34 protein-coding genes are annotated in these 42,036 nt (G+C 51.6%); 12 read left to right on the plus strand and 22 right to left on the minus strand.

Features of this window, described 5'->3' with window-relative positions; all coding sequences use genetic code 11:
• The 3 genes from ACP5D0_RS01505 to ACP5D0_RS01515 all read right to left on the minus strand — a co-directional run.
• Positions 1-633 (minus strand): thiol:disulfide interchange protein DsbA/DsbL (locus ACP5D0_RS01505; RefSeq protein ID WP_472363781.1); only part of this gene is annotated, 633 nt, incomplete at its 3' end.
• 13 nt (positions 634-646) lie between these two features.
• Entirely contained in the window at positions 647-1,822 is a 1,176-nt protein-coding gene (gene ccsB, locus ACP5D0_RS01510; RefSeq protein WP_472363782.1) for a c-type cytochrome biogenesis protein CcsB, read from the minus strand.
• Positions 1,819-3,756, minus strand: a complete 1,938-nt coding sequence (locus ACP5D0_RS01515) for a cytochrome c biogenesis protein ResB (protein ID WP_472363783.1) — start codon at positions 3,754-3,756, stop codon at positions 1,819-1,821. The genes ccsB and ACP5D0_RS01515 overlap by 4 nt, the downstream gene beginning before the upstream one ends.
• Before the next feature lie 218 nt (positions 3,757-3,974).
• Here ACP5D0_RS01515 and yihA point away from each other — a divergent pair, with 218 nt between their 5' ends.
• A complete protein-coding gene (yihA, locus tag ACP5D0_RS01520; protein ID WP_472363784.1) occupies positions 3,975-4,616 on the plus strand; it encodes a ribosome biogenesis GTP-binding protein YihA/YsxC in 642 nt (213 codons plus the stop codon).
• 15 nt (positions 4,617-4,631) lie between these two features.
• Here yihA and ACP5D0_RS01525 read toward each other — a convergent pair whose 3' ends face one another.
• The 3 genes from ACP5D0_RS01525 to polA all read right to left on the minus strand — a co-directional run bounded on the left by ACP5D0_RS01525 (position 4,632) and on the right by polA (position 9,924).
• Positions 4,632-5,333, minus strand: coding sequence for a hypothetical protein (locus tag ACP5D0_RS01525; RefSeq protein WP_472363785.1), 702 nt, complete (start codon positions 5,331-5,333; stop codon positions 4,632-4,634).
• Positions 5,334-5,636: 303 nt separating this feature from the next.
• A complete protein-coding gene (traF, locus tag ACP5D0_RS01530) occupies positions 5,637-6,941 on the minus strand; it encodes a conjugal transfer protein TraF (protein ID WP_472363786.1) in 1,305 nt (434 codons plus the stop codon).
• Between the two features lie 112 nt (positions 6,942-7,053).
• Complete coding sequence (gene polA / locus ACP5D0_RS01535) at positions 7,054-9,924, minus strand: DNA polymerase I (protein WP_472363787.1); 2,871 nt, start codon at positions 9,922-9,924, stop codon at positions 7,054-7,056.
• Positions 9,925-10,010: 86 nt separating this feature from the next.
• Here polA and ACP5D0_RS01540 point away from each other — a divergent pair, with 86 nt between their 5' ends.
• On the plus strand, positions 10,011-10,937 hold the full coding sequence (locus ACP5D0_RS01540; RefSeq protein ID WP_472363788.1) for a homoserine kinase: 927 nt from the start codon (positions 10,011-10,013) through the stop codon (positions 10,935-10,937).
• Here ACP5D0_RS01540 and ACP5D0_RS01545 read toward each other — a convergent pair.
• Both ACP5D0_RS01545 and ACP5D0_RS01550 read right to left on the minus strand, forming a co-directional pair.
• Complete coding sequence (locus tag ACP5D0_RS01545; protein ID WP_472363789.1) at positions 10,926-11,381, minus strand: FliG C-terminal domain-containing protein; 456 nt, start codon at positions 11,379-11,381, stop codon at positions 10,926-10,928. The genes ACP5D0_RS01540 and ACP5D0_RS01545 overlap by 12 nt on opposite strands.
• Positions 11,382-11,413: 32 nt before the next feature.
• On the minus strand, positions 11,414-11,878 hold the full coding sequence (locus ACP5D0_RS01550) for a FliG C-terminal domain-containing protein (protein WP_472363790.1): 465 nt from the start codon (positions 11,876-11,878) through the stop codon (positions 11,414-11,416).
• Between the two features lie 179 nt (positions 11,879-12,057).
• On the opposite strand from ACP5D0_RS01550, the gene ACP5D0_RS01555 reads away from it, so the two are divergent.
• Genes ACP5D0_RS01555 through ACP5D0_RS01565 form a run of 3 tightly spaced genes read left to right on the plus strand, consistent with a single transcriptional unit; the run spans position 12,058 to position 15,587 of the window.
• Positions 12,058-13,242 carry a class I SAM-dependent methyltransferase gene (locus ACP5D0_RS01555; RefSeq protein ID WP_472363791.1) on the plus strand — a complete coding sequence of 395 codons (1,185 nt, stop codon included), beginning with the start codon at positions 12,058-12,060 and terminating at the stop codon, positions 13,240-13,242.
• Between the two features lie 34 nt (positions 13,243-13,276).
• Positions 13,277-14,086, plus strand: a complete 810-nt coding sequence (locus ACP5D0_RS01560; protein WP_472363792.1) for an undecaprenyl-diphosphate phosphatase — start codon at positions 13,277-13,279, stop codon at positions 14,084-14,086.
• Positions 14,087-14,120: 34 nt separating this feature from the next.
• Positions 14,121-15,587: an NAD(P)H-hydrate dehydratase gene (locus ACP5D0_RS01565; RefSeq protein WP_472363793.1), complete on the plus strand. Its 1,467-nt coding sequence runs from the start codon at positions 14,121-14,123 to the stop codon at positions 15,585-15,587.
• On the opposite strand, the gene ACP5D0_RS01570 is transcribed toward ACP5D0_RS01565, so the two are convergent.
• The 3 genes from ACP5D0_RS01570 to ACP5D0_RS01580 all read right to left on the minus strand — a co-directional run bounded on the left by ACP5D0_RS01570 (position 15,578) and on the right by ACP5D0_RS01580 (position 18,081).
• Entirely contained in the window at positions 15,578-16,690 is a 1,113-nt protein-coding gene (locus ACP5D0_RS01570) for a 5-(carboxyamino)imidazole ribonucleotide synthase (protein WP_472363794.1), read from the minus strand. The genes ACP5D0_RS01565 and ACP5D0_RS01570 overlap by 10 nt on opposite strands.
• Positions 16,691-16,794: 104 nt before the next feature.
• A complete protein-coding gene (gene purE / locus ACP5D0_RS01575) occupies positions 16,795-17,334 on the minus strand; it encodes a 5-(carboxyamino)imidazole ribonucleotide mutase (protein ID WP_472363795.1) in 540 nt (179 codons plus the stop codon).
• A gap of 96 nt (positions 17,335-17,430) precedes the next feature.
• Positions 17,431-18,081, minus strand: coding sequence for an ArsR/SmtB family transcription factor (locus ACP5D0_RS01580; protein ID WP_472363796.1), 651 nt, complete (start codon positions 18,079-18,081; stop codon positions 17,431-17,433).
• Positions 18,082-18,297: 216 nt separating this feature from the next.
• Between ACP5D0_RS01580 and ACP5D0_RS01585 the strand changes: the two genes are divergently transcribed.
• The 5 genes from ACP5D0_RS01585 to ACP5D0_RS01605 all read left to right on the plus strand — a co-directional run bounded on the left by ACP5D0_RS01585 (position 18,298) and on the right by ACP5D0_RS01605 (position 24,027).
• Positions 18,298-18,693 (plus strand): MFS transporter, encoded by a 396-nt coding sequence (locus tag ACP5D0_RS01585; RefSeq protein ID WP_472363797.1) that lies wholly within the window; start codon positions 18,298-18,300, stop codon positions 18,691-18,693.
• Entirely contained in the window at positions 18,684-19,559 is an 876-nt protein-coding gene (locus ACP5D0_RS01590) for an MFS transporter (protein WP_472363798.1), read from the plus strand. The genes ACP5D0_RS01585 and ACP5D0_RS01590 overlap by 10 nt, the downstream gene beginning before the upstream one ends.
• 318 nt (positions 19,560-19,877) lie before the next feature.
• A complete protein-coding gene (locus ACP5D0_RS01595) occupies positions 19,878-21,920 on the plus strand; it encodes a M3 family metallopeptidase (protein WP_472363799.1) in 2,043 nt (680 codons plus the stop codon).
• 106 nt (positions 21,921-22,026) lie between these two features.
• The gene (locus tag ACP5D0_RS01600; protein ID WP_472363800.1) at positions 22,027-22,581 is read left to right on the plus strand and encodes a lipocalin family protein; all 555 of its coding nucleotides are present in this window, start codon (positions 22,027-22,029) and stop codon (positions 22,579-22,581) included.
• 183 nt (positions 22,582-22,764) lie between these two features.
• Complete coding sequence (locus tag ACP5D0_RS01605; protein ID WP_472363801.1) at positions 22,765-24,027, plus strand: OmpP1/FadL family transporter; 1,263 nt, start codon at positions 22,765-22,767, stop codon at positions 24,025-24,027.
• A gap of 79 nt (positions 24,028-24,106) precedes the next feature.
• Here the strand turns inward: ACP5D0_RS01605 and ACP5D0_RS01610 are convergent, their stop codons facing one another.
• On the minus strand, positions 24,107-24,985 hold the full coding sequence (locus ACP5D0_RS01610) for a copper chaperone PCu(A)C domain-containing protein (protein WP_472363802.1): 879 nt from the start codon (positions 24,983-24,985) through the stop codon (positions 24,107-24,109).
• A 480-nt stretch (positions 24,986-25,465) separates the two neighbouring features.
• On the opposite strand from ACP5D0_RS01610, the gene ACP5D0_RS01615 reads away from it, so the two are divergent.
• The gene (locus tag ACP5D0_RS01615; RefSeq protein ID WP_472363803.1) at positions 25,466-26,752 is read left to right on the plus strand and encodes an MFS transporter; all 1,287 of its coding nucleotides are present in this window, start codon (positions 25,466-25,468) and stop codon (positions 26,750-26,752) included.
• 117 nt (positions 26,753-26,869) lie between these two features.
• Positions 26,870-29,053 carry an AMP-binding protein gene (locus ACP5D0_RS01620; protein ID WP_472363804.1) on the plus strand — a complete coding sequence of 728 codons (2,184 nt, stop codon included), beginning with the start codon at positions 26,870-26,872 and terminating at the stop codon, positions 29,051-29,053.
• A gap of 190 nt (positions 29,054-29,243) precedes the next feature.
• On the opposite strand, the gene ACP5D0_RS01625 is transcribed toward ACP5D0_RS01620, so the two are convergent.
• The 10 genes from ACP5D0_RS01625 to cmoA form a co-directional block, all read right to left on the minus strand.
• The gene (locus ACP5D0_RS01625) at positions 29,244-30,986 is read right to left on the minus strand and encodes a BatD family protein (RefSeq protein ID WP_472363805.1); all 1,743 of its coding nucleotides are present in this window, start codon (positions 30,984-30,986) and stop codon (positions 29,244-29,246) included.
• A gap of 90 nt (positions 30,987-31,076) precedes the next feature.
• The gene (locus tag ACP5D0_RS01630) at positions 31,077-33,155 is read right to left on the minus strand and encodes a VWA domain-containing protein (protein ID WP_472363806.1); all 2,079 of its coding nucleotides are present in this window, start codon (positions 33,153-33,155) and stop codon (positions 31,077-31,079) included.
• Complete coding sequence (locus tag ACP5D0_RS01635; protein WP_472363807.1) at positions 33,155-34,219, minus strand: vWA domain-containing protein; 1,065 nt, start codon at positions 34,217-34,219, stop codon at positions 33,155-33,157. Before ACP5D0_RS01635 ends, ACP5D0_RS01630 begins: the two co-directional genes overlap by 1 nt.
• Positions 34,216-34,695 carry a DUF4381 domain-containing protein gene (locus tag ACP5D0_RS01640; protein ID WP_472363808.1) on the minus strand — a complete coding sequence of 160 codons (480 nt, stop codon included), beginning with the start codon at positions 34,693-34,695 and terminating at the stop codon, positions 34,216-34,218. The genes ACP5D0_RS01635 and ACP5D0_RS01640 overlap by 4 nt, the downstream gene beginning before the upstream one ends.
• A gap of 22 nt (positions 34,696-34,717) precedes the next feature.
• Positions 34,718-35,659 (minus strand): DUF58 domain-containing protein, encoded by a 942-nt coding sequence (locus tag ACP5D0_RS01645; RefSeq protein WP_472363809.1) that lies wholly within the window; start codon positions 35,657-35,659, stop codon positions 34,718-34,720.
• Between the two features lie 40 nt (positions 35,660-35,699).
• Positions 35,700-36,677: an AAA family ATPase gene (locus ACP5D0_RS01650; RefSeq protein WP_472363810.1), complete on the minus strand. Its 978-nt coding sequence runs from the start codon at positions 36,675-36,677 to the stop codon at positions 35,700-35,702.
• A 106-nt stretch (positions 36,678-36,783) separates the two neighbouring features.
• On the minus strand, positions 36,784-39,078 hold the full coding sequence (locus ACP5D0_RS01655) for an ATP-binding protein (RefSeq protein ID WP_472363811.1): 2,295 nt from the start codon (positions 39,076-39,078) through the stop codon (positions 36,784-36,786).
• A complete protein-coding gene (gene modA, locus ACP5D0_RS01660; protein WP_472363812.1) occupies positions 39,075-39,980 on the minus strand; it encodes a molybdate ABC transporter substrate-binding protein in 906 nt (301 codons plus the stop codon). Before modA ends, ACP5D0_RS01655 begins: the two co-directional genes overlap by 4 nt.
• Before the next feature lie 79 nt (positions 39,981-40,059).
• Complete coding sequence (gene cmoB / locus ACP5D0_RS01665; protein ID WP_472363813.1) at positions 40,060-41,055, minus strand: tRNA 5-methoxyuridine(34)/uridine 5-oxyacetic acid(34) synthase CmoB; 996 nt, start codon at positions 41,053-41,055, stop codon at positions 40,060-40,062.
• Between the two features lie 46 nt (positions 41,056-41,101).
• Positions 41,102-41,833 (minus strand): carboxy-S-adenosyl-L-methionine synthase CmoA, encoded by a 732-nt coding sequence (cmoA, locus tag ACP5D0_RS01670; RefSeq protein WP_472363814.1) that lies wholly within the window; start codon positions 41,831-41,833, stop codon positions 41,102-41,104.
• Positions 41,834-42,036 lie beyond the last annotated feature (203 nt).

Below are 42,036 nucleotides of genomic sequence, written 5' to 3' on the forward strand. Positions count from 1 at the left end.
ATTAAGGAGGGTGTTAACCACCTGCCAAAGGGCTTGTTGTGATGAAGCCATTGGGACGTCGGTCAGGTATTTTCCGTTAACGACAACGGCAGGCACGCCTTCAATACCGTAGGCTTGGGTGCGTTGTTTGGCTTTGGCAATGGCGTTGTTTACCTGAAAACTATTGAACATTTTTTTATAGTCTTCCGGCTTGATGCCCATGGGTTCGACAAATTTGGCGAGCGCATCGACGTCGAATATCGACTGACGTTTGCCTTGAATGGCTTCAAAATATTGCGTGTGGAATTCGTCTTCGATGCCCAGAAATTTTGCAGTGTAAAAAACGCGCGCCATAAACACCCAATTCGGATTATCCAGCACCGCCGGCAACCGTTCGAAATGCACGTCTTTTGGTTTGGTTTTGAGCCATTGATGCAAACTGGGTTCCAGACGGTAACAATGCGAGCAACCGTAATAAAACACTTCCACGACCGATTTCGAATGCGGCTCGATGGATTGCGGTTTTTTCAAAAGCTGGTACTGCAAACCTTCTTTTAATGTCATTTCCGCCTGGGCGGGGGCGCTGATCATTAAGCTTGTGACCAGCAACGTGCTTAAAAAGGGAATCCAGCAAAACAGTTTGGGTTGTGTCATAGGCACCTCTTAATTACAGTTCACCGTAGGAGTGAAGACCCGACAAGAACATATTCACACCGAGGAAAGCGAAAGTGGTGACCAACAAGCCGACTAAAGCCCACCACGCCATCGGACGACCGCGCCAGCCTTTCGACATGCGAATGTGCAACCAAGCCGCATAGTTCAGCCAAACAATCAGTGCCCAAGTTTCTTTCGGATCCCAAGACCAATAACCGCCCCAGGCTTCGGCGGCCCACATGGCACCCAAAACGGTGGCGATGGTGAAGAAAGCGAAGCCCAGTGCGATGGTTTTGTACATCAGGTCGTCGATTTTTTCCAAGCTCGGCATGGTTTTGATGAACGATGAATTCGGATTTTTCTGTTTGATGTTATCGGTCAACAGATAAGCCAAACCAACCATGGCGGCGATGGAAAAAGATCCGTAACCGATGAAATTGGCTGGCACGTGGATTTTCATCCAGTAGCTTTTCAGGGCGGGTACCAAGGGTTGAATCACGTGGGCTTGACGATCAAAGGTGTACCACAGCAGAAACGCGACGGAGGCGCTGACAACCAGCATGACGAAACCACCCATGGATCGAGTGCGCATCTTTTGCTCGTAATACAGGTAAATCAACGTCGTCAATACCGCGAATAGAATGAAGACTTCATATAAGCTACTGACGGGAATATGGCCGTAATCCGGGTTGATAAGATAGGATTCGCGCCAGCGAACCATCATTCCAACCAGACCGAAAGTGGCGCCGGCCCAAGCCAAGAAGGACGCCACTTTGCCGACATAATCGGATTTGGAGAACAGGGCTAGGAAATAGGCGACGGTGGCTAAGACAAACAAGGCACTCATCCACATAATGGCGGATTGACTGGACACCAGGAATTTTAAGAAAAATGCCTGTTCGTTAATAGCAATTTGATTGCCGTGAGTTTGGTAAGTCCAAACCGCGAGCAGGCTTAAAGCGGCCACTGAGTAGCTCAGGGGTTTAATGCTTTGCCAGAAACGCCCTAAGGCGATCAAACCAATGGCGGAACCGATCAAAATGCCGATTTCGTAATTATCCATAAGTTGTCCGAAGATTTGCCAAGCATAAAAGGCACCACCGATGACTAGGATGGCCCAAACCCAATCGCTGATTGAAACCGTTCGCTTCGAGATTTCCATATTAACGTAAGAATTCATAGTATTCATGATTTCACCTGTAGTTTTGATTGTACCGCCTGTACAACATGTTCAAATTCTTTAGCCACTTCAGGCAGCTCTTTGGTATCTTTTCCGGCAATGGTCAGCGTTTTATCCGTTTCCGAATAGACCAACCAAATCCGTTTTTGTCGAACGTAGAATAAAAAGAATACCCCAATTATAAGTAATGCGCTCCCGAAATAAACGATATCTTTTCCGGGGGATTTCGTAATCTGCAATCCGGTGGATTGAATTTGTTTAAATCCGGTCAATTCAAAAAACAATGGCGGACCATAGTTTTCGAGCGTGTTGATGACGGTAATGGCATCTTCAAACCACTGTTTGTTGAACTCGGAAATATCCGCCAGATTGGCCGCGTTTTCCTTGTCCAGCGTGGCCAGATAGAGGGTTTGTAACGCAATACTGGTTTGGTTGATATAGTATTCTTCAACTTTCTGACGATCCGCTTCGGGGACATTCTGCTGTACAAATTCGGTGATGCCTTTAAACCCTTTCTGGCGGAACAATGACATTAATTGATTCATTAAACGGATTTGCAAATCATAGGTTTTATCATCAATTTCATCCGGTTTGGGTAGGCTTTCCTGGAAAACACGGGTGTTTTCCTGAGGATTATTGATGAGCGCCAGAAACTCGAAGAAACGTTGTTTGCTGCGGTTTTCATCGGCGGGAATAAACAGATAACGATAGGGTTGCGCCTGACTGGTTCGCATACCGGTCATAAAAAACCAACGGTCTTCCTGCAAGCTGGGTTGCATGAAGTTTTCGTATTCCAAGGCTTTGCCTTGTTCGTCACGCACTTTGAAAACAATGCTGGGGCCGTTGTTGTGCATTTTTTTACCGGTGGCGGCGATTTCCTCTTCCGTGGCCGGAACGATATTAAACAATCGGAAATCGTCGAATTCCACGCGATAGGTGCCAATTGGGGTTTTTAAAGGTTCTACCTTATCAATGGCCGTTTCCAGTTTCAGGGGTTCATTGACCGGCGAGAGCAGGGGATGAACGTTAATCGACAGCAGGCTGCCGCCATCGCCGAAGGACGACTGATAAATAGCGTAATTTTTATAAAACAATGGGTAGTTGACCCCAATGGTTTTTCGGATTGGCTCGTCGAGATCCGGCGCGGTTAAAATCAGATCGGATTCATAGGATTTGGGCATGCCGGTGTCGTAATATTCAATGCGAAAGTCGGTGACTTCCAGGGTGAAAGGGAGTTTTTGCACCAGAAAACCACGCTCATAAGGTAAAAATAAAACGTCGGACTTTTGCCCCTCTGGAATATTCACACTGCCGCGAAATGACATATTGTCCGGCCCAACCCAAGATTTTTGTGGAATCTCACTGAGTGGAACCGAACGGGTTTCCGGTGCCAGTTGGCCGGTTAATTCACGATATTTGAGCAGCAGATTACTGTCTAACAGCGCACCCACGCAGATAATGATAATGGACACATGGGTGAAAATGTAACCGAGACGATTCCATCGACCTTTCAGCCCGGCCACGGTCACGCCATCGTCGCGTTGATGTACTTTGGTTTTGAATCCCTGTTCTTTCAGGATGGCCTCTGCTTCGGCGGCATTGAAGGCCATGGGGGTGTAGGTGAGGTGATGCGGTTGGTGCTGATAGGCGTTCAGCGAGAGTGTTTCGCTGTATTGCTTCATGTCCTTAAGAAAGGACGGGGTGTTTCGGGTCAAACACACGCCGGTGGAAAGCAATAGAAACACCAGCACCAGAATAAACCAAGCCGCTCCGTACACATGAAACAGTCCCAGTTCATTAAACACTTGCGTCCAGAAGGGACCGAATTTAATAATGTAGTCCTGAAAAGCCTGATTTTGTTGCAAAACCGTACCAATAACCGAGGCGATCGCCAGCATCATCAGCAGGGTGACCGCTAAGTTCATGGAACCTAGGAATTGCATGAACACCCCAGATTTTCTCGGGGTTGATTGCGGTTTTTTCGGTGTTTCAGTGTTCGATAAATCGGTCATGGGATTCAATATTTTATATGCCGTGGGATAAAAGATTGTAAAGTATATACGGATTCGAACCATTGATAAAGAATGGACACGGAATCCTTTCGCTTTTCATTTGACCGATATTTTGATACGAGTAATTAAATCCGAGTAATTAAATTTATATGCAACATCCTTTATACCAAAAAGCCCATTATGTATTGTCTGCGCCGAATGTGAATCACTGTCCGCCAGACGAAGGGTTTGAAGTGGCCTTTGCCGGACGTTCCAATGCCGGAAAATCCAGCGCCCTGAATGTCATCACCTCGCAACGAGGCCTGGCAAAAACCAGTAAAACCCCGGGGCGGACGCAACTGATTAATTTTTTCGCCTGTGATGAAGAACGCAAGCTGGTGGATTTGCCCGGCTACGGTTACGCCAAGGTGAATGTGAATACCAAGCGCGCTTGGGAACAAAGTCTGTCGGAATACATTGAAACGCGCCAAGCGTTGAAGGGATTGATTTTGTTGGTGGATTGCCGCATGCCGCCGACCGAAATCGACATCACCATGCTGGAATGGACGCGCTCATTGGATTTGCCAGTGCATGTATTGCTGACCAAAAGCGATAAACTGAAAAAAGGGCCGGCGCAAAACAGTCTGTTGCAATTCAAACAATTATTGAACGAACAGTATCCCCACGCCACCGCGCAATTGTTTTCATCTTTAAAACGTCAGGGGTTGGAGCAGGTCTGGTCAAAATTGGATGAATGGATGGCGTATGAACGTCCGGTGAAAGCCAAAACGGACGTATCCACGTTATCTTAAAATGACCAGGCCTGGTTAGAAACGATAACCGGCCTTGAGTGAATAGGTAGTGACGTCACCGATCTGGTTGACGGCCACCAACACATCCATAATCAATAAATTCAGATTTACCCCCACGGCGGCTTTTGGCAAGGTGACGTTTTCCGTTTTCAAATCCGGCCCGGCCGCGCCCTGATTGTCTTCTCGGGCGTTGACGTTGCCCGTGACCACGCCCAAGGTGGCATAGGGGGTAAAATTAGCCAAACCTTTGGAAATGCCCACTTCTGCGCCATAACCGTTAAAGGTGACGGCCTTCACATTGGTGGTTTGCGAATAGTGAATCGCCAGATCAACGGTCGGATAGGTCACCCCGCCTGGGTACACCGCATAGCTGAGTTTGGCGTTCCAGGCCTCGATATTACTGTCGGGAACAATCGAATAATCCAAACCGAAGTTCATATCAAACGGTAAACCCTTTACGGCATGCAGGGTAATCATCTGCAGGTCTTTACCGCCGTTATTGGATACGTAGCGCATACTGTCATTTTTGAAATTGGATTGATTGAGCGAAACGCCAATATCAAATCCGGCCAGTCCTAAGGGTTCCGGCGGGCTCAAGCTTTTGCTGGACAAAGCCCCGGTGAGATCTTCGGCAAAGCGTTTAAATTGGGACTGGCTGTCGAAATCCAGGTCGTCAATGCTGTTTTTGGAGGCCTGAGCCGAATGGGAAAATGCCAAAAATAATAAACACATTGACAGGGTTGGGAGGCTCAAAACGGGGTTCAACAATTTGGATCGGCAGGGTTTGGCGGATGCGTTTAAGGGGTGCGTTGATAGAGGCGTTGACAGATACGTTGATATATATGTTGACATAGGGTTCCTAAAAGTAAATTCTTGAAAGTAGTGGACATGGTTTGGGTGCCAGCGATTATAAACGAAAAACCCCTTTTCACCAGGCCTGGCGAAAAGGGGTTTTTAGCCCGTGTTTGGTTTTACTAACCGGAACACGGGGCAATTCAGCTTTCAAGTTTTTTCGGCTGATTAAAAATCAAATACCAGACCGATGGATCCCATGACTCCGGCATCCTTCTGTTTATCAGTCACGCCGCTGAAGTCGGTGGTGGTGGAGGCCACATCCAAGGTCAGGAAGCCAAAGGTCAGCCCAGCAGTGCCATAGGTATAACCGGTGCCAACCTGATTGCCGCGCAGCCCAGCACGGACATCGGGGATATACCAGGCAGTGTTGGTGGCATAGGCGATGCTGGCGCTCCACCATTGGGTATCTTCGTTATTCAGATCATTGGCTTTGACCAGATCGTAGCTACCGGCCAGTGTCCAGTGGCGGTTTTTTGAAAACCATTGTGCCATTAAACGGTACTGCGGTTTCAATTCGTATTTGGAATCGATTTCGCCGCTGAAATCGGCGGTGGTTTGAGCACTGGACTGATTATTCACATCAAACTTGGGGTTGGTGAGGTTCATCCCGACCACGCCGACCATGTAATTTTCCGCAGTCCAATTGACCCCAATGTCAGCGGTAAAGTTACTGTGACTGCTACCGGATTCAATGCCTTTAATGTAATCGTTGACATCTTTATCACGGTTGCCGAGGTTATCATTGGCGATTTCACTGACGTCCACCAGTTTGGTATTGGACAATAAATTTAAATAGCGAGCGGTTAAACCGACCGATAGCGCCCCATTTTGCGTGTTCATCACATCCATGCCAAAGCTGAGAGCAAATTCGTCCAATTGCTTGTAGTCCACGCCCAAGGCCGCATCACCTGAAGATATTCCCAGTTCGCCGTTATTGTCATAGGCGGTCACATCACCTTGCTTAACAATGTGGCCTCTGGCGCCATACTGACGGGTGTAGTCGAATGAAATGCCGCCGCCCAAAAATTCATGTTTCACCATGACCGGTACCGTCACACCGGTGAGGGTGCTGAAGTTACCGTCATTGTATTTTGTTAAAAAGGCATTGGTTTCATTCTGTAAATTCAGCGCGCTTTGGGGTGTATAGATTTCGGTGTTTAGAATCGGACGGATGCGGTCATCCAAGAAATCTTTAGAACCTTCCAAGCCATCGAATTCCGCCTGTATCTGAATATTCGCTCCCACGCCAATTCGGTAACCGTCGGTGTCGGTAACGGTCATAGCATTATTGGCCGGACTGGCGGTGGTGCTGTAAATGGTATTGGGGTTGGAGGCATCGCCATAGCTAATGCCAGTGGCAATTGGGGTGTAGGAAGTCGGTGCAGCCTGCGCCGATATAGCCGTTGCCATTAGAATGGCACTGGCCAGTGGGGTGAATTTAAAGGTAAATTTAGGGGTCAATTTGATCATATTGAAAAGGCTCCAAACGTGTTATGTGTTCATGTTGATATGGATGGTCATTGGCAGTCAGTTTATTTAACTAAATCGTAATAGTACGAAAAAAACTATATTTTAAAGGGGGTCAATGCGCTTCGTCCCAGTTTTTGCCCTGACCGATTTCGACAATCAACGGCACATCAAGGGTTAAGGCGGATTCCATAATGGTTTTGATTTCGGCTTTCGCCGAGTCGATATCTGGCTCGGCCACTTCAAACACCAATTCATCGTGCACCTGCATCAGCATTTTGATGTCCAGTTTTGTGTCATTTAGCCAGGCCTGCATTTTCACCATGGCGGTTTTGATGATATCGGCGGCGGTGCCTTGCATTGGTGCGTTGATGGCGGTGCGCTCGGCGTATTGACGCAATTGCCCGTTTTTGGCATTGATGTCGGGCAGATACAAGCGGCGACCCATCAGGGTTTCGACATAACCCGTTTGCTTGGCATTTTGTTTGGTGTTTTCCATATAATCCGCCACGCCCGGGTAACGTGAGAAGTACAGATTGATGTATTCCTGTGCCAGGCCGCGCGAAATATTCAGTTGCTTGGCCAGGCCAAAGGCCGACATACCGTAAATCAAACCAAAATTGACCGCCTTGGCGCTGCGGCGTTGTTCCGAGGTCACCTCTTCCAACGGCATATTGAAGATTTCCGCGGCGGTGGCCTGGTGAATGTCCTTACCTTCGGCAAAAGCTTTTAACAAACTGGCATCGCCCGATAAATGCGCCATAATCCGCAGTTCGATTTGCGAATAATCCGCCGCCAGCAGTTGGTGGCCGTCATCGGCGATAAAGGCTTGACGAATGCGGCGGCCTTCGGGGGTACGAATCGGAATGTTCTGCAAGTTGGGTTCGGTGGATGATAAACGCCCGGTCGAGGCCACGGCCTGTTGGTAAGAGGTGTGTACCCGCCCGGTGTTCGGATTGATTTGCTTCGGTAATGAATCGGTGTAAGTGGATTTCAGCTTGGCCAGACTGCGGTATTCCAGAATCAGATTCGGCATTTCATGGCCGTCTTCGGCCAGTTGCACCAGCACCGGTTCAGCGGTGGACGGTTGGCCTTTCGGGGTTTTTTTGATGATGGGTAAATCCAGCTTTTCGAACAAGATTTCCTGTAATTGCTTGGAGGAATTCAAGTTGAACGGGCTGCCGGCAATCAAATGGGCTTTTTGTTCCAGTGCCGTGAGTTTTTCACCCAGTTCATAGGATTGATCGGCCAGCATTTGGCGGTCAATGAGGACGCCGGTGTGTTCCATTTTCGCCAGCACCGGCACTAACGGCATTTCAATGTCGCGGAAAACGGTTTCCAGTTTGGGCTCGGCTTGCAGTTTCGGCATCAGGGTTTGGTGCAATTGCAGGGTGATGTCGGCGTCTTCGGCGGCGTAAGGCGCGGCGGTTTCAATATCGATTTCATTGAAGGTTTTTTGTTTTTTCCCTTTACCGGCAATGTCTTCGAAATGAATGGTGGAATGGTTCAGGTATTTCAGCGCCAAATCGTCCATATTGTGGCGGGTGGCGACACTGTTGAAACAGTAGGATTCCAGCATGGTGTCGAAAGCGATGCCTTGCACGTCGATACCGGCGTTTTGGAAGAGGTGCCAGTCGTATTTGAAATTCTGGCCGATTTTTTGAATGGCTGGGTTTTCCAGAATGGGTTTCAGTTTGGCAATGACGTCGTCGTAAGGCAGTTGTGTCGGGACACCGTCGTAATCGTGGGTTAAGGGCACATAGGCCGCGAAATTTCGCCAGGCCTCTTGTGCCCTTTGGGTATGGCCGTTTTCGGGTTTATCGGTTTTTTCGGCCGGTTCCGCATAAGCGAAACTGAGGCCGACGATGTTGGCCTGCATCGCATTGAGCGAGGTGGTTTCGGTGTCGATGGCAAACACTTCGGCGCTTTCGAGTTTTTTCAGCCATTGGTCCAGTTCGGCCATGTCCAAAATGGTGGCATAGGGTTCGGATTGAATGTGGATGCTTTGAGAAGCGCCATCGGTTTGCGTGGCGTTGGCTGTTTGCGAATGACCATTGGTAACCGTTTCGGAATGGGCTTTACGGCCGCTGCTTTGGCTGAAAGGCAGTTCACCTTTCAGTACGCGTGATAACCAGTTACGCAAATCAAAGCGCGCGAACAGGCTTTCCAAAGCGTCCATATCGGCTTCATGGCGTTTGATGTCGGCCAAGGCGATCGGCAAATCACAATCGATGCGGATGGTGGTCAGCTCGCGGGAAAGTTTTAATTGGTCGAGGTTGGCGCGCAGGTTCTCGCCGATTTTGCCTTTGATGTCGTCGGCGTGCGCGATGAGATTGTCGATGTCGCCGTATTCCGCCAGCCATTTCGCAGCGGTTTTCGGGCCGCATTTCGGAATGCCGGGAATATTGTCACTGCTGTCGCCCATCAGTGCCAGATAGTCGATCATCTGGTCGGGTTTCACGTGGAACTTTTCTTCGACTTTTTCCGGGGTCATCAAGGTGTCGGTCATGGTGTTGACCAGCGTGATGTGTTGATTGACCAGTTGCGCCATATCTTTATCGCCGGTGGAGAGCAAAGCGTCCATTTTGGCTTGGGTGGCGTGGTGGGCTAAGGTGCCCATCACATCATCTGCCTCCACGCCGTCGATGACCAGTAACGGAATGCCCAGCGCTTTGATGATGTCGTGAATCGGCTCGATTTGAATGCGCAGTTCGTCCGGCATGGGCGGGCGGTGCGCCTTGTATTCGCTGTAGAGGTCGTGGCGGAAGTTCTTGCCTTTGGCATCGAACACCACGGCGATGCGCTCAGGCTGGTACTGTTCCAGCAGTTTCCCAATCATATTGATGACCCCGAAAATCGCCCCGGTGGCATGCCCTTCACTGTTGGTCAACGGTGGCATGGCGTGGAAAGCACGGAACAGGTAGGAGGAACCGTCCACCAGAATGAACGGGCTGTCGGGGTTGAATTTGGGTAGGATTTGCGTCATGAAAAGGTCTCTTTTAGAGGGTTTATGCTAGAATGTCGCCGTTTGGAATCGACGATAATTTTAACCTTTTATGGGGATGGTTTGGGATGTCTGTTTATACGGTGGTGAGTCAAGCGGAGTTAGAAGCGTTTTTGACGGATTTCGATCAAGGCACGCTGGTGGCGTTTGAGGGCATCAGTGCCGGCATTGAAAACACCAATTATTTTGTCGATACCACGAAAGGGCGTTTTGTCCTCACCCTTTTCGAACACCACGGTTTTGACGAGTTGCCGTATTTTCTCGACATTATGGCGTTTATGGCGGAGCACGCCATTCCCACCGCGCACCCCAAACCGACGCGCGACGGTTCTTATCTGAAAGAGCTGAAAGGCAAGCCAGCGGCGCTGGTGGAGCGTTTGACCGGTTCCGGCGTGGAACACCCGACCTTGAATCAATGCGAAGTGATGGCGACGAATCTGGCTAAGTTCCATTTGGCCGGGCAGGATTATGACGCTTTCCGCGCCAACGACCGCGGCTTGGATTGGATGCAATCGACGTTCGAATTGATTCGTTCCCATTTACCGCAGGATGAAGTCGATTTGATTGACTCCGAAATCGCTTATCAGGCGCAGCAAGATTGGACCCACTTGCCGAAAAGCGTGATCCACGCCGATCTTTTCTGTGACAATGCGCTGTTCAATGGGGATGAATTGTCTGGCATTATCGACCTGTATTATGCCTGTAATGCCGCCATGCTGTACGATTTGGCCGTAATGGTGAACGATTGGTGCCGACGGCCGGATTCAACCCTATGCGAGGCGAAAACTGCGGCGGTGTTGACGGCCTATCAGCAAGTGCGCCCGATGACCGAACTGGAACAGCACACCTGGCCGGCGGCGTTGCGAATGGGCGCGTTGCGTTTCTTGCTGTCCCGTTTGAAAGACCAGCATTTGCCGCGAGAAGGTGAAATGACACAAATCAAAGATCCTGAGGTGTTTAAAAGCCTGCTTCTGACGCATCGTTCACTTCATTAAGGCTTTTTGTTCATTGGCAGCTTGGCGAATCATGGGCACCGCCTGTTCCATGTAAAGTGTGGCCTGGTGCAGGGTGATTTTATTGAGATCGTGATAATCCTGTTGAAATTGCTGACCATTTTGACGGGAAAGATTGCGAATGACCTTGTTAAATAATCGTTTGCCTTCAGCCAGTCGAACCAAGGTGACCAGTTGTTCCGCCGATAATTTGGTGACCAGTTTTTGTAGAACACGGTCATCCATGGCCACCAGCTTGCTGGCCAGAGCACGATAGGCTTTGATTTTTTTGTGCAAGGTGGCCAGATCTTCGTCGGACTGGTTGCTCAAGCGTTCCTCCAGCAGTTTATGCAACATTTCCAGTGACGAGATGGGCAGTTCAAAAAACACCGGCCCCATCTCTAAAATGTAGCGACCGTCTTGATCGCGTTTTGCAGTAATGTCCATTGGCCTGTCCTGACTTTGGTTCTAACTTGGTTTTAAATATATTGAGTGTTCTGGTTGAAAAATTCAATTTTGCCTTGCGATTCCAAATCAAACATTTTTTCAACAATGCGCTGAATGGCTATTTTCGCACTGGTATTGTCCGGCATGGTTGGGTTGGCAAGATCGGTTTTCAGTTGTTTGGCGAGAATGCCGCCCACATTGCGTAAAATGATGTCGTTCAAGGCTTCGTCCTGCACCACCAGCATCAATTTTAATAAATCCTGATTATCGACTTCGTGCATTAACTTTTGTATGCTCGATTCGTCTAATTCTTTGATGCGGCTGCCCAGTTTAATGTAACTTTGCAGGGTCGAATGGACTTGACCGTGTTCCAGTGCGATGAGATGTTCCAGCGCAATATTCAATAATTCCACCGAAAACCGATCCATGCGAATGGTGGCATAACCAATGTGAACCAACCATTCGTTTTCATGCACTTTTTTAATGCCGATCTTCATAATGCCATTCAACCTTTTTAATGTTAGAGGTGTCCTAATGCCAAGCAAAATAAACGCCAAATCATTTGACAGAAGGGGATTTCGATGAGAATCATCCCCCCGTTTTTCAGGTCTACGCTATAATACAGCGGTTTAATCACCGCCATTCACTGAAAACCACAGGAATCGAGTCCTCCGGTATGAAACCCAATCGAACACTGCCCGAACCACCGTCAGAGCTTCAAACCCGCAGTCAGCAATTAACCGAAAAAATTCGCCAGTCATTAAAACGCTATGGCGCCTTGAGTTTTGCGCATTATATGGAGCTAGCGCTTTATATGCCGCAATTCGGTTATTACGCCAGTGGTCTGCCGAAAATTGGGGCGCAAGGGGATTTTATAACGGCGCCGGAGATTTCGCCGATTTTTTCACGTTGTCTGGCGCGTCAGGCCGAGCAGATACTGAAGCGCTTGGAAACGCCGAATCTCATCGAGTTTGGGGCTGGAAAAGGCACCATGGCCAGAGATATTTTGCTGGAATTGCACGCCTTGCAGCAGCCGGTTGATCAGTATTACATTATCGAACTCAGTGCGGATTTGCGCCAGCGACAGACTGAAACGCTGCAAAGCTTGCCTGCGGGTGTGTTTGAAAAAGTGGTTTGGCTGGATCGTTTACCCGATAAACCCTTGCAAGCGGTGGTGTTGGCCAATGAGGTGCTGGACGCCATGCCGGTGGAAAAATTGCGTTTTGAGCGAGATCAAAGCTTGTTGGGCTATGTCGATTACAACGAAAGCCGACAGCGGTTTGAATGGCAATATCAACCGATTACCGATCGTCAACTGCAAAAAGCCAGCAATGCCATTCTCAAGCAAATCGGCGAGCCTAGTCCCCAAGGCTATGAGACGGAAATCAATTTAAACATTCAGCCTTGGCTGAAATCGCTTTCCGACTGCCTCACAGCCGGTGCCGTGTTGCTGGTGGACTACGGTTACACTCGGCGAGAGTATTATCAACCGGCGCGTCGCATGGGCACCTTGCGCTGTCACTATCAGCATCGCGCCCACAGTGATCCCTTCTTTTACCCAGGCTTGCAGGATATTACCGCGCACGTGGATTTTACCGCCGTGGCGGAGTCGGCGTTTCATGCCGGGTTTAAGATTGCCGGTTTTACCACCCAGGCGCATTTTTTAATGAGCAGTGGTTTACTGGAAATGTCGGCCGATGCGGAAAGTCACATTACCGAGTCACTGAAAGTGGCGCAGCAAATCAAAACCCTGACCTTACCGGACGAAATGGGCGAAAGCTTTAAAGTCATTGCACTGACCAAAGGGTGCGATTTATCGTTAATGGGCTTTAAGCTTCGCGATTTACGCCACCAGCTGTAAACACTTGGCAATTTTCTAACCGAAAGGAAACGACATGGAAGAAACAATGGATTGGATTCAGATTGCTTGGCTGGCGATTATTCAGGGGCTGACCGAGTTTTTACCGATTTCCAGCTCTGGGCATTTAATTCTGATGCCGCAGCTATTTGGCTGGCCGGATCAGGGATTGGCGTTTGATGTGGCGGTGCATATCGGCACCTTAACGGCGGTGTTGTGGTATTTTCGTCAGGATGTCTGGTACATGACCCGAGATTGGAGCCAGTCGTTAGTGACTCGCCAGCCGACCAGCAACAGTCGTCTGGCCTGGTGGGTGATTTTGGCGACGATCCCAGCGGTAGCGTTCGGGCTGGTCATCAATAACGGCTTGGAAAACAGTTTGCGCGATCCGTTGATTATTGCCGCCACCACCATCGGTTTCGGGGCCTTGCTGTGGTGGTCGGATGTCAAAGGCCAGCGTATTCGCGACGAACACAGTTTGCGCTTTAAAGACATCGTCATTATCGGCTTGGCGCAGGCGCTGGCACTGATTCCGGGCACGTCGCGTTCCGGCATTACCATGACGGCGGCGCTGATGTTGGGTTTGACCCGTGAAGCGGCGGCGCGTTTTTCCTTTCTGCTGTCGATTCCGATTATTCTGGGTGCGGGGCTGCTGAAACTGCGGGATCTGCTCAAAAGTGACTTGCCGGTGGACTGGACGGCAATGATTGCGGGGGTGATTATTTCCGCTGTCACCGCTTATATTGTCATAGCGCTGTTTTTAAAATGGATTAACACCATTGGCATGGCGCCTTTTGCTTGGTATCGTTTTGCATTGGGTGCCTTGTTATTGGTGCTCTTTTTGTAATACGAACAGCGTTCGTTAGCCTTAGGAGAGGCCGATGTCTCAATTGGATTTTTACAGCGCACAGCAAGCTCAGGCCATTGATCGCTTTGCCATCGAAACCCAGAAAATACCAGGCCTGCTGCTGATGAAGCGTGCCGCTTATTTCGCCTATCAAACCTTGAAAAATCACTATCCCGAGGCTGAAAATATTTTGGTATTGGGCGGGACGGGTCAGAACGGCGGAGACGGCTGGATGTTGGCGCAATACGCCCTGTTGGAAGGGCGACAGGTGACGGCGGTGTGTCTAGGAGACGAAGCCCGAATTCACGGCGATGCTCGTACCGTTTTAGAAGAGTTGAAGGCATTAGGTGCGGGGCTGAACGATTTTCAGGCAGCGTCTTTATCGCAGGCGGATTTGGTGGTGGATGCGGTGTTTGGCATAGGTTTGAATCAGCCGGTTTCCGGCGCACTGGCCGAGGTGTTTCAACAGGTCAATGCGGCCGCCAAACCGGTTCTCGCATTGGATGTGCCCAGCGGATTGCAAGCCGATACCGGTGCCATTCTCGGTCAGGCGATCCGTGCCGAACGCACCTGCAGCTTCATTACCCAAAAGCCCGGCCTTTATACCCATCTGGGACCAGAAACCGCCGGAAAGATTCACTACAGTCCTTTGTTTTTGAGCCGAGAAACCTATGAGCCGTTCATGCCGGTGGCGCAGAATCATACCTTGAAACACTGGCTGGCGCAGCGTCCCGCTGTGACGGCGTCCAGTCACAAAGGGCGTCAGGGTACGGTGTTGTTACTGGGCGGTAACCACCATATGATGGGGGCGATTCAGCTGGCGGGGCTGGCGGCCTTGACCAGCGGAGCAGGCCTGGTCAAAATCGTCACGCAACCGGAGCATTTGGTGGCCTTGACGCAGGCGCAACCCGAATTGATGACGTATTCAGACGAAGCGCTTTCAACTCTGCTTGAGCAGGCCAAAGCGATTGGCATCGGTCCCGGCTTGGGGCAGGATGATTGGGCGCAATCATTAATGCAAACGATCTTGACCCACGAACAGCCGAAAGTGGTGGATGCGGATGCGTTGAATCTATTGGCAACACAGCCGCAGAAACGCCAGGACTGGGTGTTAACACCGCACCCGGGTGAAGCCGCGCGGCTGTTAAACAGCACCCCTGAAGCGGTGCAACAGGATCGTTTCAAAGCCATTAGTGACTTGCAACAGCGTTACGGTGGGGTGGTGGTGTTAAAAGGTAATGGCACGCTGGTGTTCGATGGTGAACGCATGGAGTTGTGTACCGCGGGCAATGCCGGTATGGCGGTGGGCGGCATGGGGGATGTGCTCACCGGTGCCATCAGCCGTTTTCTGGCGCAAGGCATGAGCTTATTTGAGGCTGCCTGTTTAGGGGTGTCGCTGCATGCACACAGTGGCGATGCCTTGGCGCATCAGCGCAGTCAGGCCGGGGTGATTCCATCCGATTTGGCGCTGACCATGAGCCAGCTGATGCGTTACGGCTGATCGGTGTTCGGTAAAAACGCCTGTAATTGTTTAAACTGCTCATACAGGGCGTCTTCAGAGTCGGCCACCAGATTGATATGCCCCAATTTGCGTCCGGCTCTTTCGGCTTTATCGTACAGGTGCAAAAACGCATTGGGCATTTTCAACACCTCTTGTACCGGACCGGTTTCACCAATAATATTAATCATTGCCGCTACGGGTTGGCGGGGAGAGGTGTCACCCAACGGCAGGCCGGTAATGGCGCGAATGTGGTTTTCAAACTGACTGGTTAAAGCCCCTTCAATCGTCCAGTGACCGGAATTGTGCACCCGCGGTGCCATTTCATTAGCCACCAATCCATCGCGGGTTTCAAATAACTCCAAGGTGAGTACGCCGACGTGATCGAGCGCATCCAGTAGGGCCTGCATATAGGTTTCCGCTTGGGTTTGAATGGCCTTGGAGATCTGCCGTGCCGGGGCGATGGTGTAGCGCAAAATACCGTCGTGATGGACGTTTTGCACCAGCGGATAATAAACGTGTTCATTATGCGCGTTGCGCACCGCCACAATCGACAGCTCGCGGCTGAATTCGATAAAGCCTTCCAAAATCAGTTCGCGCCCACCGATTTTCTGCCAGGCCTGGTCGATTTGGCTGGCTTCCTTCAAGACAAACTGACCTTTACCGTCATAGCCTTCGGTGGTGGTTTTCAGCACCGCCGGTAGGCCGATTTCCGCCACCGCCAGTTTTAAATTTTCCAGTGAATCCACCAGTCGGTAAGGCGCACAGGGAATGCTCAAGTCGTCAAACAAGGCTTTTTCGCGGCCGCGATGCTGGGCGTGATACAGCGATTTTTCGCCCGGATACACCGGCGTGGAGCGTGCGATTTCGCGCACCATTTCCACAGACGTGTTCTCGCTTTCATAGGTCATGACGTCGGAAAAGGCGACCAGCTCATTGAGCGACGCCATTTCATCCGTATACAGTTTGCCCAGTAATGCCGATGGCTCGTCCTGTGATGCGCCTAAAAAAGCAAATTTCTGCCCGAGTGGATAACCGGCAATCGCCAGCATCCGTCCGAGTTGACCCGCGCCCAAAACGCCAATTTTGTGTGTGATTGGTGTCATTTATGATTCCTTGCGAACTGTAATGAAATGGTGTCCCGCCGTGCCACTGGGTTCGGCTGGGATCATTTTACGTGAAAAGGCGGGAAGCGGGAAGTTGGTTGGTTTCAGTCGAACCGTGGATCGGAATTTTCGAGCACAAAGCGCGTTTGCGCTTCGCGAAAGTCGCGAACGGCTTCAAGGATTTCGGGGCGGTGTTTTCCGACGATTTGTGCCGCCAGAATACCGGCATTTTTGGCACCGGCGTCACCGATGGCCAAGGTGCCGACCGGAATCCCGCCGGGCATTTGTACGATGGACAAGAGCGAGTCTTCGCCGCTTAATGCGCGTGATTGCACCGGCACACCCAGCACCGGCACCAGCGTTTTAGCGGCCACCATGCCCGGTAAGTGTGCTGCGCCACCTGCCCCGGCGATAATCACCTGCAAGCCGCGAGCTTCGGCCGTTTCAGCGTACTCAAACATCAAATCCGGCGTGCGATGCGCGGACACCACTTTTACCTCAAACGGCACCCCAAACTGGGTCAGCATGGCCACGGCGTTTTCCATGGTCGGCCAATCGGATTTGGAACCCATAATGACACCCACCAGTGGGGTTTCATGTGAAACGGTTTTCGGGGTTTTTACAGTCGTTGCCAAGGTCGCCATTGAATGCACCTGTTTTGGAAAAAACAGTAAATTTTACATGACTGCACAAAAAAGGCAAGAAAAACAAATGACAAGAAAAACAAATGATTTAGAGGACTAGGATCGAGTGGCTTGCCATTCTGGATAACCTTCCAACAAGCGTTTGGCCTGAAAACCTTGATCGAGTAAGGTTTTGACGGCCTCATGCGACCACATACAGTAAGGTCCGCGACAATAGACAATCACCGGTTGATGACTGTCCAGTTCGGACAGTTTGTCGTTTAGATGATCCATGGGGACATTAATGGCGTTGGGCAAATGCCCGGCCTGAAATTCATCCGGCGGACGAACATCCAGTAATGTGAACGGCTGTTGCGCTTTGTGCATCTGGTTGAGAGCGGTTAATGAAATCGGTTCGAAAGGGGTGTCGGGTTGCAGGTGTTCCCGGAGTAATGTGTGCATCGCGGCCAGCTGGGTTTCCGCCACGTCGCGCAAGGTGACAATCAAGCGAAAAACCGATGCATCGCTGAGGGCATAAATCACTCGTAACCCCGCTTTACGGTTTTTCACCAGGCCTGCCTGTTTCAGCGTTTGTAAGTGTTTGGAAACATTGGCGACGCTCAGCCCGAGTTTTTGATGCAAGGTGTCCACATCGCATTCGCCTTGACTGAGCACGTCTAAAATCATCAGTCGGTTGGCCTGACCCAGGGCTTTACTGACCTGTGCCAATTGTTCAAAAAGATTACGTTTAAGCGGTTGCGATGTCATAGCCTGTCATATCAAATCGGACGGATCCATAGGATTTTTTAATCATAACACAATACGCCATAAGCGGTTCCGCAGGCTAAGGTTTTGTGCGTTGGGAAGATTAACTGGGTAGCTACAAAGAGTACGCTTGCTTCACGATTGAAACACGTAATTAAGTGCATTTTGAATCCTGGCGGGGTATTATTCAACTAATTAGTTGAATAATTAGGTGTTACCATGAATTACCCCGCTCAAATCGAACATGGCATCCGTGTCAATGCACACCAAATCACCCAACAGTTGATACAGGTTTTTCTTGTCGGCCTCACCATCGGTATGACTCGCACCGTTCTGCCAGGCCTGGCCGAAACGGAATTCGGCCTTCAAGCTCAGGCGTTTATGAGTTTGGCGCTGTTTGTGGTGGTCTTTGGTTTGGTCAAGGCGGCCATGAATTTACTGGCGGGGCATTTGAGTGATCGTTTCGGGCGTCGTCGCCTGTTGGTCATCGGTTGGGTGCTGGCCATTCCGGTGCCGATGTTGATTTTTTATGCGCAATCCTGGTGGTGGATTATCGCCGCGATGTTCTTTTTGGGCTTGAACCAAGGGCTTTGCTTTGTTGGTCGATGGCGCTGAACAGTAAACTGGATTTAGCCAAGTCCAGCCAGAAAGGATTGGTGAACGGTTTCAACGAGTTTTCCGGTTACGCCGCCGTCGGTCTGGCCGGTTGGATCACCGCTTTATTAGCCGAACACTATGGCGCACGCGAAGCCTTGCTGGGGTTTGGATTAGCGGTGATTACGCTGGGGTTATGGCTCGCCATTTGGAAAGTGATGGATACCCACCCTTGGTCGCAATTGCACCAGCAGCTTCACCGTGATGCTTTGGCGGCGAAGGGCGAAGTTGAGTCGAGTGACACCGTTGGTTTAAAAAGCATGATGCTGTACGCCACCTTCAAACAACCCCAATTGATGGCACTGAATCAGGCCGGATTGGTGGAAAAATTCATCGACGCGCTGGTGTGGGTGTTTATGCCGGTGTACTTGATGAGTCAGGCGCAATCGCTGGTAGACGCCAGTGCCATCATTGCCGTTTATGGTATTGTTTGGGGGGCGTCGCAATTAATCACCGGTCCTTTGTCGGATAAATGGGGTCGTCGTGGTTTAATTGTGGGCGGTTTTTGGCTTTGTTCGATCACCAGTCTGGCGTTTGTCTGGGTGGACAGCGTTTGGGCTTGGTCGGTTTTAGCGGCCTTGATGGGGTTTGGAGTGGCGATGTTGTACCCGACATTGGGTGCGGCGGTGGCGGATGTCAGTGAACCGAAATGGCGTGCCAGTCTATTGGGCATTTATCGCTTCTGGCGCGATTTCGGATACGCGGCCGGTGCGTTTTTGATGGGCTTATTAGCCTATTACACCGCGTCCGTCGTCTGGCCCTTTTATCTGGTTGGGGGGATGATGTTTTTTTCAGGTTTATGGGTACTGATTGCATTACGCAAATAAGTGTCGTCTCATCCCTTTGGGTTTCGAGTTTTTCGTTTCGATCGCCTAGCCCGAATATTTCACAAATTTGTGCTGAGATTGCGCAGGGCATTGGTTTCACAAGGAAATTTTCGAAGAAGTGTCGTATCCACGATTACGACCGACTGAGAAAATATGGCTTGTGGAATCAAGGAGCAAGCAAGGTCGGTGCAAATTTGTGAAATATTCGGGCTAGCTTCGACAGGCTGCCGAGTATATTTTGATATTGCGGTTTTTCATTCGGTGAGTTGATTGGTTATAATCCATAAACTTTTATATTGGAAGCATTGGACACTTTTCATGACAAATCCCTTACTAAAAATCAATCAATTATCGGACTTTCAAGCGTTTCACGTGGAACACATTCAACCGGCGGTGGACAGGCTTTTAGCCGAAAACCGGCAAGCCATCGAGGCTTTGGTTGAGGATTCAGCCGAGCCAAGTTGGGAAAATTTTGTCGAGCCGTTGGAAGCGCTCGACAATCGTTTGGAACGTGTCTGGGGGCCGGTCGGGCATTTGGATGCGGTGAAAAATAGCGATGAGTGGCATGCGGCTTACACGGCAGGCCTGGAGAAAATCACCGATTACTCTACCCAAGTCGGGCAAAACCAAGGATTGTTCAAAAAATTCGAGCAACTGGCCCAGTCTGAAGCGTTCGAATCCTATTCATTGGCGCAGAAAAAAGTGGTGGAAAACGCGCTGCGCGATTTCCGTTTGTCCGGCATTGATTTGCCGAAAGACCAACAAGCGGAGTATAAACGCTTGTCTCAGGAACTGTCGCAACTGAGCAGCCAGTTCGGCAATAACGTTTTGAAAAGTACCCAGGCCTGGTCAAAATCGGTGGAAGACGAAGCCGAGTTGGCCGGTTTGCCCGAGAATGCGCTGGGCTTGTTGCAACAGTTGGCGCAGCAAAAAGAACAATCCGGTTGGTTGGTGACCTTGGATTTTCCATCGTATCTGGCGGTGATGACCCATGCCGACAACCGCGATTTACGCGAAGAAGTCTATCGCGCCTTTGCCACCCGCGCTTCCGAACAGGCCGATGACCCGCAATACGATAATTCCGACAATATCCGTAAGATTCTCCAGTTGCGTCACGAAAAAGCCCAGTTGTTGGGCTTCAATAATTATGCCGAGCTGTCTCTGGCGACCAAAATGGCCGATTCCAGCGAGCAGGTGATCGGCTTTTTGCGTGACCTGGCGGCCAAATCCAAACCGCAAGCGGAGCAGGAATTGGCCACGCTGGCAGATTTCGCCCGTCGTGAGCTTGGGCTGGACGATTTGCAGCCTTGGGACGTCACCTATGCGTCGGAAAAATTCAAAAACGCTACTTTGTCCTTGTCGCAGGAAAAATTGCGCCCGTATTTTCCGGTCACCAAAGTGCTGGCCGGTTTGTTCAAAATCACTCAAACCCTGTTCGATGTGACGGTGGTGGAAAAACAAAATGTACCGGTCTGGCATGACGATGTGCGTTATTTCGAGATTTTGAATGCCACCGGCGAGCCCATCGCGGCCTTTTATCTGGACTTGTACGCGCGTGAAAACAAGCGCGGCGGGGCCTGGATGGATTCAGCCATCAGCCGTTGGCGCCACCCGAAAGGCGATTTACAGGCTCCGGTGGCCTATCTGGTGTGTAATTTCACCCCGCCGGTCGGCGACAAACCGGCCTGCTTGACCCACGACGAAGTCACGACGCTGTTCCACGAATTTGGCCACGGTCTGCATCACATGTTGACGGAAATGGAGCATTTCGATGTTTCCGGCATCAACGGTGTGCCGTGGGATGCGGTGGAGCTGCCATCGCAGTTTATGGAAAACTTTTGTTGGGAGCGGGAAGGCATTGACGAAATCACCGCGCATATCGACAGCGGCGAGACCTTGCCGTCCGATTTGTTTGAGGCCTTACAGCAAAGCCGTGGTTTCCAGTCGGCGATGATGATGGTGCGCCAGTTGGAATTCGCCTTGTTTGATTTCCTTGCCCACGCCGATTATCAACCGAATGCGCCGCAGCCGATTTTGGAATTAGCCAAGCAGGTGCGTGATGAAGTGGCGGTGATTCAACCGCCGGAATATCACCGTTTTCCGCAAAGTTTCAGTCACATTTTCGCGGGCGGTTATGCGGCCGGTTACTTCAGTTATAAATGGGCGGAAGTCTTGTCGTCCGATGCCTTCAGCCTGTTTGAAGAAAAAGGGGTGTTGAACCCGGAAATCGGCGTGAAGTTCCGCAACACCATTTTATCGGCCGGCGGTTCGGTGCATCCGATGACCTTGTTCAAAGCGTTCCGAGGGAGGGAACCGCAAATTGAGGCTTTGTTGCGTCATTCCGGTATCAAAGCCGCATAAGCGGGCTTTCAAGCCCTGAAACATCCGATTCTAAAAAATGCCCAGGCCTGGCTGATTGGCGAAAGGTCTGTTTTTAAACGCAAGCGAATACAATGGAGTCATGGTGATGATAAGAAAGACAGGTTTATGGGCTTTTAAACGTTCTTCAATCTTACTGAGTTTAGGGTTTTTAATGGTCATCGTCACCGGCTGCACTGGTTTGCCGGATAAGGTGACACCGGTTGAGCCGTTTGATTTGCAGCGTTATTTGGGCGAATGGCACGAGGTAGCGCGTTTGGATCATTCGTTTGAGCGCAATCTGGTGGATGTGACGGCAAATTACAGCCTGCGGGAAGATGGCGGGGTTCGTGTGATCAATGCGGGCTTTAATGAAAAAACCCAGCAAGCGGAATCGGTGGAAGGTAAAGCTTATTTTATCGGCTCCGACAAGGTTGGGCGTTTAAAAGTGTCGTTTTTCGGGCCTTTTTACGGCAGTTATAATATTGCCAAACTGACACCGGATTACAGCATGGCTTTAGTGGTCGGGCCGTCACTGGATTATGCTTGGATATTATCACGCCACCAAACGCCAGGCCTGGCAAAATGTGAGGCTTTCTTCAAAGCGGCCGAGCAGATTGGCATACCGCGTCAAAAATGGATACAAATCCTGTCGTGTCAATAATCACCAATCTTCGGGTCAAAGCGTCGGGTTTCAGTTTTATTACGTCATAAATTTAATTGAACCCAACTTAGTCCGCCGGTTGCTATAATTTTCTCATTTTTTTCGAGGTTATCTATGCGCTTAAATCCCCGTTTAAACCCACTTAAAACAGCCGTGTACGCCTGTTTAACGGGTGTCAGTATCGTGTCCGTATCAACGAGTGTATCGGCTTCTGGCTTTGCACTGATTGAACAGTCCGCCAGTAGCCAGGGGTTATCCTATGCCGGTGCGGCCGCCTCCACGGAAGACGCCAGTGTAATGTGGTTTAATGTCGCTGGTATGGCAAAGATTCTGGGGTCACAGGTGATCGTGGGTGGGCACATCATTTCGCCGACGGCCAAGTTCACCAATGAAGGCACCACCGGTGTGACCGGCCCGGGTCAAGCGGGTTTATTGTCCGGTTCCGGCGATGACGGTGCCAAGGTCGGTTATGTGCCGAATTTGTACTGGAAAACTCAGGTCGGACGTGATCACTTTGGGGTTGGGTTCAATGTGCCTTTCGGCCAGCATATTTCCTATGATTCCGATTGGGTGGGGCGTTATGTGGCGACCGAAACCGATCTGAAAACCTACAATATCAACACCAACTGGGCGCACAGTGTTAACGATCAGTTACAGCTGGGGCTGGGGTTCAATGCCCAATATGTGGACGTGATTCTGGAGCAGAAAATCAACCAGGCCGCCTTGGGTGACACGGATGCCAATGCCAAGGTCACCGGTAGCAACTGGACGTTTGGGTACAACCTTGGGTTGATGTACCAACCGGTCGAGACCGTGAATATTGGCTTATCCTACCGTTCCGAAATGAATCACAATGTCGATGGGCAAGTGCGATACAACAACGTCAACAGCACCGTGCCTGTAACGTCATTGGGACCAATGAATCAGGTGTTGTTCGATGCCGGTGCCTCGGCGGATGTGACTCTTCCGGCCAGCGCGAGTTTGGCGGTCGATTACCAAGTGCATCCGTCTGTGCAACTATTGGCCAGCACCACCTGGACCGGCTGGTCGGCCTACGATCAACTGGTGGTGAAATTCGATAACTATTCACCGGATTCGGAATCGCATCAAGATTTTAAAGACAGCTGGCGCTATGCCGTTGGTGCCATTTGGCAGGCGACGGATCGCTTTAAGCTGCGTACCGGTCTGGCATACGATCAATCGCCCGTGCCGAATAAAGAAAGTCGCTCACCCAGAACGCCGGATTCGGATCGCAAATGGGTCTCGGTCGGTCTGGGGTATGCCGTCACCCAAAACGCACAGATTGACCTGGCTTACAGTCATTTATTCGCCGACCGCTCGCAAGTGGATTACACTTCCAAGTCCAGCTTGGGGGATACCCAGTTAAAAGGTTATTACGATTCGTCAGTGAATATCGTCAGCGCTCAGTTCGTCTGGCGTTACTGATCCGCTTAGCCAAGCCCTCCAAATGAGACAAAAAAACCGCTTAAAAGCGGTTTTTTTGGTTTTCAAGAAGACAGTCGGCTTACATCATCGGATAGATGGAGGCTAACTTATCGAACTGTTCTTTGGTCAGAATTTTCTTTAGATTGTCGCGGCAGTCGATTTTGGTTTCCGCGACCTGACGACGCAACGCGATGGTTTTTTCAAATTTCGGCATGAGTTCCGCTTTCGATTGTCCGGCCAAGGCATCCTGAATTAAGGCCTTTTCTTGTGCTTGAATCTCGTTGAATAAACGTGTCATTTCGGCACTGTGCGCTTTTGGCCAAGCTTTGATTTGTTTCACTTGGTCGGCGCTGAGCCCGAGCTCGTCGGCGTTTTTAACGGCGATACCGGTTAGGTTTGGAAAGGCTGGATTGGCGTGCATGACCAGACGCATGGTGTGTGTGTCTTGACTGTTCGTCAGCATTTTCCCACCGTGCATTTTGCCGTGTTGCATGCCACCTTTGCCATGCATCATGGGTTTCATTAAGGATTTACCAACCGCTTCAATGGTTTTGGTGGAGCCGTCGTCGAAGGTTAGATCGATTTTAATCTCTTCACCTTCTTTCACGGGTTCCGTCAAATTGATCAGCATAATGTGCAGACCGCCTGGCTGAAGTGAAACCGCTTTTCCGGCCGGTAGGTCGATTTGCTTGACCTGACGCATTCGCATGACGCCGTTGTCGTGAATGTGGGTGTGCAGTTCGGTGACTTTGTTGATGTAGGCTTTGGCTGAGACCAAAGCATGATCTTGGTTACTGGTGTTTTTCAACACCATAAACGCCGCTGTCGCGGCGGCACCCGGCGGCACCATGCGCACATAAGGGTTTTCAACTTCGACGGCATCGGCCACGCTGGCCGCCCAAGCCTGGGCATTGAGTGTCATAGCGATAATAAAGGAAAATAAAGCGATTTTTTTCATGTTGTATCCTTGAATGAATTGAAGGTTGCAGGATGGATTGAAGCCATCCATTTTAGGGCATTTAAACGGGATTAACCTGCGTTATTTTGCCGCATTTTCGTGCGCAGGCGCCAATTATTTTATCACCGGACGTTTTTGCACTTGGTGTGGCAAGGTTCGGTGGTGTCTATTCAAGGCTTTGGCAGTCGCGGGAATAGACAGGGGCTTTAAATAAATGATTACAAAATCGTATTGTATTGGTTGATGAGTGCAACAAATTGAGTGGAAGCTGAAGAAATCCTGAACAGATTCTGAGAATTGAATGGGAAGGGGATCGAGTTCCCTTTATAATTTTGTGAAATATTCGGGTTGGGTTAAAAGCGGGTTTGCATTCTGTTTTAAACTTGTGTCAAATGGTTGATTCGAGGGGTGTAATGAGGGCGCTTTTGCTGAAAGAAGTCGGCTCGCACTCCGGTAGGGTTAACTGCAAAGGACTAGGGTGTGAAGCAGGGATTCTTTTTTTCAAAACGGTTTTTTCCATTATTCTGGGTGCAGTTTTTAGGTGCCTTTAACGACAATCTGTTTAAAAATGCGCTGGTGATGCTGATTACCTTTCGACTGGCGGAAACGCCGGAACAGGCCGGTATGATGATTACGTTGGCGGCGGGCATTTTTATTCTGCCGTTTTTTCTGTTTTCGGCGTTTGCCGGACAGCTGGCGGATAAATATGAAAAAAGCCTGCTGATTCGCAAAATCAAGCTGTCGGAAATACTGATTATGCTGCTGGGTGCTTGGGGTTTGTGGATGCAGCACATTGAGCTGTTGTTTGCGGTATTGTTTTTAATGGGCGTTCAGTCGGCGTTTTTCGGGCCGATTAAATATTCGATTTTGCCCGAGCATTTAAGCGATCAGCATCTGTTGGACGGTAACGGTTGGTTCAGCGCTTCCACCTTTGTGGCGATTTTAATCGGCACACTGGCCGGTGGCTGGGTGGTGTTAAGCGATGGCGGTGAAACCGATCTGGCGATTGCAGTGCTATGCGTGGCGTTACTGGGTTATGTGGCCAGCCGTTTTGTGCCGGAGGGTTCGGCGGGCGATGCATCCTTGACGGTAAAGTGGAATCTTTGGCGTAATACGTATCATGAAATGCAGTTGCGGCACACTTACCCCCAGGCCTTTTTTGCGGTATTGGCCATTTCCTGGTTCTGGTTTCTGGGCGCGACCTATCTGAGCCAGATTCCGGTGCTGGTGGCGGATGTGCTGCACGGCGATGATAAGGTGGTGTTGCTGTTTCTGACCGTTTTTTCACTTGGGATCGGGCTGGGAGCTTGGCTGGCAGGGCGCTTTCAGCAACCGGTGCGCCGCATTGAAAACGTGCGCTGGCTGGTGGCCATGCTGATGGGGATGTCGGTGTTGATGGTGGTGGCGAATTTGGCGATGGGTCAGGTCGATTATCGTGATCATGCCATCGGTGTGATGGATTTTATCCAGACACCCGCCGGGATGATGGTGTTGCTGTCGATGGGACTGGTGGCCGCATTGGGTGGCTTGTTTACGGTGCCGCTGTATACCTTGTTGCAGGTGCGTACCCCGCAAAGTTTTCGTTCGCGGATGGTGGCGGTGAACAACATTACTAATGCGTTGTTGATGGTGCTGTCGTCACTGCTGATTATGGGGCTTTACGCGCTGGGTTGGGATCTGATCGCCATTTTTTATACCGTTGCGCTGTTGAATCTGGTGATGGCGGCTTGGTATTGGCAGCGCAGTGCTTCGTTGGCGTCTGGTTGACGATAGCGGGAAATCGCCAGGCCTGGTCTTGGTTGCGCCCTTCCCGCTGGTGTTCTGGTGTTCAAGTGATCCATTAAGTGATCTAAAAAGCTCGAATTCAAGAAGGATAATAAAATCATGATGAGTTTGTTTGTAAAGTTCGTGTTGAAGGTGTTATACCGAGTGGAAATCTCCGGTCTGGAGCATTACCGTCAGTTGGATAAATCCGGTGAGCCGATGTTGATTGTGGCAAATCATACCTCCTTATTGGACGGTGTTCTGATCGGCGCTTTTTTACCCGGCGATACGGCTTTTATGATAGACGAAACCCATACCCGCAAATGGTATGAACGCTTTTTGCTCAGTTTTGTCGATCATTTCAAAGTGGAATTCCATAATCCTTATGCGACAAAAAAGGTGATTCAGGAGCTGAAAAACGGCAAGCATTGCATGATTTTTCCCGAAGGGCGCATCACCACCACCGGCAACCTGATGAAAATCTACGAGGGCACGGGTCTTGTGGCGCACAAAGCGAAAGCGAAAATTCTGCCGATCTACATCAAAGGGGCGGAAAAGTCGGTTTTCTCCTATCTGGACGGCCATAAAATGGCGTATATCAAGCGCCAGTGGTTTCCCAAAATTACTTTGAAAGTGCTGCCGCCGGAGACGGTTGACCTGCCGCAACATCTAAAAGGCCGTCAGAAGCATCAATTTTTTAAAAATCGTCTGTACACCCTGATGCGCGACAGTCAGTTTTACGGCAATTATCAGCCCAAATCGTTGTATAAAGCCTTAGTGGATTCTGCCGAGGCGTTTAATGCCAAACAGATTTGCGTGGAAGACATTAACGAAGTGCGCTTGTCTCGTAAAAAGCTGCTGCTGGCGGCGCGGATTTTGGGTCGAAAGCTGCAAGGAATCTTGCGTGACGAAACCCGTGTCGGACTGTTATTGCCCAATGTCAGCGGTATGCCCACCGCCTTTTTTGCGTTGCAGGCCTACGGTTACATACCCGCCATGCTCAACTTCACTGCCGGGCTGGGGCCGATGAAATCCGCCTGCGACACGGCGGAGTTGAAGACCATTATTACCTCGCGTAAGTTTGTCGAGGTGTTTGATTTGCAGGCCACGGTGGAGGCGCTATCGGAACAGGTGCGTTTTTTGTATCTGGAAGATGTGCGCGAAACCGTTGGGGCGTTTGATAAAGTCGGTGGTTTATTGTCCTCCGCTAAGACTTTGCCGGGTTATGCTCTGACACCGCAGCAGGAAGCGGTGGTGCTGTTTACTTCCGGCTCGGAAGGCGCGCCGAAAGGGGTGGTGCTGTCGCATGATAATCTTTACAGTAATGTTGAACAGATTTCGGCGATGTTGACCCTGCTGCCCGGTGAGCAGTTGTTCAATGCCTTGCCGACTTTCCACAGTTTCGGTTTGACGGCGGGGATGTTGTGGCCGATTATTAAAGGGGGCAAGGTGTTTTTGTATCCGTCGCCGCTGCACTACGGCATTATTCCCGAATACGTTTACAACCTGAATGTGAAAATTCTGTTTGGTTCCGATACGTTTTTCAGCGGTTACGCCAAAAAAGCCGATCCTTATGATTTTTACAGTGTGCGCTATATGGTGGCCGGGGCGGAAAAACTGCGTCCGGAAACCCGTCGTTTGTACGCCGACAAGTTCCTGACACCGATTCTGGAAGGTTACGGCGTGACCGAGACGTCGCCCGTGCTGGCGGTGAATATTCCGCTGAGTTTCAAACACGGCACCGTGGGGCAATTGGTGCCAGGGGTGCAAAGTCGGCTGCGCCCGATTGAGGGAATTCAGGAAGGCGGCAGCCTGATGGTGAAAGGGCCGAATGTGATGCTGGGCTATCTGATGCCCGATCAACCCGGAATCTTGCAGCCACCGGAAGACGGCTGGCACGATACCGGCGATGTGGTGACGCTGGATGAAAACGGTTTTGTCGCCATTAAAGGCCGCGCCAAACGCTTTGCCAAAATCGGCGGGGAAATGATTTCGCTGGCGGCCGTGGAAAGCTACATTAATAAAGCCAGCCCGGAAGGTCATCATGTGGTGGTGGCGGTGGCCGATGCCCGTAAGGGCGAGCAGCTGATTCTGGTCACCAACGATGAATCCCTTAGCCGTCACACGGTAAAAGAAGCCGCAAAAGCCGCACAGGTCTCGGAAATCATGGTGCCGAAAACCGTGATGCTGGTGGAGGAAATGCCGGTGCTGGGCACGGGCAAAACCGATTATCCGGCGGTGCAGAAAATCGCTAACGGCCACTTCGATAACACCCAAGCGTCCGATTCCGATTCCGATTCATAGGGATGTCATGAATTGTTTTAGGGTTGTTATGAGTTTGTCATAGGGTTGTCATAGGGTTGTTCTCGGATAACCCTCGTCACTTTTGTAACCCATCGTAATCATCAGGTTAAGCGGTTTAGAAGCCTCGACCGCTTTAATCGCTTAAACGCGTTGCAACCCGCTACAACTTGCGGCCACCCCGGCTATTTTTTCAAGGCTCATTTGGATACAGCGGCTCCAGGGTTTTGCCTGAGCTGACGGCCACCTTTTTCGTCGTCGATGCCTTGGCGGTCAGCTGTTGGATGTCGTCACAGATGGCGCTCATCACGATAGCGTCTAATGGCGCTTGATGATAAAGGTGGCGTTTGAGTTGTTCGATGTTTTCCGCCAGGCCTGGCGGAAAGTGTGACGAATCTGAAGCGGAGTCCTTTTGTGCTTGCCATTGTGTTTGCCAATGCAAGACAGCGCGATAGAGTTCTCTGGCATCCAGGGGGGCTTGGCAGGCTTTCAGCAGATTCGATGGGCTGGCGGGTGAGTCGGTTTTTGAGTCTTCTTCGTTCTTGGAGGCTGAAACCTTGGCTGTGTTGATGGCTTGGTGCCAGGCGTTTCGCCATTTGAGTGCGAATCCGAGCGTGGTGAGCCAGAGCAGCAGTAATGCCAGTGTCCAGATCGAAACCGATGTGGTTGCAAAATTGGATGCTTGGTGTGTTGTTTCATGTGAAACAGCGGCTGGATTGGCAGGCGCTTGCTCGGTGGAAAGCGGGTTTGACGTGTTGCTGTCACTCGCGTTCACTGCGGGAAGGACGCTGAGGGTTTTGGCCGGTAACGTCAGGGTTTCCAAACGGTTTTCAACCGTATTCCACCAGTTGAGGGTGAGTTCCGGTAAAACAATGTCCCCGGCTTGCGTGGGGACAATCGCCACTTTTTGCAACTGTTGGCTGGTGACACCTTGCTCGGATACCTGGTTTTCGTTGTCCGGTTGATCTGGGTAGAGGTGAAAGCCGGATTCGGCTTTGAATTGAAATTCCGGCAGTTGTGAGGCCAGCAACCCCGTGGCTTGCAACCGAAAAGTGCGGGTAATGGAGTCGCCCACCCGAATGGGATTGGGCGCTTGCCAGTCTTCGGTCAGTGTCATCGCCTGTGCCGGTAGCCAAGCCGCTTGGCGAGGGTAACTGTCGGGCTGTGGTTTTACCGTGAGTTCAATGGGCAGGGTTTCATCTTCCACCCGTTTGAGCAAGCCACGGTATTGAATGCGTCCATCGAACTGTTGCGGTGGAATCACCATAGTGCCGCTTTTCTGTGGAAAAAAGGCCCAGGTCCACTCGTACACTTCATAGCGTTTGCCGCCAATGCGTTTTTGATAATTGAACTGATTCCGCAGCCGGTGGATGATGGCGTCGTTAAAACTCGGTGGGCGGATATTACCGTTTAAAAATTGCCCAAGATGGTAAAAACGTAAGGTGAACAGCACTTCCTGTTGCACATAAGGGGCGGTGATATTGACACTGGATTCCAGAAAACTGCTGCCACGCGGCTGTTGTTTGTCTTTTGGCGCTTCGGCGACGTGCAGCACCATTGGGTCGCTGATGGCACCATCCACGTTAAACGGGGGGATGACCAGATCGCCGGGGTGTCTTGGGGTGAGGCGCAGATCCCATCTGGAAAAGGCTTGATAGTCGCCGTTGACGATCTGAATCTGGCTGCTGCGTTGCTGTCCGAGCACTTCAAATTGATCGTTCAGGCTGTCGAAATCCGGGGAATCAAAGGTTTGAAAGTCGGTTTGCACGATGAGGTTGATAATGTCGCCCATTTCAATGGACGCATGATCGAGTTGCACCGTGACACTGCGCGCCTGACTTTGGCCGCTGAGCAGCAGAATCAGGATCAGCGCGAGCATCAGCAGAATGATTTTTTTCAATAAGCGTCTTTGAAAAGCAGTGTGTCGAATTGTCATAGCCCTACCTTTGAGGAAATCTGTCATGAGTTGCGCCGTTGTTCGGTGGGCGCGGCACCGCATGTAGCTTGTCTGGTTGTTCGTTTTGCGTTACCAGTTTTTGTCCGTTTCGGGTCTTTCGTCGCGGCTGTCTTGGCGGCGGTATTGGTATTCAAATTTCCGTTTTAAGAAAATTTCTGGTTCGTCTGGAATCTGTTTGAGCCAGTTCTGGCGCGCCTGTTCTTCTTCGTTTTGTTGCGCGCTCAGCGATTTTCCCTGACCGTTTGCTTCGGCTTCCGATAGCCCTTGACCGCCCTGAGCACTGGCATCCTCTGGCGATTGCTCGGTTTCGCGGCCCTGATGATTTTCAGCCGCATCGGCGTTGTTGGCCTCCGGCTCTGCCGCTTGACCGTTTTTTCCAAGGTCGGGGGTTGCTTCCGGCAAATCGGAAGGGTTCGGTTCATAGGGTGCGTCTAGGTCGTTGTTGGATTGGGCGTTTCCTTGTTCGGCCGAGGACGGTTGTGAGCCGCCTTGGCTTTTGCCATCCCCGCTTTCGCCATTTTGTCCATTCGATTCGCTGGAATTGGCTTCCTGGCCGTCCGCTTCCCCTTCGGAGCCATTTTCGCTTTGATTTTTGTCTGATTCGGAGGGCGGTTTTTCAGCCGCATCGTCTTGATTCGGTTGTTTGGATTCGGCTGGGTTGTCGCCATCCGAATCGCCTTGTTGCGATTCGGCGTTTTTCTGTTGTTGGAGCAGGTCTTCAATCAGTGCCAAATTTTCGTGGGCGTCTTGAAAGTCGGGTTTTTCCGCCAAGGCGGCTTCGTATTGCGTTTTGGCGCCTTCTAGATCACCGCTTTTCGCCAGCGCATTGCCTTCGTTATAACGCGCCTCGGCGGTATCCTTGAGACGGAATTGCTGCGCCGCTTCGGCGTATTTGCCTTGACGGTACAGGCTGGCACCGCGCCACATTGGATCTTCAAAGCGATCCAGTGCGGTGCGGTAGTCCTGTTTGAGCCATTTTTCATAGCCTTGTTGGTCGGGTGATTTAAAGACATCCAGCAGCGTTACGCTGGTGTTGTCATCGGTTTTCACCCCGGAGGCGGTTTCTGCCCAGGCCTGACCCGATGGCACCAAACCGCTGGACAAGAGGCCGCCAATAACGCCAACCCCCAGCCATGAAAACGCCCAGCCGCGACGGAACGCCAGTGCCGCCAACGGCAGTAACCAGAGCAGATACACACCGGCATCCAGCCAGCCGCTGAGGGTTTTATCCGGTTCGGGTTGCGTTTCGGCTTCCGCTGGGTCGGTGGCTTGCCCCATCAGTGCGCTCGGCAGCAGCGCTTCCATGTCCACCGCCTGCATACCCAAGTTTGCCATGCGGGCATCCGTTTGTTGCGCCAGGCGTTGAAAGCGCTGCATCGGCACTTTGGCCATGACCACCTTGCCGTCACCATCCTTAATCAGACCGTAATCCGGCACCTGAATCGGGCCGCCGTTGGCGGTGCCGACCACCAATAGACTCAGTTGCAACCCATGTTGTTTAACGAGTTGCGTTAGCGGATTGAGTTCGTGGCGTTCGACGTCGTCGGTGATCCATAGCAGGTGTTTTTGGGTCACTCTGGCACCGTCGAACAAGGCAAGCGCCTGTTCAAACCCGGCCACGGCATTGGCTCCGAAGCTGGGCATAATCAGCGGATTCAGCGTGGGGGTGAGTGCCAGCAGGGTCTGGTTGTCTTCGGAAATGGGGGCCAGCGTGTGCGCACTGCCAGCATAGACCACCATGCCGATGCTCAGTTCCGGGTGAGCTTTGAGCAGGTTGATCACTTGATAACGTGCGCGCGTGAGGCGATTGGGCTTGAGATCGTCCGACAGCATTGACAGCGACAAATCGAATAAAATCACCGTACCTTGTCGGCTTTTTTCCGCTGGCACCTCGACCTTTTGCCAGCTGGGGCCGGAGACGGCGATAATGGCCAGAAACCATAACACCGCCAGCCCCAGCACCGGCCAAGGTAGGCGATTTTGTTCCGACTCACGCCCCAGTAATATGGGCTTAAACGGCTCGGAAATCCATTGGTTCCAGCCGCCCTGACGGCCGCTGAGATGCCACAGTCGCCAAATCAGCCAAGCGGCCGGTAACAGCGTCAGCAGCCATTCGGGGCGCAGGAAGTGCAGTTGAGTGGTTTCCATCAGCGACGTCCTCCCGCCAGCCGACGCAACGGATTGAGTTGCGGATACAATCGCAGGGCGACCAGCCAGAGGCTGAGTAACAAGGCGGCGCCCAGCGGCCAGAAAAACAGTTCTTCGCGCAGTCGGTAACTGTTGATGTCATGCTCGCTGGACTCCAACTGATTGATAAGCGCGTAAATTTGATTGAGTTTTTCGGTGTCGGTGGCGAGGAAAAATTCCCCGCCGGTCATGGCGGCCACTTCCTGCAAAGTGTGGGTGTCCATGTTTTGCCCGCGACCGAAAATGAGCTCGTCGAGGGTACCGAGATCGTTTTGACCGATGCCGATGGTGTAGATTTTCAACCCCATTTTGGCGGCCTGTTGGGCGGCATCCAACGGTTTGACCGCTCCGGCGGTGTTGGAGCCGTCGGTCAGCAGTACCAGCACGGCGTTTTCCTGTTTGGCTTTGTGCAGGTGTTTGAGCGTGAGGCCGATGGCATCGCCGATGGCGGTGTTGTTGCCCGCCATCCCAATGGCGGTTTCATTCAATAAGGTGTCCACTGTGTTAAGATCGTAGGTGAGGGGGCTTTGCAGAAACGCTTGGGAGCCGAAGACCACCAGCCCCATGCGATCGCCTTGGCGGTTGCGGATAAAGTCCTGAACCACAACCTTCACCGCTGTGAGGCGATCGACTCGCTGGCCGCTGAGCACCATGTCGTCCTTTTCCATACTGCCGGACAAGTCCACCGCTAACATAATGTCTTTGCCGCTGGCTTGAAACGGGGTGGTGTTCAGAAACCACACTGGGCGCATGGCGGCTAAAATCAACAGGCTCCAGATCAGCCAGGCCAGCCAGGGCAACGGGTGTGCGCGACTGGGTTGAAACACGCTGTTTTGAGGCGCGTTTTGCAAGCGGTGCATTAAGTGCGGTGCAAGCAAAGGGGTCTGGCGTTGCGCGGCGGTTTTCCACAAGGCGCGCACCACCCAAGGCAGCGGCAGCAGCGCCAGCATCCAAGGGGTGAGAAAGTCAAAGTGTGCGCCGATGTTGACCCAAGTGGTGGCGTCTGTCCAAACTGTCCAGTTCATTTGTGGTGTCCTTTGATCCAGTGTCGGGCATAGTCTAGCGTGGCTTGAATGTCATGGTCGGACAGGTCTGGATTGGGTCGATAGGCGGCTTCGAGGCAGGCCTGGAGATTTTCCGGTTGGTCGATGTAGAGTGCGGTTCTGTGTAAGAAGTTCACCCAGGCCTGGCCATTCAGCTTGGCCACGTCACGGCGACCGTAGTTGGTGATGGCGACCTGTTTGAGCAGCTTATTGGCCAAATGCAAGCGTTGCTGCGGCGATTGCGCTGGGTGCAACGCCTGTTCGAACAGGGCTAGGGCTTCGTTGCGGTAACGATTATTGCGCTTTTGGGTGTAAAAATACCAGCTTAGGCCGATGATCAGACCGCCGATACCGACGAATAATCCAATCAGCGTTTGTGACAAAGGCCACCAGCCAACCGGCTCGGGAAGGGCAATGTCGTTTAGCTGTGTCAGTAATGACTCGATTTTGGGTTCCATTTCGCAGCTTCCTTAAATTCCTTTAGCGCAGTATACCCTGTGCGACCATGGCCTGAAGCGGGTCTTCGTCCGTGGAAATGGCGACCAGCGGTAGATGCCAGGGTGCCAGTTGTTGGTGCAGTGTTTGCCAGGCCTGGTCATAATGGTCGGCATAGCGTTGGCGGAAGGCTTCATCCAGGCTGTTAAGCGCCATTTCCTGCTCGCCGTCGCTTAGGCGAAGCGACCCTAACGCAGGCAGTTGCGCTTCCAGCGGGTCGTACACATGGATCAGCGATAGGTCGGCATGCCGTTTGAGTTGGGCGCATTTGGCCACCAAGGCGTCACCGCAGTCGATAAAATCGCCGATCAGAAACACGCGGGTGCCGGGTTTTAAATGTTGCTGCAACCGGTTTAACATGGGCAGCCACAGTGATGGCGCTGTGGCGTCGGCTGTGAATTGGGTTGACCCTGTTTTGGGTGATTTGAGCTGTTGTTGCAAGGCCAATCCCTGATGCACAAACTGCATAATCGACGCTTGCTGGTGACGCGGTTCCACCCATTGATGACCGAGATGGTTAAACACCAGCCCGCCAAAACGGTCGCCCTGCTGAAAAGTCACCCAGCCCAGCAAGGTCGCCAGTTGCAATGCCAGGTCGCTTTTAAAACGGGTGCGTGAGCCGAAAAACAGTGCCGGTGATTGCTCCAGCACACACACCACGGGTTTTTCCAGTTCTTCGGTAAACACCTTGGTGTGGGTTTTTTGGGTGCGGGCACTGACTTTCCAGTCAATGTGGCGCACATCGTCTCCAGCGGTGTATTCGCGCACTTCGCTGAAATCCATGCCGCGTCCTTTGCGCACCGCTTGATGGTAACCGCCTTTTTCGGAAATGAGTTTTTGTTGTGGCACCAGTCGGCGGGGTTTCACGTGAAACCGCAAGGCGATGAGGTCGTCCAGTTGTGAATAGGGGCTGGCGGCGTGCGTCATGGCGTGTCCTTGCTCGTCCTTGTTTGTCCTTTTTACAGGCTTAAATGACCGGTACCCGTTTCACCAGCTCATCCACTAAGGTGTCGCTGGTGTGGCCTTTGGCTTCGGCTTCGAAGCTGATCAGCAGGCGGTGGCGGAACACATCGTGCACCACGGACTGCACTTCTTCCGGGGTGACGTAATCTTGCCCTTTTAGCCAGGCCAGGGCGCGGGCGGTGCGTGACAGCGCCACAGTGGCACGGGGGCTGACGCCGTATTCAATGAAACGCGCCAGTTCGGCATCGTATTTTTCCGCCTGACGGGTCGCCATGACCAGTTCGACAATGTAGGTCTTGGTTTCTTCGGACAAATAGAGCTTGAGAATTTCATCGCGCGCGCTGAACAGTTCGTCTTGCGACATCATTTCCGGAGTGGTGGTCATATCATCACGCGCTTCGCGTTCCACCAGATCGAGAATCAATTTTTCCGCCGCCGAATTGGGGTAGTCGATTTTGACGTGCATCATAAACCGGTCAAGCTGGGCTTCCGGCAACGGATAGGTGCCTTCCTGCTCGATGGGGTTTTGTGTCGCCATGACCATAAATAACCGTTCCAGGGGCAAGCTGTGTTTGCCGACCGTGACCTGCTCTTCCGCCATGGCTTCCAAAAGTGCCGATTGCACTTTGGCGGGGGCGCGGTTGATTTCGTCGGCGAGAATCAGGTTGTGAAAAATCGGCCCTTTTTGCAGGACAAAGTCACCGGTTTCCTGACGGTAGATTTCGGTGCCAGTGATGTCAGATGGCAACAAATCGGGGGTGAACTGAACGCGGTGGTAATCACCTTCGATGAGGCTGGCCAGGGTTTTGATGGCCTTGGTTTTTGCCAGGCCTGGCGGACCTTCCACCAGCAGATGGCCGTCGGCCAGCAGGGCGATGAGCATGCGTTGGGTCAGGTGCGTTTGGCCGATAATCTGCTGGTCGAGACAGTCGAGCAGTTGTTGCGCTTTTTGCTGTAAATCGGTGGTGAGGGTGGCAGTCATGGCGCTTCCATTCAGTGTTAACAGGACTGTCTATTATAGGCGCTTAATCGAATTTCTCAATGCAGTCTCGGTGAGTCGGCTTGAGGGGTTGAGTTTGACTGTGGGGTCAGTCGCCCAGAAACTGATGCAGAATACGTTTGAGTTCTTTGAGGTTGACCGGTTTGGCGAGGTATTCGTCCATGCCGGCATCGATAAAGCGATCGCGGTCGCCGGTCATGGCGTTGGCAGTGAGGGCGATAATCGGCAGGTTTTTGCCCAGGCCTGGCTGTTGGCGTATGGTTTTGGTGGCTTCAATGCCGTTCATATTGGGCATGTTTTCGTCCATCAGCACCAGATCGTAATCGGTATTGGTGACGGCTTCCACCGCTTGCAGGCCGTCTTCGGCGATATCGAAGGTGAGTCCGAGTTTCTTGAGAATGGCGGACATCAGCATCTGGTTGGTCGGGTTGTCTTCCACCAGCAGAAGGTGGCCTTTTAACGGGATTTCCTCGATGGGGGCGGGCGTCTCGGCTTCCGCCCGCTGCGGCACCACTTTGACGGGAATTTGGAAAAAGAAGCGGCTGCCGTGTCCCAGCTGGGAGCTGAGTTGCAGTTTTCCGCCGAGCATTTCCACCAGCTTGGAGCTGATGGCTAACCCCAACCCGGTGCCACCGTATTTGCGGGTGGTGGCGGTTTCCGCCTGCGAAAAGGCTTCGAAAATGCGCTGCTGGGCATCGGGCGACATGCCGATGCCCTGATCTTCGACGGTGCCGTGAAGGTAGCCATTTTGATAGTCGATTTTGAGCGAGACGTTCTTGCCGGGTTCGGTAAATTTGACTGCGTTGGATAACAGATTGGTCAGCACCTGCTTGATGCGCAGAATGTCGCTTTCAATGGCGCAAGGCAAATCGGGCGACAGTTCGACATTAAATGAAATGTTTTTTTCACTGCAGCGGGCGCGGAAGAGGTCGGCGGTACTGTTGAATTCCACGCGCGGATCGAACTGAACCGGGTCGTATTCCAGTTTGCCGCTTTCGATTTTACTGAAGTCGAGAATGTCGTTGATAATGCCCAGCAGCGAATGGCTGGATTTGTCGATGGTATCCAGGAATTTTTGGCTTTCGTCGTCCAGCGGTTTGTCTTTTAGCAGGCCGATAAAGCCGAGAATGGCATTGAGCGGGGTGCGGATTTCATGCGACATATTGGCGAGAAATTCGCCTTTGGCCTGAGTGGCGGCGAGGGCTTTGTTTTTTTGTTCTTCCAGGTCGCGGTTGATGCGTTCGTTGGCGGTGATGTCAAACATGGAGATGATATAACGCTGGTATTTACTCGATTTAACCGCAGATACCTGAAAAATCGTTTCGTTGCCATGCCGCAGAATCTTGGCTTTATACACCTGCTCTGGGTGCGCAACCAGTGCTTCAATCCAGTTTTCATCGTCTTTTTTGTAAAGGTAGCCTTCCTCGCGGACAAACAAATCGCAAATGCAGTTGTAGTGGCGGGCGAAATCTTCTAGGTCGGTGTATTCGGGAAAGAATTCGTAAAAGCCGCCGCTGGCGTCAATAATGCGGTGGCCATCGTTGACGATAATGATATTGGTTTGCGAGTCGAGAATGTCACGGGTGTAGTCTTGGTTGATTTCAATCTGACGGGTGGCGTTGCTGATATTGCGACCCAGCACCCAAAAACCAAGCAACCCGAGAATCAAGGCGGAAAGCGACAGCAGTATTTGTAGGTTTCGGTATTCCTGTTTCTGGCGTTCCACTTCGGCTTGAATGCGTTGAAAATTCTGTTTATTGCGGTAGAAAATGCGATTGGCATCTTCTTTAATGCGATGAAAGATCGGTTTAAAAAACTTCACTTCCTGTTTCAGTTCGGTCAAGGCATCGGCCAGGCCTGGATCTTTTTCAAGGCGCATCCGATCAATGTGCACCAGTCGTTGATTCATTTCCACGAGTTTGTCGTTGATGATTTTAAACTTGGGCAGAATGTCGGCGCGGGCGAATGAAAAGTCGTCTTTGACATGGGGTGTATGGAGGACAATTTCAAACTGCTTTTCGGTATTGGGCAGGTTGAGATCCAGCCGATGACGATAGGCACCGCCTTCGTTCAGAATTCTGAGGGATTCGCGGATCAGTTGCTGTTGATGGCGGATGTCTTCGGTAAGAATGCGGCGCATGTGTTTGTTGGGGAAGGCCGCCATCTGGAAAAAATCCAGTTCGATTTTATGAATTTCCAAAATGATTTCTTGACCGATGAGGTTTTCCACTTCGGAGTTTTTCACCTGATAATCCAGTTCGTCAATGAAGTTGGACACGCTGAGGTTTAAAACCGCCTGAGAGCCAAAGCCAAGTATAAAGACCATCAGCAACAGGAAGAGATTGCGCGGGGTTTGATTGATTTGTCGGCGCAGCTGTTTCATGGCTCATCCTGTTGGCGCGGGGCAGAGCGCTGGGTGTGATCGGGTTGCGATGACAGGGCTTGATGCAATTCCGTCTCGGTTAAGAAGCCGTATTCGGCAAACACCTTCAAGCCGTGTTTGGAGCTGGCAAAGGCCATGAATTCGCGAGCCAGTTCCGGCTGGCTGGAAAAGGACAGCAGGTTCAACTCCAAGCGTTTCGGCGGGGCGAGATCGGCGGGCAGCGGAATGGCGTCCATCTGGAATTCGGTTTCCGGCCAGCGGCTGGTGGCGTACCAGTTGATGGCAAGATCGGCATCGCCGCGTTTAATCGCATTGAAAATCCGGTGGGAGTCGGTGGTGAAGTAGGTGACGTTATCGTAGACCTGATCGGTGATGCCTTGGCGGTCGAGCAATGTTTGCGTGTTTCGACCCACCGCGCCGGATTCCGGTGACGACAGCACCACGGAAATGTCGGGGTCGTAAAGTTGATGGAGGTCGTTGGTCAGATGCTTGGGGTTGCCTTCGGCAATAATTAAGGCAAGGCGGTTATAGCCGACAAAGACATAATCCTTCAACAGACCTTCGGATTGGTATTGTTGGCGATAGGTTTCGGAGCCGGGAAAGAAAATATCGCCTTTGCGTTCTTCTTTCAGCGTGTGGTAGAGATAGCCGGTGGCACCTTGTTTGATGGTGACCTTGACGTTATGAGTCGCTTCAAACTCCCGCGCCAGTTCCTGCAAGGGACGCACCATGGTGATGCCGCTGTAGATAATCAGTTCGGGCTGGCTCTGGTGGTCGGAGGGCGACGAGTCGTCCAGTTTCTGCGCCTCGCACCCCAGCAGTACAAACAACGCCCAGCCCCAAAGAATGACCAGGCCTGGGCGAATGGAAAAACGGCGGTGTTGGGGTTGGATTGGGTTCATTGGCGGATAACGACGATAACGGGGTTAGGATTCATTAGTTCACAAAACAGCCATTTTACCTGAAATTGGGGGGCGCGTATCAGGGTTTCTCGGCGATGAGCACGGCTCGCCGTGGCGCGGGATAGCCTTCAAGCGTTTTATTCGGGTCGCTGGGGTCGAGGAAGTCTTGCAGCGAGTTCCATTCCATCCACTCGGTGGCGCGTTGTTCTTCGATTGAGGTCTGGTTTAAATCCACACAGCGCACCTTTTTAAAGCCACACTTTTCCAGCCAGCGCTGCAGCTCGGCCACGGATGGGATAAACCAGACATTGTTCATTTGCGCATAGCGGTCGCTGGGCACTAAGAGTTGGCCGTAATCGTCGGGCACCACTAGCGTTTCCAATACCAGCTCACCGCCGGAACGCAGTTGGCGTTTTAAATCCAAAATGTGGTCGATTGGCGAACGGCGATGGTAGAGCACGCCCATGGAAAACACCGTATCAAACACATCGGATTGCGGTTGCGCGGGCAGCTGTTCCAGCGTTAAGGGCAAAAAGAAGGCCGGTTGTGCGTCGCCGACAAAGTGCTTTACCGCCAAGAACTGAGTCATAAACAACAAACTGGGATCAACGCCAATGGCAAGTTCCGCGCCTTCGCCGAGCATGCGCCACAAGTGATAGCCGCTGCCGCACCCAATGTCCAGCACTTTGCGCCCTTCAAGTGGGGCGAGATGGGGGGCAACGCGATCCCACTTCCAGTCCGAACGCCATTCGGTGTCGATGTGAATGCCTTCCAGCGTAAACGGCCCTTTGCGCCAAGGCATTAAGGCGCGCAGCGCGTCGGTTAAACTGGCTCGATCCGCTTCTGAAAAGTCTTTGGAGCCAGCCGTGACCACGGCCTGATTTAACCAGGCCTGGTCGGAAGCCGGAAATTGCATTATGCAATCCAGTGCCGGTTGCCAGCGTGGCAGGTTGCCGTTGCCGTTGGCATCCAGCGCCAAATCCAATAATGGCGGGAGGCTGCTGTGCCAGTGATCGAGGCGGTGTTGATTCAATTGAGGCCAGAAAGAAGTGTAGTGTTGGTGGTAATGTTTCACATGGAACCTCTTAACGTAAAAATTTCAGGCGGTTTCGGCTTTTAGTCTAAGCGGGCTTAATGGCGAGAAACGAAGCAAAGTTGTAGGCTTGAAACCAGATATTGGCATCCGCGAATCCCGCCTGTTTCAAGCGCGACAAATGGGTGGCTTCGGTGTCGCTGATGAGCACATTTTCCAGGGACGCGCGTTTTTGACCGATTTCCAGTTCGGAATACCCGTTGGCACGCTTAAATTGCCAGTGTAAATGCTCAATAGCCGATTGCAGCGATTGCGATTCAAAGTGGATTTTTTCCGATAAAATCAAAATGCCTCCAGGGTTCAGTCCCTGATAAATTCGATTAATCAGTCTCTGGCGTTCGCTCGGGTCAATAAACTGCAAGGTGAAATTAATGACCACCACCGACGCGTTTTCGATGACGGTGTCGGCCATGTCTTCGCAGTGCAACGCCACCGGAATGTCGGAGTGAAAGCCGTCAATGTGTTCGCGCGCACGGTCAATCATCGGCTGGGAAGTGTCCACGGCAATAATGCGACAACCGGCTGGCGCACGACGGCGCAGCGTGAGCGTAGCCGCCCCCAGCGAACACCCCAGATCATAAAGCCGAGAGTCGGCTTGCGCAAATTGCGCGGTCAACTCGCCGATGCCGGTCAGAATCGTCTGATACCCCGGCACCGAACGCTGAATCATATCCGGAAACACCGCCACCACCGACTCGTCGAACTGAAATTCGCCAATGGCTTCATGTGGGTGGGCATAAATGGTGTCTTTCACAGTCATCCGATCCTATGGGTAAGGGGTGTTTGGGCGAGTTATTTTATCAATGATTTTGTTTATTCAATGACTTCGTTGTTGCCATTTGAAAATATCCAGTAATAGAATGGCGCGGTCATCAATTTTGTAAACCAGTGTATAACCTTGATGGATTCAATCGCGATAAGCGTCATGCGTGCGGTAGTGAGAGGATCGGCACATCATCGGTT

It is taken from the genome of Hydrogenovibrio sp. (genome assembly GCF_049975065.1).
GTDB lineage: Bacteria > Pseudomonadota > Gammaproteobacteria > Thiomicrospirales > Thiomicrospiraceae > Hydrogenovibrio.

Bases quoted from the DNA above. Each gene is read 5' to 3' on its own strand.
- ccsB (WP_472363782.1), bottom strand. From the start codon at position 1,822: ATGAATACTATGAATTCTTACGTTAATATGGAAATCTCGAAGCGAACG.
- ACP5D0_RS01515 (WP_472363783.1), bottom strand. From the start codon at position 3,756: ATGCAATTCCTAGGTTCCATGAACTTAGCGGTCACCCTGCTGATGATG.
- yihA (WP_472363784.1), top strand. From the start codon at position 3,975: ATGCAACATCCTTTATACCAAAAAGCCCATTATGTATTGTCTGCGCCG.
- traF (WP_472363786.1), bottom strand. From the start codon at position 6,941: ATGATCAAATTGACCCCTAAATTTACCTTTAAATTCACCCCACTGGCC.
- polA (WP_472363787.1), bottom strand. From the start codon at position 9,924: ATGACGCAAATCCTACCCAAATTCAACCCCGACAGCCCGTTCATTCTG.
- ACP5D0_RS01540 (WP_472363788.1), top strand. From the start codon at position 10,011: ATGTCTGTTTATACGGTGGTGAGTCAAGCGGAGTTAGAAGCGTTTTTG.
- ACP5D0_RS01545 (WP_472363789.1), bottom strand. From the start codon at position 11,381: ATGGACATTACTGCAAAACGCGATCAAGACGGTCGCTACATTTTAGAG.
- ACP5D0_RS01550 (WP_472363790.1), bottom strand. From the start codon at position 11,878: ATGAAGATCGGCATTAAAAAAGTGCATGAAAACGAATGGTTGGTTCAC.
- ACP5D0_RS01555 (WP_472363791.1), top strand. From the start codon at position 12,058: ATGAAACCCAATCGAACACTGCCCGAACCACCGTCAGAGCTTCAAACC.
- ACP5D0_RS01560 (WP_472363792.1), top strand. From the start codon at position 13,277: ATGGAAGAAACAATGGATTGGATTCAGATTGCTTGGCTGGCGATTATT.
- ACP5D0_RS01565 (WP_472363793.1), top strand. From the start codon at position 14,121: ATGTCTCAATTGGATTTTTACAGCGCACAGCAAGCTCAGGCCATTGAT.
- ACP5D0_RS01570 (WP_472363794.1), bottom strand. From the start codon at position 16,690: ATGACACCAATCACACACAAAATTGGCGTTTTGGGCGCGGGTCAACTC.
- purE (WP_472363795.1), bottom strand. From the start codon at position 17,334: ATGGCGACCTTGGCAACGACTGTAAAAACCCCGAAAACCGTTTCACAT.
- ACP5D0_RS01580 (WP_472363796.1), bottom strand. From the start codon at position 18,081: ATGACATCGCAACCGCTTAAACGTAATCTTTTTGAACAATTGGCACAG.
- ACP5D0_RS01585 (WP_472363797.1), top strand. From the start codon at position 18,298: ATGAATTACCCCGCTCAAATCGAACATGGCATCCGTGTCAATGCACAC.
- ACP5D0_RS01590 (WP_472363798.1), top strand. From the start codon at position 18,684: ATGGCGCTGAACAGTAAACTGGATTTAGCCAAGTCCAGCCAGAAAGGA.
- ACP5D0_RS01595 (WP_472363799.1), top strand. From the start codon at position 19,878: ATGACAAATCCCTTACTAAAAATCAATCAATTATCGGACTTTCAAGCG.
- ACP5D0_RS01600 (WP_472363800.1), top strand. From the start codon at position 22,027: ATGATAAGAAAGACAGGTTTATGGGCTTTTAAACGTTCTTCAATCTTA.
- ACP5D0_RS01610 (WP_472363802.1), bottom strand. From the start codon at position 24,985: ATGAAAAAAATCGCTTTATTTTCCTTTATTATCGCTATGACACTCAAT.
- ACP5D0_RS01620 (WP_472363804.1), top strand. From the start codon at position 26,870: ATGATGAGTTTGTTTGTAAAGTTCGTGTTGAAGGTGTTATACCGAGTG.
- ACP5D0_RS01625 (WP_472363805.1), bottom strand. From the start codon at position 30,986: ATGACAATTCGACACACTGCTTTTCAAAGACGCTTATTGAAAAAAATC.
- ACP5D0_RS01630 (WP_472363806.1), bottom strand. From the start codon at position 33,155: ATGGAAACCACTCAACTGCACTTCCTGCGCCCCGAATGGCTGCTGACG.
- ACP5D0_RS01635 (WP_472363807.1), bottom strand. From the start codon at position 34,219: ATGAACTGGACAGTTTGGACAGACGCCACCACTTGGGTCAACATCGGC.
- ACP5D0_RS01640 (WP_472363808.1), bottom strand. From the start codon at position 34,695: ATGGAACCCAAAATCGAGTCATTACTGACACAGCTAAACGACATTGCC.
- ACP5D0_RS01645 (WP_472363809.1), bottom strand. From the start codon at position 35,659: ATGACGCACGCCGCCAGCCCCTATTCACAACTGGACGACCTCATCGCC.
- ACP5D0_RS01650 (WP_472363810.1), bottom strand. From the start codon at position 36,677: ATGACTGCCACCCTCACCACCGATTTACAGCAAAAAGCGCAACAACTG.
- ACP5D0_RS01655 (WP_472363811.1), bottom strand. From the start codon at position 39,078: ATGAAACAGCTGCGCCGACAAATCAATCAAACCCCGCGCAATCTCTTC.
- modA (WP_472363812.1), bottom strand. From the start codon at position 39,980: ATGAACCCAATCCAACCCCAACACCGCCGTTTTTCCATTCGCCCAGGC.
- cmoA (WP_472363814.1), bottom strand. From the start codon at position 41,833: ATGACTGTGAAAGACACCATTTATGCCCACCCACATGAAGCCATTGGC.